Genomic DNA, 57671 nt, shown 5'->3' with positions numbered 1-57671 from the left:
AGGATGCGGCCAATACGCTCATTGTTGTCTTTGGTTGAATTGTATACACTTACACCTGCCTGAAGAGAACCGGAATAAACGCGGAAGAAGCACAGCTTGCCGACGAACGGGTCTGTGGCAATCTTGAACGCGAGAGCGGCGAAAGGCTCGTCATCCGTAGCATGGCAATCCTTTTCTTCACCGGTTTCCGGATTAACACCCTTGATAGCAGGAATGTCGGTCGGCGCAGGCATATAAGCGATAATCGCATCGAGAAGTTTCTGAACACCTTTGTTTCTGTAAGAAGTACCGCAGGTGACGGGAACCATATGGTTAGCAATCGTTGATTTACGGATTGTAGATATGATCTCATCCCTCGTAAGAGTTTCTCCGTTAAGGTACTTCTCCATCAGAGCATCGTCCTGTTCAGCAACATGCTCAATCAGTTCGGTGTGATATTTATTGGCGAGCTCAAGCATATCCTCCGGGATATCCTCGACTTTCATTTCCTTGCCCATATCGTCGTAGTAAACATCAGCCTTCATGTCGACAAGATCGATGATCCCCTTAAAGGTATCTTCGCTGCCGATCGGGAGCTGAATGGGAACAGCATTGCACTTCAGACGATCTTTCATCATCTGGACAACGCGATAAAAATCTGCGCCCATAATGTCCATTTTGTTTACATAAGCCATACGGGGAACATGATACTCCTCAGCCTGACGCCAAACTGTCTCTGACTGTGGTTCAACACCGCCCTTAGCGCAGAAAACTGTTACAGAGCCGTCGAGTACACGCAGTGAACGCTCAACCTCTACTGTAAAGTCAACGTGGCCCGGGGTGTCAATGATGTTGATTCTGTGGCCCTTCCAAAAACAGGTAGTGGCAGCGGAGGTAATAGTAATACCTCTCTCCTGCTCCTGCACCATCCAGTCCATGGTCGCAGCACCATCATGCACTTCGCCAATCTTATGGTTAATACCTGTGTAATACAGGATACGTTCTGTTGTTGTTGTTTTACCGGCATCAATGTGCGCCATAATACCGATATTGCGGGTTAATTCAAGTGATACCTGCCTTGGCATAGTTTCCTCCTTAAAGTCTGAAATGTTGGGATTTGTACACTATTTCAGGTAACAGACCAACATAGTTGGATTACCATCTGTAATGAGCAAATGCCTTATTGGCTTCTGCCATCTTATGCGTGTCATCACGCTTCTTGGCAGCGCCGCCAGCACCATTTACAGCATCAAGAATTTCACCGGCAAGTCTCTCTCTCATCGTCTTCTCAGATCTAAGTCTTGAATAGTTGGTTATCCAACGTAAGCCTAATGTTTGTCTTCTTTCAGGGCGAACCTCCATCGGAACCTGGTAGGTTGCACCGCCGACACGGCGGGCCTTAACTTCGAGAGCCGGCATAACATTTTCCATAGCGGCCTCAAAAACCTCTAAAGGTTCTTTCCCTGTTTTCTCGCTGATAATATCAAATGCGCCATAAACGATCTTCTGGGCTACACCCTTCTTACCGTCGACCATAATATTATTTACGAGACGTGTTACAAGCTTGGAATTATAGAGCGGATCGGGCAAAACGTCGCGTTTTGCGATATTACCTCTTCTTGGCACTTTACTTCCCTCCTTCATATAAATGATATCATAGGTACTCGAAAGCGACAAACTCCCGTGGCCACACAGAGGCGTTTCTATATGAAAAACGCCGCTGCATTATGTTTTAAAACATGCAGCCGTTCGGTTTCTGTCAGTTTAAACTACCTTACTTTTTCGCAGCTTTCGCCGCGCCGGCCTTCGGCCGCTTTGCGCCATACTTGGAACGGGCCTGCATACGCTGTGCAACGCCCTGAGCGTCGAGAGTACCACGGATAATGTGGTAACGAACGCCAGGCAGATCCTTTACACGGCCGCCACGAATCATCACGACACTGTGTTCCTGAAGATTATGACCGACACCGGGGATATAAGCACTGACTTCAATCCCGTTGGAAAGCCTTACTCTGGCGATCTTTCTGAGCGCGGAGTTCGGTTTCTTAGGGGTAGCAGTCTTTACAGTTGTGCAGACACCACGTTTTTGCGGGGAATCCTGATCAATAGAAACACGTTTCTTTGAGTTCCATCCCTTCAAAAGTGCAGGGGCTTTCGCCTTTGTTACAGCAACTTCTCTGCCCGTATGGACTAACTGGTTAAATGTTGGCATAAGACACCTCCTCACGTTAATTTTATATGTTAAGCGGATAATAGTATATCCGCTGAACAGTAAAATAATCTTTAAACAACTTATTCCTGCCCTAAAGGATTGGCTTCAGAACAGGAATGAAGCATTCAATCAATAAACCATCACAATTTGTTATTATAGCGCTATACCGCGTCGTTTGTCAAGTCTTGATTTACGGGCTCGATTTCCACATCACTGTAGCATTTCATTCCGGTTCCTGCGGGAATCAGCTTACCGATAATAACGTTTTCCTTCAAGCCGAGCAGCGGATCGACTTTGCCTTTGATGGCGGCGTCGGTCAGAACACGCGTTGTCTCCTGGAAGGAAGCCGCAGACAGGAAGGAGTCAGTAGCCAGAGAAGCTTTGGTAATACCGAGCAGAACCGGAGAAGCGACTGCTTCCTGCAGCTCCGGCTCTCCATTTTTGATCCGGTCGCGGATGATCTGGTTTTCAGTTTCCAACTCGACCTTCTCAACCAGAGAACTGGGCAGCAGAGTGGTGTCACCGGATTCCTCAATCTTGACCTTCTTCATCATCTGACGGACGATAACCTCGATATGCTTATCATTGATATCAACGCCCTGCATGCGGTAAACGCGCTGAACTTCCTCAATGAGGTAGTCCTGCACGGCATGGGTACCGCTGATTGCGAGAACATCATGCGGATTGACGGAACCTTCGGTCACTCTTGTACCGGCCTTGATCTGCTGGCCGTCTGTGACAATGACGCGGGAACCGTACGGAATCAGGTAGGACTTGGAATCGCCTGTTTCGGAATTTGTCACAACGACATGACGATTCTTTTTGATTTCTTCAAAAGAAACCTTACCGGCAATCTCACTGATAATCGCAAGATGCTTCGGTTTACGGCCTTCAAAAAGCTCCTCAACACGCGGCAGACCCTGTGTAATATCTTCCGAGCTGGCGACACCGCCGGTGTGGAAGGTTCTCATGGTCAGCTGTGTACCCGGTTCGCCGATAGACTGAGCCGCGATAATACCAACCGCTTCACCAACTGCAACAGTCTGGCCGTTTGCAAGGTTCGCACCGTAGCACTTCTTGCAGACGCCGTGCTTTGCACAGCAGTTCAGGACGGAGCGGATCTTGATACGATCCACACCGCTCTTAACAACAATATCGGCATCGTGATCGTTCATCAGTTTATCTTTGGAGACAAGGACTTCACCCGTCTTTTCGTCCACAAAGTCTTCGACAAGGTATCTGCCAAGCAAACGCTCGTGTAAAGGCTCGATTGCTTCTTTCCCTTCACGAATATCATAGACCTCAAGTCCGTCGGTCGCGCCGCAGTCGTCTTCACGAATGATGACATCCTGAGAAACGTCGACCAGGCGGCGGGTCAGGTAACCGGAGTCAGCCGTTCTCAGAGCGGTATCTGCCAAGCCCTTTCTGGCGCCACGGGAAGAAATAAAGTATTCCAAAATGTTCAGGCCTTCACGGTAGTTGGCCCGGATCGGAATTTCAATGGTTTTACCGGATGTGTTGGCAATCAGTCCGCGCATACCGGCCAACTGACGAATCTGGCTCATGGAACCACGGGCTCCGGAATCCGCCATCATAAAGATCGGGTTGTAACGGTCCAGATTCTTCTGCAGAGCGGTGGAAACATCCTCGGTTGCCTTTGCCCATGTCTTCAGAACCGCATTGTAGCGCTCATTATCGGAAAGAAGACCCATCTTGAACTGGTCGTCAACCGTATCGATCTGTTTTTCGGCAGCTTCAATAATCTGCTTTTTCTCCGGAGGAATGGTTGCATCGCAGACAGCAACCGTAATTGCACTCAAAGTAGAGTATTTATAGCCCTGTGACTTGATGCTGTCAAGGACGTCGGCTGTCTGAGCGGTGCCGTGCGTCTTGATGCACTTGTCAATAATGACACCCAGCTGCTTTTTGCCGACCAAAAAATCAATTTCATACTTAAACAGGTTCTCCGGAATGGAACGGTCAACATAGCCCAGATCCTGAGGGATCGGTCTGTTGAAGATCATACGGCCAACGGTGGTATCAACCAGCTTGGAGACCTTTTCCCCATTAATTTCCAAAGTCCTGCGAACCTTAATTTTGGCATGGAGTCCAACAATCTTAGAATCATATGCCATAATGGCCTCATCGTAATTTCTGAACACCTTGCCTTCGCCGGTTTCCCCATTCTTTTCCAGTGTCAGGTAATAGGAACCCAAAACCATGTCCTGAGTAGGAACGGTAACAGGGCGTCCGTCGGAGGGCTTCAGCAGGTTGCCTGCGGCCAGCATCAGGAAGCGGGCTTCAGCCTGTGCCTCTGCGGAAAGCGGAACGTGAACAGCCATCTGGTCGCCGTCAAAGTCCGCGTTGTAAGCCGTACAGGCCAGCGGATGCAGCTTTAACGCACGGCCCTCAACCAGTACAGGCTCAAAAGCCTGAATGCCGAGTCTGTGCAGCGTAGGCGCACGGTTCAGCAGAACCGGATGGTTCTTGATGACAATTTCAAGCGCATCCCAAACCTCAGGCTTTGCGCGCTCTACCGCTTTTCTGGCGGCCTTGATGTTTCCGGCAGCGCCGGTTTCCACAAGGCGCTTCATAACAAAAGGCTTGAACAGCTCCAGTGCCATTTCCTTTGGAAGGCCGCACTGATACATTTTCAGTTCAGGTCCTACAACGATAACGGAACGTCCGGAATAGTCAACACGCTTACCCAGAAGGTTCTGGCGGAAACGTCCCTGCTTGCCTTTCAGCATGTCGGAAAGGGATTTCAGCGGGCGGTTGTTCGGGCCGGTTACCGGACGGCCGCGGCGGCCGTTGTCGATCAGGGCGTCGACGGCTTCCTGCAGCATGCGCTTTTCGTTGCGGACAATGATATCGGGAGCGCCAAGCTCCAAAAGCCTTTTCAGGCGGTTGTTTCTGTTGATTACACGGCGGTAGAGGTCATTCAGGTCGGACGTAGCAAAACGGCCGCCGTCGAGCTGTACCATCGGGCGGATATCCGGCGGAATGACCGGAACAACATCGAGGATCATCCATTCCGGACGGTTGCCGGAAAGACGAAATGCCTCAATTACTTCCAAACGCTTCAGGATACGGACGCGTTTCTGGCCGGAAGCACCGGCAAGCTCCGCCTTGAGTTCTTCGGAAACAACATCAAGATCAATTTCCGCCAGAAGCTTTTTGATCGCTTCAGCTCCCATGCTGGCTTCAAAATCGTCCTCATATTTTTCACGCATGTCACGGTACTCTTTTTCATTCAGAAGCTGCTTTTTCTGCAGCTCACGAACGTTACCGGGATCCGTTACAATATACAGTGCAAAGTACAGGACCTTTTCCAGCATACGGGGAGATATATCAAGGATCAGTCCCATTCTGGACGGAATCCCCTTAAAATACCAAATGTGGGATACGGGAGCTGCCAGCTCAATGTGGCCCATCCGTTCACGGCGAACCTTCGCCCTAGTGACCTCAACGCCGCAGCGTTCACAGATCTTCCCCTTATAACGGATTCTCTTATATTTTCCGCAATGACATTCCCAGTCCTTTTGGGGCCCGAAAATACGTTCACAGAAAAGGCCATCGCGTTCGGGCTTAAGGGTACGATAATTGATCGTTTCCGGTTTTTTTACTTCTCCATGAGACCATTCTCTGATTTTTTCCGGTGAAGCAAGTCCGATCTTGATTGATTCAAAAACATTAAATTCCATATTGCAACCCCATTCTATTATATTTCGTCGCTGCCGTCAGAATTAAGGTCAAAGGGTTCGTCCTTATCAAATTCATCTCCGTCATCGCTGGCACTATCATCAATATAATCGTCTACATCGTCAAACAGGCTTTCTTCTTCCTCGTTATCTTCCACAGAATAGCCTTCCAGATCATCCGCAACGTTCGGCTCATCAAAGTTTTCTTCCGAAGGATTAAAGGCAATGTCATCATCATCATCAAAATTCTGCTTGAGATCGATCTCTTCATTGTTTTGATTCAGCACCTTGACATCAAGACCCAAAGACTGCAGTTCTTTTATCAGAACCTTAAAGGATTCCGGAACGCCCGGCTTCGGAATGTTCTGGCCCTTTACGATCGCTTCGTAAGTCTTTACACGGCCCACGACGTCGTCGGACTTGACGGTAAGGATTTCCTGAAGGGTATAAGCCGCACCGTAGGCTTCCAGAGCCCAAACTTCCATTTCTCCGAAACGCTGACCGCCGAACTGAGCTTTGCCGCCCAGAGGCTGCTGCGTAACAAGGGAGTAAGGTCCAGTGGAGCGAGCATGGATTTTATCATCAACCAGATGATGCAGTTTGAGGTAATACATAATGCCGACGGTGACCGGATTGTCAAAGAACTCGCCGGTACGGCCGTCCTTCAGAATGGTCTTACCGTCTTCACTGATGCCGGCCTTCTTGAAGCATTCCACAATGTCGTCTTCGTGCGCACCGTCGAATACCGGAGTCATGATCTTCCAGCCAAGCGCCTTTGCGGCATAGCCAAGGTGAACTTCGAGCACCTGCCCTATGTTCATACGGGAAGGAACGCCCAACGGGTTCAGAACAATGTCAAGCGGAGTGCCGTCCGGCAGGAAAGGCATGTCTTCTACCGGAAGAATACGGGAAACAACACCCTTGTTGCCATGGCGGCCGGCCATCTTATCGCCCACGGAGATCTTACGCTTCTGGGCAATGTAGCAGCGAACAACCTTGTTAACGCCGGGGCTAAGCTCGTCGTGGCTGTTTTCGCGGGTAAACACCTTTACGTCAACCACGATACCGTACTCGCCGTGAGGAACCCTCAGGGAAGTATCTCTTACTTCTCTGGCTTTTTCACCGAAGATGGCGCGCAGCAGCCGCTCCTCGGCGGTCAGCTCCGTCTCGCCCTTCGGTGTGACCTTGCCGACAAGAATGTCACCGGCGCGCACCTCAGCGCCGATACGGATAATCCCGTTTTCATCCAGATCATGAAGCAGATCTTCGTTCACGTTTGGAATATCCCTTGTGATTTCCTCCGGCCCGAGCTTCGTGTCTCTGGATTCTATTTCGTACTCTTCAATATGGATTGATGTGTAAACATCGTCGCGAACAATTTTTTCGCTGATGAGAACAGCATCCTCGTAGTTGTAACCTTCCCATGTCATAAAACCGATCAGGGCGTTTTTGCCCAGACTGATTTCACCGTCCTTGGTTGCGGGGCCGTCGGCAATGACGGAACCGGCTTCCACTCTCTGGTTGACATCGACAACGGGAACCTGATTAATACATGTTCCCTGGTTGGAACGCATAAACTTTGTAACATGGTAAACGTCAACACTGCCGTCGTCACAGGTCACCCGGATTTCGTCAGCGCTTACGCTGCGGACAACGCCGGAGTGTTTGGCAATGACACAAACACCGGAGTCGACGCCGGCCTTGTACTCCATACCGGTACCGACAATCGGAGATTCGGTCTTCAAAAGCGGAACTGCCTGCCGCTGCATGTTGGAACCCATCAGCGCACGGTTGGCGTCATCGTTTTCCAGGAAGGGGATCATCGCGGTAGCGACGGAAACAACCATCCTAGGCGAAACATCCATATAATCCGCTTTTTCACGTTCAATTTCAAGGAACTCGTCACGGTAACGGGCATTGACCTTTGCGTGCTGGAAATGTCCCTGCTCATCGAGCGGTTCATTTGCCTGCGCAACAATATAGTCATCTTCAATATCCGCGGTCATATAAACAACTTCACTGGTAACGCTTCCGGTCGCTTTGTCCACGCGGCGGAACGGCGCTTCAATAAAGCCGTACTCATTAATTTTGGCAAAGGTTGCCAGATACGAAATCAGACCGATGTTCGGACCTTCCGGAGTTTCAATCGGGCACATGCGTCCATAGTGGCTGTAGTGAACGTCACGGACTTCAAATCCTGCGCGGTCTCTGGACAGACCGCCGGGGCCCAATGCGGAAAGGCGGCGCTTGTGCGTCAGTTCCGCGAGCGGGTTGGTCTGATCCATGAACTGTGACAGCGGAGAGGAACCAAAAAATTCCTTGATAGCCGCCACAACGGGACGAATATTAATTAAGGAATGGGGAGTCAGCACTTCCAGATCCTGTGCCTGCAACGTCATTCTTTCGCGTATAACGCGCTCAAGTCTGGAAAAACCAATTCTGAACTGATTCTGCAGCAGCTCGCCGACCGAACGGATACGGCGGTTGCCTAAATGGTCGATATCATCAAGATTACCCAGGCCCATAGCCAGACAGTTCATATAGTTAATGGAAGAGAAAATATCGTCAATGATAATGTGTTTGGGAATCAGTTCATCCATTCTGGTCTTAACTGCCTCTTTCACTTCTTCATCGGAAGAAGTGGCATCCAGAATTTCAGCAAGAACGCTGAAACGCACTCTTTCATTGATTCCGCACTCGGTTTTCGCGTCAAAGCCGACAAAGTTGTTGATGTCGACCATGCCGTTGGAAATCACCTTTACCTCGCGCTCATTGACATTGACAAATGCAATGGATACACCGGCATTGTCAATTTCGTGCGCCTTATCGTGAGAAATGATCTCGTCCGCTTCCGCCATCAGTTCGCCGGTCAGCGGATTGACAATGGGACGGGAGAGCTTCTGACCGGTAATACGGCCGGCAAGGTTCAGCTTCTTATTATATTTGTAGCGGCCGACACGAGAAAGGTCATAACGGCGGGCATCAAAGAACAGGCCGTTGATGTGGGACTGAGCACTCTCGATGGTCGGCGGTTCACTAGGTCTTAATTTTCTGTATACTTCAAAAAGAGCCTCTTCGGTGTTCTTGCAGGGATCTTTTTCAATCGTTGCGTTCATGCGGTCGTCGTCGCCGAAATATTCGCGGATTTCCTCGTCGGTTCCAAGGCCGAGCGCACGGACAAAGACCGTTACCGGAATTTTTCTGTTTTTATCGATGCGGACATAAAAAATATCATTTGCATCGTTTTCATATTCCAGCCACGCGCCGCGGTTCGGAATGACGGTGGAGCTGAACAGCTCTTTACCCGTCTTATCATATTCCATTTTATAATAAACGCCGGGTGAACGGACCAATTGAGAAACAATCACGCGTTCCGCGCCGTTGATAACAAAAGTACCGCTGTCCGTCATGAGCGGGAAATCACCCATGAACACTTCGGATTCTTTTATTTCTCCGCTTTCTTTGTTGAGCAGGCGGGCGGTGACTCTAAGAGCAGCCGCGTAGGTAGCGTCACGCTCTTTGCACTCTTCCACGCTGTAATTCGGTTTATCGTCGTCCAGTTTGTAATTTACAAAGTCCAACACAAGATTGCCGGTATAGTCAGTAATTCCGGAAACATCCTTAAAAACCTCTTTGAGGCCCTCGTCGAGAAACCATTTATAGGAATTCTTCTGTACCTCGATCAGGTTTGGCATGTCCAAGACTTCATCAATACGCGCGAAGCTCATGCGAACATTCTTGCCTACTTGCACCGGTTTGACATTCACCATTGGCTCAATCACTCCATTCATATATTTACCATCTTCGCCATAAATAAAGCACAAAAATAAGCTGCATCCATCTTCCGTTTTTGAAGGTTTTCATGTGAACCTCTTGCCTTTTTGAAATTGTTGTGATATGATAGATCAAGATAGACATGAGTATATGTTTCCATGATGATGCAGTATATTATTTTATTACAATATATTGTGTTTGTCAAGGTATCTTTTACAAATTTCTTATTTAAATTGTAAAAATCCGACGGTTAAACAGCCGCCGGATTTTTTTATGTTCATTTTTTGTCTTTTTTCTCTGATATGTCGTCTTCACAATGACAGTCAAAGGTGTAGGAATCCAGTTTTGTGCGCACAATGGAAGAAATCTCGTCGTAAATCTGATGCACCCTGCAGCAGGGAGTGTGTTTACACGCATATTCGTCCTGCTGGCAGCGGCTAATCATATACGGACCCTCCACCGATTCGATTACTTCCCGCAGGGTAATTTTACCGGGTTCGCGGGCAAGCATATAACCCCCGTGGGCTCCTTTGTACGACACAATCAGTCCCCCCGCCACCAGCTTGCGCAGGATTTTCAGCGCAAATCGCAAGGGCACATGGGTCTGGTCCGAAATGGATCTTGCGTCTATTTTCTGGTTAGATATTGCCAGCATCTCTACAATTCTGACAGCATAATCGGCTTCAAGCGTCATGACCATTGCAGTCATCCCCTTAATCCAGGAAGTCTTTCAGCTTTTTGCTGCGGCTCGGATGACGCAGCTTGCGCAAGGCCTTGGCCTCAATCTGTCTGATACGCTCTCTGGTAACATTGAATTCTTTTCCGACTTCCTCCAGTGTGCGTGACCGGCCGTCTTCCAGACCGAAACGCAAACGGAGTACTTTTTCTTCCCTTGGAGTCAGTGTGTCGAGCACATCGGCAAGCTGCTCCTTTAACAACGTGTGGGAAGCGGCGTCCGCCGGAGCCGGAGCATCGTCGTCCGGAATGAAGTCGCCGAGGTGGCTGTCCTCTTCCTCACCGATCGGTGTTTCCAGAGAAACAGGCTCCTGTGCAACACGCATAATTTCACGCACCTTGTCAACCGGCATATCCAGTTCGGCGGAAATTTCGTCGGCGGTGGGTTCGTGGCCGTTGGTGTGCAAAAGCTGACTGGAAACCTTCTTTACCTTATTAATCGTTTCCACCATGTGAACCGGAATACGGATGGTTCTTGCCTGGTCGGCAATGGCACGGGTGATGGCCTGACGAATCCACCATGTTGCATAGGTGGAAAATTTAAATCCCTTGGAGTAATCGAATTTTTCTACCGCCTTAATCAGACCGAGGTTTCCTTCCTGAATCAGATCAAGGAACTGCATTCCGCGCCCCAGATAACGCTTTGCAATGCTGACGACCAGACGGAGGTTTGCTTCGGAAAGACGTTTTTTGGCGGAGTCGTCCCCGTCAGAAATACGGATAGCAAGATCAATTTCTTCTTCCGGAGTTAAAAGGGGAACACGACCGATCTCTTTCAAGTAGACCTTAACAGGGTCGTCGATAGCGATTCCTTCCGTACTGAGCGCGTTTTCAATGTCTTCCTCTTCTTCACCCTGCGGGTTGAAATCAATATCATCCAGCGCGATGTCGGCAAAATCCTCAATGATTTCTACGCCCTGTGCTTCCAAAGTATCATAGAATTTTTCAATCTGTTCAGGCTCAAAGTCCAGTTCGCCGATTGCGTCCAAAATCTCTTTGGTAGAAAGCTGCCCTTTGCTCTTTCCCTGCTCAATTAATTCCCTGATGACTGTTTTCTTATCCGGTGCTCCCATTATAAGTCCCCCTATTTCTTCTGTGACCTCAGCTTTTGCAGATATTCCTGTATCTCCTGCGGCTCTGCTGAATTTACGTTTTCTACGCTCATCTTTTCATATTCCTGCTGAATAACACTGATATATTCCTCTGCGTCCCGCATGGTAACGGAAACGCCTTGAAATTTTGCAAAAATTTTAGCTATGGAGGAAATCTCCTCAACAGAGAATTCTTCCGATATATCTGTAAGGCTGGCTGCCTTTGCATTCCTAACTCTTTCCATTATTGTCCGATATACACGGCGGTTAAACGTTGTTACAAATTTTTCAGGCTGCAAAAGCTTTTCTATTGCTATAGCGTTCTCAGGGTATTGAACAATATACGCAATCAGCGCTTCTTCCGCGGTTGCAGCCCTTAAATGCTGCACTTTTTCCGGGTTGATGCTGTCACGCACACCCGCGGACTGCTGCTGAAATGCCTTAAAAGCTTTTTGCTCCTGGTATTTTTTTTGCTTGGAACGGTTTTTCTTTATCTGCTGTAAAATTGCCGTGCGTTCAATTCCGATTTCCTCCGCCAGCTTTCCGGCGTAAACCTCCTGTTCAATCGGGTTTTCCAGAGTCGCCAGAACCACACAGGCACCCGTCAGATAATCCACACGTCCCTGCGGCGTTTGAATATTACTGCCCTGCTTGATTTTTTGCAGGCGGTACTCCACATCGTTTCCGCTGGAGTCAATCAGCTGTTTGAATTTTGCCCGGCCGTTTTCGCCGTTTGATCGTATGTATTCGTCCGGATCCTTGCCTCCGGCAATGGTAAGTACCTTCACAAGCAGTCCCGCTTCCCGCAGAATCGGGATAGCGCGCGCCGTCGCCTTCTGTCCGGCCTCGTCGGAGTCGTACGAAAGAACGACTTCTTTCGCGTACCGGGCAATCAGATGAGCCTGACTAGGCGTTAGGGCCGTTCCCAGCGTGGCGACCGCGTTGGTGAACCCGGCCTGGTGCATGGAAATGACGTCCATGTAGCCCTCGCACAGAATCAGCTGCTCGGTTCCGCTGTTCTTCGCAAAATTCAGTGCAAACAGGAAATTCCCTTTATTGAACACGGGCGTGTCCGACGTATTGAGGTACTTCGGTTTTTCATCGGTCAGCACGCGGCCGCCGAAAGCGATCACGTTTCCCCGTAAATCGATAATGGGATACATCACCCGCGAAAAGAAGCGGTCAACAGCTTGTCCGCTCCGGCCTTTGAAGGCGACATTCGCCAGAATCATTTCATTCTGAGTGAATCCCTGCTTTTCAAGATACCCCACCAGAGAATAACGGGAAGCCGGAGCGTACCCCAGCCCAAAATGACGGATCGTTCCGGGTGATAACGCTCGGCGGTTCAAGTAGTCCATTCCCGGTTTTCCCTGATCCGAATTCAATATTGAATAATAATACCGGGCAGTTTCGCGGTTAACTTCCAGAATACGCGACCGTAAACGGGCCATACCGTCGTCCACCTGGTTTTCCGGCACCTGCAGCCCGGCGCGCTGCGCCAGAAAGCGAACCGCCTCCATGTAATCCAGATTTTCAATGCGCCGGACAAACGTAATCACGTCGCCGCCGGCGCCGCAGCCAAAGCAGTAAAACGAACCGTTTTCCGGATACACGTTGAAGGACGGCGTCTTTTCATTGTGAAAAGGACAAAGACCGACCATATTCCTGCCGCTGTGCCTGAGATTGACATAAGAAGCGACGACTTCGGATATTTCGCTGCGCGCCTTCAACTCCTGCATAAAAGCTTCTGGCAATGGCATATCGTCACCTCATTTTTAATTTTTTAGATATTCCAGGATTTTGGCACATAAATATCCTGAAACAACTGGATCGCAAAATGATCCGTCATACCCGCAATATAATCGCAGGCAGCGCGCTCAATCCCGTCCTGCTCGACGATCAGGCACATATCCTGTGGAAAGTGCTCCGGCCGCTTCAGATAATAGCTGTACAGCGTGCCGATCAGATTCGGGACCTTCTTTTCTTCCGCCTTTGCGTAGGGATTCAGGTAAACGGATTCGAACATAAAGCTGTGAAGCCGATCAAAAGCTTCCTGTACCTTCGGGTCCATTTTAATTTGACCGTCCTGGCTGTTTTCCACAACGGAATGTACCAGAGTATCGATTCGCTCCGTGCGCCTACCGCCCAAAACGGATTTGATATCTGCCGGAATATCGCTTTCCAGCAATACCCCTGCCCGCTCGGCATCATCCATGTCGTGATTTATGTAGGCAATCCTGTCCGCCAGACGAACCAATCTTCCCTCCAGCGTCATTGCTTCCGTGCCTTTTGTATGGCAGAGAATTCCGTCACGCACCTCTTTCGTCAAATTGAGGCCGGTGCCGTTTTTCTCCAGCTTCTCTACAATGCGCACGCTTTGCTCGTAATGACGGAACCCGCCGGGACAAAGTTCATCAAGTGCGCGTTCGCCAGCATGGCCAAACGGGGTATGCCCCAGATCATGGCCGAGAGAGATGGCCTCCGTCAGATCTTCATTGAGTTGAAGAGCTCTCGCTATGGTGCGGGCAATCTGAGAAACCTCCAAAGTATGGGTCAGACGTGTGCGGTAGTGATCCCCTTCCGGGGAAAGAAAAACCTGCGTCTTATGCTTTAGCCGGCGAAAAGACTTACAGTGCAGGATCTTATCCCTGTCCCGCTGATAAGGCGTACGCAGATCGCACTCCTGCTCGGGAACATCCCTGCCCAGCGTGTTTTTGGAAAGAGCGGCATAGGGCGAAAGGGTTTGTTCTTCTATCCATTGCGTGCGTTCACTGACCGTCATAACATCACCGCCTGTTCTGTATGCTTTGGGTTTCTATTATAGATATACGCAGGATGATACAAAATCCCTGCAAATCCTATAAAAATTTAAAAAACTTTTCTCCGGTAATTTCTGCCTTGCTTTGGCCGCAGGTGGCGTCGGCCAGTTTTTGTCCAAAAGCGGGCATATTCTCATCACTGATATGAAAGGATATTTTTACGCAATCCGTAAAATCCGCATTGTCCACCGTCCCGCCGCTCTCCGGTATCAGTGCGCTTACTCTGCCATACTGATTGTAATCGCAGCTCAGTTCTGCCGTCAGACAGGTCCTCATGGTAAGGATGCCTGCCTGTTCCAGTGCAATGGACGCCCCGTGGGAATAAGCCCGCACAAGGCCCCCGGCGCCGAGCAGCACTCCGCCGAAATACCGGGTTACCACGACCACCGTATCCACCACTCCGGACTTCAGCAATACGTCCAGGACCGGGATTCCCGCAGTGCCCTGCGGCTCTCCGTCATCCGAATAGCGCTTGATCTGTCCCTCACGGATGGAGTAAGCATAAACATTGTGGGTAGCGTTCCAGTTTTTGGATTTTACGGAATTGATGAATGAAACCGCTTCTTCCTCGGTCTTTACGGGCTTAACGCTGCCGATAAAGCGCGACCGTCTCTCAACAAACTCTGCAAGGGCTTCTTTTTCGACCGTTCGATATTCAACCACTGGCATCCTCCACAAAAAATAAGCGGCGCAGAAAGCCTGCGCCGCCTAAGCTAATCCAAGAAAACTAAAGAGTCAATTACTTGCCCATACCGTAACGCTTCTTAAACATATCAACACGTCCACTTGTATCAACAAGCTTTTGCTTACCTGTAAAGAACGGGTGGCACTTGGAGCATATTTCAACGCGGATGTTTTCCTTCGTGGATTTTGTGTTTATAACATTTCCGCATGCGCATGTGATGGTCGTCTCTTTATACTTGGGATGTATATTTTCCTTCATTACCTGTCACCTCTTTCAGCCAAACTGCAACTTAACATTTGAATTTTACCATAGAGATTCCCAAATTGCAAGTAAAAAATCATATTTATGGAATATTTCTGTTTTTAATTCGGATTCTGCTTGCGGATATATGCCGAAAACTCTTCCAGACACATGGAGTATTCCCGCATTTTTACAGCGTTTTCACTGCCTACATACCGGAAGTGACGCGGATTGAAGGGCATTCCGGTAACGGAAGTCTTTGCTTCCGTATAGCGCAGCACAAAACCGTAATGTACGCTGTTCTTTACCAGCCATTTATATTGCGCGGTGGCGGAAAAGTCAGCATTTGCCGCTTCGCCCTCCGCCGCAAACTCAACCGCCATGCCCGTTTGATTTTCATTGTAACCCCCGCGCCCAACGGTATTTTGCACTTGATTTTCCGCCCTTACCTGCGAGAAGCTTTGATTCTTCATCAGATCCTGCACGGCGGCGGTAAAAAGCTTGTCCTGCTCGTTCTTCTCCACATATCCCTTTGTCAGCTTCAGGGGGCATCCTGCGGACTTAGCGTCCTCCATCATTTTCCGAAGCGCGGGGATAATCCTGGTATCGACGGTGATCCCCTGAAACTGTTCCGGCTGAACCTGAAAATCGGACTTGATTTGGGTGGATGCGTTGACCACCACCAGATTATAGGAATCATCGTAAACGGGCAGCACCCCGCTTTGAGAAGAAGCTTCCTTATCCGTACCGGAAACCGAAACGGAAACCGGTTTGCTGAACGGATGCTTGAGCTGCACCCAAAACAGAATACCTCCCGAGGCCACCGAAATGCAAAGAGTAATTGCAATCACGGTCATAACAATTTTTATTTTTCGCACCTGATCGGCTTTTCGCCACCCAGCACGGCTTTGCATAATTTTTTCTCCGCGTCTGCGCAATGAGCCGCCCCCTTTTCCACGGTTCGTTTAACCGCAACAGCATCATACCATTCCTTTTCATGAGAGGAAATCGGTATTGTGGTTATGATAATAATTGTATAACTTAAATCAAATAATTTCAACCGCTTTCTTAATTTCAGATTAGTATACAATATCTTCCAATTCATTTGATTTATCTCATAAAATATACTATCATATAAAATGGGTAAATTTTTAATTTCTATTTTTTCGTTAGGATTGGAGTCTTAAAACATGAGAAAAACAAAAATCATTTGTACTCTCGGCCCTGCGACAGATAATATCGACGTACTTCGTCAGTTAATGCTCGCCGGCATGGATGTCGCCCGACTGAACTTTTCACACCAGACCAGTGCGGAACAAAAGGTGCGTGCGGACGCCGTAAAAAAGCTGCGCAGCGAACTGAACCTTCCCGTAGCCCTTCTGCTGGACACCAAAGGGCCTGAAATTCGTGTCAGGGACTTTAACAAGCCTAAAATTACGCTGAAAGCCGGAGAAAGCTTTACGCTCACCAACCGGGATATCGTAGGTGATGAAACCATAGCCTCCGTTACTTTTGACCGTCTTCCGCTGGAGGTCTCTGCGGGGGCAAGAATTCTGATTGACGACGGCTTGATCGAGTTGAAAGTGCTTTCCTGTACTGAAACCGACGTTCACTGTACAATTGTCAACGGCGGAACCATTTCCGCTCATAAGGGAATTAATGTACCGGGCATCAAGCTTTCCCTCCCTTTTATCAGCGAAAAGGACAAAGAAGATATTGCCTTTGCCGTACAGGAGGACTTCGATTTTATTGCCGCTTCTTTCACACGCAGCGCAAAAGACATCATTGATATGAGAACTGAGCTGGAAAAACATAACTGCCATAAAATCCGCATTATTGCTAAAATTGAAAATTCGGACGGCGTGGAAAATATTGACGATATTATTCGGGTATCGGACGGCATCATGGTTGCAAGAGGCGACCTTGGCGTAGAGATCCCGCTGCAGGAAATTCCGGTCATCCAGAAAAAGCTGATTAAAAAAGCCTACAACGCCGGGCTGCAGGTAATCACAGCTACCCAGATGCTGGACTCCATGATTAAAAATCCCCGGCCGACGCGAGCGGAGGCCACTGACGTTGCGAACGCCATTTACGACGGAACCAGCGCTATCATGCTTTCCGGTGAGACCGCCGCGGGCAGCTACCCGATTCTCTCCTTAAAAACAATGGCAACCATTGCGGAGCGTACGGAACGGGATATCGATTATAAAGGCCGTTTTGAAAAACGTGATTTTAACGAACAGCCCAATGTTACCTCCGCTATTTCTCACGCCACCTGCACCACCGCACAGGATCTTGGCGCGGTGGCCATTATTACTGTAACAAAATCCGGCAGAACTGCCCGGATGATCTCCAAATACCGCCCGGTATGTCCGATTATCAGCGGAACCACAGACCGCACTGTTCAGCGCCAGATGAACCTCTCCTGGGGTGTTGTCCCGATTATGGTGGATGAAAAAGATAACACCGACGAATTATTTGACCACGTTGTGGACGTGGCCCGCAGCCAGGAACTCGTCAAAAACGGCGACCTGGTGGTCATCACCGCCGGAGTACCGCTCGGCGTTTCCGGCACAACGAACCTTTTGAAGGTTCAGCTGGTCGGCGACGTGCTGGTATCAGGCATTGGCGTTACTAAAGGAGCTGTGTGCGGCAACCTGTGTGTCTGTGCGGATGAAGATGAGGCCATCTGCAATTTCAAAGACGGCGACATTCTTGTCATTCCACAGACCAGCAACAAAATTCTGCATATCATTAAGAGCGCGGCAGGAATTATCACTGAATTCGGCGGAATGAATTCCCACGCCGCAATCGTGGGACTGACGCTTGACAAACCAGTGATCGTCGCCGCGGAGAATGCGGTACAAATTCTAAAAAGCGGAACCGCAGTTACACTGGACGCCGCCCGTGGGATTGTATTCAGTGGAATCGAATGCCCGCTGAAATAACCGACACAAACCAACATGTAAAAAACAGCCTGATCTGTGTTTCTCCAACACGGGTCAGGCTGTTTTTATTGTGTCTAACGTTCAGAAAGGTAATCCGAAAAACTAACCTTTTCAATGGAGTCGCTGTAATATGCCGGAGTGATTCCGGCCGACTGCAGATAGTACTGCAGGTTCTTTTTCATTAGCGTTTGAAAATCATCTTCAGAATAACCGGCAATCATTTTTTCCGCTATGTCCTTGTGTGCTCCGCAGAATTCGCGGATGGAAGGCGCCCAGTCACTGCCATCTTTCGCTTGGGTATAACCGGTACACGATACTGTCCGACCGTCAGTGCTCAGAGTTCCTGAGATCGCCGCGGGGATCACCGCCCCCGACCGTTCACAGACCGTATTGCCGATGACCTGAAAATCCTGAACATAGACCGTGGCAAAAGCCCGAACCGCTGTGCCCTGTGTCTCGCTTCCATAAAGAACTGGAGCAGCGATTGTAACGGTATCCTCTTTTTGAGGGTCATATTTATTCAAGGCTGCGGTGTAAACAAAATTCAGTACTTCGTCCTGTGTTTTTTCCCAACAGTCTGTTTTAGGCAGTGAACGGGGTTCCAAGGGAACAAATTTTTCGTACCACTCCTGAGCCGTTTCATAGCTGCCCTCCGGCACGTTGTTTTTGTCGCCCAGCAGTTCCATGCAGATTGCCTTCATCACTTCACCGCGAAGACCTTCCGACCTGCCGTCTTTGAATTCACCGAGCAGGTAATTGAGAGCTGTTTCACCCTGCTTAACAATCCGCTCATACTCCTGCTGATGGGCAATGATATAATCGTTCGGATTGGAACTGTGCAAAGGAGAAGACAGGATCGTTTGAAGATCAGATTCGATCCTGCCCTGTTCAGCCGACAATGATGAAAGAGATTTCTGCTGCACAGTCTCGCTGTCCGACAGAGCCGCCCGGCTGTCCGCCGCGGAACTTTCGTCTTTTGGAGGGCCTGATCGGCAGGCCGTAAGCAGGCCCATTCCGGCCGTCAGTACCAGTAAGGCGCAAAAAACGGCCAGCCGTTTCCTGAGCAATAATACGAACGGGTTCATATCAGTCCCTCCTATATTCAGAAGTCAGACAGTCTTCTTTTTTTAGTTTGCCTCATAAAATGCTTTTATTCCCTTGTAGGTCATATAAACATCCAATTTTGATACAACTTCAAACGGAGAATGCATGGACAGTACGGGGACACCGACATCCAGAACATCCACATTCAGATTGGCAATATATAACGCAACGGTGCCGCCGCCGCCGGCGTCAACCTTGCCCAGCTCACCGATCTGCCAGAGTACGCCGTTCTGCTCAAAAACATTTCTGATTTCCGCAACGAATTCCGCTGTCGCCTCACTGGAACCGCTCTTTCCTCTGGAACCGGTGTACTTGGACATGCCGATACCGTCATTGATATAACAGGAATTGGTCGGTTCGTACGCACTGGCGTAATTCGGGTCATAGGCGGCCGTTACATCGGTGGAAAGGCACTTGGACATGCTTAAAACATGTCTTGGTTCAAGGCCCTCGGCCTGTGCCATATCGGAGATAAAATAATGCATAAACTGGGAATTCAGGCCGGTATTTCCGTCGCTGCCGATTTCTTCCTTGTCGGCCAGAACCGTAAGGATGGTGCTTTCCGGCGTATCAGCGTGCAGTGCAGCCATCAGCGCAGGGTAAGCGCAAACTCTATCGTCGTGGCCGTAAGCGCCGATCAAGCTGCGGTCAAAGCCGATATCGGAAGCCTTGAATGCCGGAACAAACTCAATATCCGCGGAAACAAAATCCTCTTCCGTCATTCCGTATTTTTCATGAATGAGCTTCATAATATTCAGTTTCACCAAATTTTCGCCCTCGTCGGCTCTGACAGGGCGGCTGCCGGATACAATATTCAGATTTTCGCCCTCAATCGCTTTGGAAAGCTTCTTTTCCATCTGTTCGGAGCTGAGGTGCGGCAGAAGATCGGTCACACAGAACTGCGGTTCACCCGGCTCTTCGCCGATACGGATTTCCACGGATACGCCGTCCTTACGCACGACAAGCCCATGCATGGCAAGCGGGATGGCGGTCCACTGATATTTTTTAATTCCACCGTAGTAATGGGATTTTAAGAAGGCGATATCGTCTTTCTCATAAAGCGGATGGGGCTTCAGATCGAGCCTTGGCGAATCAATATGGGCGGCCGCGATGCGCACACCGTTTTTGCAGCCGTTTTTGCCGATTACTGCAAGAATGACAGCCTTCCCGCGGTTGTTATAATAAACCTTGTCGCCGGGCTGATATTTTTTGTCGGGATCAAAGGGTACGAATCCGGCTTTTTCAGCTGCCCGCAATGCAAAAACAGCCACTTCACGTTCTGTTTTGGAAGCGTCCAGAAACGCTTTGTAATCCTCACAAAAATCATCGGCCATTTTTAACGTTTCATCATCCATCTGAAAAAAGCCGTTTCTGCGATTGAGCAGAAGCTCCTCTGCCAGCTTTTTCAATTCGTCCTTTTCATATTTTTTAGTCATCAATCATTTCTCCCTTGTTGTTAAATTGATATAGTTTCCTATAATTAACATAGTTTTTTAAAACGGCATCTACGTAATTGCGCGTTTCCTCATAGGGAATATACTCCAGAACTGCGCCGTCCTTGGAGATGTCCGGATTTTTCAGCCAATTGTTTACCGTACCGATTCCGGCGTTGTACGCGCTCAGGGCGGTAGCCTTTTCGCTGTACCGCTCAAATAAAAGGGATAAAAGCTTACAGCCATAACGGATATTGACTTCCGGCGTATAAAGGTCGATATTCGAATATTTCGTATCGCTTTTCAGCTTAGTCTGCACCCACTCAAAGGTATCCGGTGTCATCTGCATCAGTCCAATGGCTCCGGCATGTGACTGAGCGTTCGGGTCAAAGTTGCTTTCCGCTTTCATGACGGAATAAACCAAGGCGGGGTCCAGCTGATTAGCCGCAGCCTCTTTTGCAACGATCTGTGTATAGTGAAGAGGATACGCCCTTTTCATGAAAAAAGTATACCCACGTTTTAACACAAAATAACCCAGCAGCAAAATGATTGCCGCCGCGGCGACCAGAAGGATTTTCTTAAATAGTTTCATTCATAATCTCCGATAATCTGCTCTAAAAGCTGATTCACTCTTATTTGGGTGTCGCTGATGCTTAAAGTGCCATCAATCAGATATTGTGCGCGGGAATGGTAATACGCATCGTCCTGCTGAGTGCTCATTCTTGCTTTGGCAAGTTCGGGGGTAATGGAATCGCGGTTTACAATCCGGTAAAGCCGGACTTCAGCCGGCGCGGTCACGGCAACGGAAACCGTGCAAAGCGAGTCCGCCCCGCTTTCAAACAGAAGGGGAGCATCCAGAATGACCGCTCTTGCGTCTTTTTTACGACATTCATTAATTTGGCGTACAATTTCTTCTTTAATCAGCGGATGGGTAATCGCGTTCAGCCGCTGTGTGCTTTTTTTATCGGAAAAAGCGCGCTGAGCCAACAGAGTACGATTGAGCCGGTTGTCTTCCCCGACAATATCATTCCCAAATTCGGCTCTTAATGCCGAAAGACATTTTTCGTCCGAGATTGTCAGGCGGGCAATCCGATCCGCGTCAACAACCAGACAGCCCGCTTTTTGAAAAGCGGCGGCCACGGTGGATTTTCCTGCGCCGGTCGGGCCGGTCAGTCCGATTACCAGATCAGTCAAGATGAAGCACCTCAAATCCAGCCGCACGGATCAAGCGGTTATAAACGGCAAGACCTACGCCTTTCGGTTCCGGGCAGCGTGCATAAACGGTTTTTGCATGAATTTCGTCCAGCCTCCGCAATGCGTCGAAAAGTTCGCGTGCCTGCTCGCCGTAATCGTCCTCCCCGCCGTAGCAGACGGTCGGTACCGCCAGCTCCGCCGCTTCCCCGCTGTAACACAGGGCAGCGGTATGGTCGCCGCCGTGGCTATTTACATAATTTTTATATGCGTCAAAACTGCCGTCAATGATAATTACGTTCGCTTTCGGTGAATAATGCTTATACTTCATACCCGGAGAAGAAACACGCGCGCCTTCTTTTAGCGGATTCAGCACCGCGCTGTCCATTTCCACCGTTCCAAGAACACTGCGAAGCTGCTCCAGGGTAATGCCGCCCGGCCTTAACAGACGCGGAGGATCACTTGCTAATGTAACGACCGTCGATTCCAAACCGACCCCACAGGGCCCGCCGTCTACCACCGCTTCAATTTTTCCGTCCAGATCGTTCAGGACATGTCCGGCGGTCGTGGGGCTGGGGTGTCCGGAAAGATTGGCGGAAGGCGCGGCAAGCGGTATTCCGGCGGCGTCGATCAGTGCCTTTGCAGCCAGATGGGACGGAAAGCGGATGGCAACCGTGTCGAGCCCGGCGCTTACTTCGTTTGGAATGATGTCCGACTTTGGCAGAATCATGGTCATCGGGCCGGGCCAGTACGCCTGTGCCAGTTTCTTAGCTTCGGGCGTTACTTCGCGAACCAACTGATAAATCTGGTCAAAATCAGAAATATGTACAATCAAGGGGTTGTCCATCGGTCTGCCCTTCGCGGCGAAAATGGCGGCGACCGCTTTTCCGTCCAGCGCGTTGGCGGCAAGGCCGTACACCGTTTCCGTGGGGATGCCAACAAGACCGCCGTCCCTGAGAATTTGGGCAGCGGTACGGATATCTTCCTGATTACTTGCATTAAGCCTAAGGGTCTGCATTGCTTATTCTCTCTCTTCCGATTGGTTGTCTATGGTGTTTTGAAGCTTCGCGGCTCTGTCCGCCGTAATCAAAGCGTCTATAATTTCATCGAGACTTCCATTTAATATATCGTCCAGACGGTAAATCGTCAGGCCGATCCGATGATCGGTCATACGGCCCTGCGGATAGTTATAGGTGCGTATGCGCTCGGAGCGGTCGCCGGTACCCACCTGTGAACGGCGCTCGGACGCAATCTTTGCGTCATGCTCTTCCAGCTTTTGCTCATACAGTCTGGACCGCAAAACTTTCATTGCCTTGTCCTTGTTTTTATACTGGCTTCTCTCATCCTGGCACTCTACCACCATGCCGGACGGCAGGTGGGTAATGCGGATGGCGGAGGAGGTCTTGTTGATATGCTGACCGCCCGCTCCGCTGGAACGGAAGGTGTCTATCTGCAAGTCCTTAGGATTGATTTCAATTTCCACTTCGTCGGCTTCCGGCAAAACGGCAACCGTGGCGGTGGAAGTGTGTACCCTGCCCTGCGTCTCCGTTTCCGGCACACGCTGGACGCGGTGTACGCCGCTTTCATATTTCAGGCGGGAATACGCCCCGTCGCCGGTAATCATAAAGCTGATTTCCTTAAAGCCGCCGAGTTCCGTTTCATTGGCGTTCAGTATTTCCGTACGCCATCCCCTTGTCACGGCATACATGCTGTACATCCGGTAAAGGACCGCTGAAAACAAGGCCGCCTCATCACCGCCGGCACCGCCGCGAATTTCAACGATAACATTTCGGTCGTCATTGGGGTCACGCGGCAAAAGCAGGATTTTCAGCTCTTCCGAAAAACGCTCAATATTCGCTTTCGCGATCTGGAACTCCTCGTCGGCCATTTCTTTCAAATCCCTGTCAAGGCTGCCGTCCTCTAACAGTTCCCGTGCCTCCGCCATAGAGCGGACGGCATTTTGGTATTCCCTGTACTTTTCTACGATGGGGGTAATATTTTTATGCTCTTTCATCAATTCGGTATACAGGATCTGATTGGATAAAACAGACGGATCATACAGTTTCTGGTTCAGTTCCTCATACCGTCTTTCAAAAACTTCCAAATTATCAAACATCGTAATTCTCCTTTATTCATTATTTAAAACAGAAATAAAGGAGCTACAATTCGTGCTGCGGTTCTTCCCTGATGATCTTTTTAATGTTTTTTTCGCACTTTAATCTTGGAACCATGATCTCATGCCCGCAGGAGGTGCAGCGAATTTTAAAATCCATGCCGGAACGAAGGACAAGAAAGGTTTTACTTCCGCATGGATGTGCTTTTTTCATCTGCAAAACATCACCCGGTCTGACATCCATGTTAAGCACCCCGCTTTCCGCTTATACTTTCTTTTGAACATATATGATATAGTATATCACTTATGCCGCCCAAGCTACAATATATTTTTCATATTTGCTTGCCTGCACACTTTAAAAAAGGTTATAATTTGCTTATGACTAAAGATAAAGGCCGTGATTGCATGTCTACGAAGGACGAAGTATTAAAATACCTGCAGAACCATCAGCAATATGTTTCCGGTGAAGAGCTCAGTGAACAGCTGCTGGTCTCCCGCACCGCAATCTGGAAAAATATCAATACCCTGCGCAGCAGCGGCTACGAAATTGAATCCGTCACAAACCGCGGTTACCGGCTGGTTTTCTCTCCTAATACCATTTCGCCGGAAATCATTCTTTCCGGTTTAAAAACAAAAGCTATGGGGAAAAATGTTTTTTGCTTTGACAGTATTGATTCTACCAACGCACAGGCAAAGCGTCAGGCACTTGCGGGTGCCTCGAACGGAAGTCTGTTTATAGCGGAGCAGCAGACCGGCGGCAAGGGCCGTCTTGGGCGCGTCTGGGCTTCCCCCTCGGGCACAGGGCTTTGGTTTTCGGTGCTGTTGCGTCCGGACAGTCTGCCTGTACAGGTAACGAACATTACACTTTTGGCCGGACTTGCCGTCTGCCTGTCAATCCGGAAACTGACAAAAGCCCCGGCCATGATTAAATGGCCGAACGACATTGTGATCGGCGGTAAAAAGGTCTGCGGCATTCTGACGGAAATGGCTGCGGAAATTGACCGGATTGAATATGTCGTCGTTGGCATTGGTATTAATGTGAACACAGAAAATTTCCCGGAAGAGTTGTCTGTAAAGGCAACTTCCTTGCGTGTGGAATGCGGCAAACCGGTTGCCCGAGTAGAATTGCTGCAGGAAATTCTAAGTGAATTTGAAAGGATTCTGAGTGACTACACAGATCGTCCGGAAGCAATTTTTGCGGAATACAAAACGCTCTGTGTTTCCCTGAACCGAACTGTCGGATTTGTCCGAAATAAGGAGCCCCTCACCGCGACGGCGGTGGATATCTCCCCAGCCGGAGAACTGGTTGTCCGGTGCGGGAACGGAAGCCTGATTTCCATTAACTCCGGAGAGGTCACCGTGCAGGGAATCTACGGACAGACATAAAAAGCTCGCTGCTTTAATAGCAGCGGGCTTTTCCTTTTCTTATTTCTTTTTAAAGCTGTCTTTCAGAGACACGCAGCGGTTAAACACCGGATGCTCCGGCGTACTGTCGCGGTTATCCTGACAGAAATAGCCCTGACGCATGAACTGATAGGAATGGGTTCCTTCCGTGCGGGCAAGGGAAGGCTCCACCTTGCAGCTGGTCAGCACTTTTAGAGAATCCGGGTTCAGCTGAGTAAGAAAATCCCCGGCTTCCGGGTCCGGAACGGTAAACAGGCTGTCGTAAAGACGGATTTCCGCGTCGGCGGCGGTTTTTGCGTCAACCCAGTGGATAGTGCCCTTGATCTTTCTGCCGTCCGGCGTATTTCCGCCGCGGGTCAGCGGGTCATACTCCGCGTAAACCTCGGTGACATTCCCGTTTTCATCTTTTTTGCAGCCTGTGCAGCGAACAATATAGGTGGTTTTCAAACGCACTTCATTGCCCGGGAAAAGACGGAAGTAACCTTTTACCGGCTCTTCCATAAAATCTTCTTTTTCTATCCACAGCTCACGGGAAAAAGAAACCGTCCTTGTGCCGTCCTCCGGACGCTCCGGATTGTTTTCCACTTCAAACTCTTCGGTTTTATCCTCAGGATAATTTGTCACGATCAGCTTGACCGGATTCAGCACCGCCATCGTGCGCTGCGCGTTCTGATTCAGATCTTCCCGCAGACAGTGTTCCAAAAATCCGTACTCCACCGTACTGTTGACTTTGGAAACACCGATGCGCTCACAGAAATTCCGAATGGAAGCCGGTGTATAGCCCCTGCGGCGAAGCCCGCAGAGCGTAGGCATACGCGGGTCGTCCCAGCCGCTGACATAATTATTTTCCACCAACAGACGAAGCTTGCGCTTGCTCATCACCGTGTTGTTGATTCCCAATCGGGCAAACTCGATTTGCCTTGGCTTGTCCGGAAGATCAATGTGGTTAATCACCCAGTCATAAAGCGGCCTGTGATCCTCAAATTCCAGAGAACACAGCGAGTGGGTAATCCCTTCCAGCGCGTCCTCAATGGGGTGCGCGAAATCATACATAGGATAGATACACCAGGTATCCCCGGTACGGTGATGATTCATATGATTAATCCGGTAAATTACAGGGTCGCGCATGTTGAAATTTCCGGAAGCCAGATCAATTTTTGCGCGGAGCGTCATTTTTCCGTCTTCAAATTCCCCATTTTTCATCCGTTCGAACAGGCTGAGACTTTCTTCCATCGGTCTGTCACGGTACGGGCTGACTGCCGGTTTTGTGAGGTCTCCCCGGTTCTCTCTCATCTGATCGGGAGTCAGCTCACAGACATAGGCAAGATTTTCCCGGATCAGTTTGACGGCGAACTCATACATCTTCGGAAAATAGTCAGAGGCATAATAGAAACGGTCGTCCCAGGTAAAGCCCAGCCAGCGAATATCCTCCTGAATGGCGTCGACATACTCTGTGTCTTCCTTGGTCGGGTTGGTGTCGTCCATGCGCAGGTTGCAGATACCGCCGAATTTTTCCGCGGTACCGAAGTCGATGCAGATCGCTTTGGCGTGACCGATGTGCAGGTAGCCGTTCGGTTCGGGCGGAAAACGGGTGTGCACCTTTTTGCCTTCAAACCTGCCCTGCGGGGCAATGTCTTCCTCGATAAAAGTATGAATAAAATTTCCGGAAGCTTCCGCTTCTCCGGCAACGGTTATTTCGTCACTCATTGTTTTTTCCGCTCCTTATGCCTGTAATTTTTCAAGACCGATCTGAAGCCTGCGAATGGATTCCCCCTTGCCCAAAATCGCAAGGATTTCCATAGCGCCGCCGGGCGTGACCGTCATTCCCGCAGCCGCAATGCGTACCGGCCACAGGAGGGTACCGTTTTTCACTTCCAGTTTTTGTGCAAGCGCAATCAGCAGATCATGAAGTCCCTCTGCCGACCAGTCGTCCGTTTTCTGCAGTTCGGCAATGGATTCTTTCAGCATTTGGGCCGAATTTTCAAGGTTGGTCTTGCTCTTCTTATTCACAAAGAAATCAGCCGGGTAATCCGGCAATTCCTTCAAAAATCCGATCATTTCAGGAATTTGTGTAAACTTGGTCACGCGTGGCTGCAAAATAGAAGCAAGTACCTGCCAGTTGATCTGCGCATCCCCAAAAACCTCTCTGAAATACGGCATGGCGTTTTCAATAAACTCCTGCTCCGACATAGAGCGGATATATTCCCCGTTAAACCAGGTCAGTTTATCATAATCAAAGACGGCAGGCGATTTGCTGATGCCGTCGATGGAAAAATTCTGCACAAGTTCCGGAAGCGTGAACAGCTCGCGGTTTTCTTTCGGGCACCAGCCCAGCAGAGCAATATAATTGACAATGGTCTGCGGCAGATAACCCTCCCTCATCAGATCCTCAAAGCCGGTGGAGCCATGGCGTTTGGAAAGCTTTGATACGCTGCCGTCCTCATTTTTACCCATAATCAGCGGAAGGTGCACATAAGTGGGCACGTCCCACCCGAAAGCCTGATACAGCAGATTATACTTCGGGGTGGAGGTCAGGTATTCGCAGCCTCTGACAACATGGGTAATGTTCATCAGATGGTCGTCAATCACGTTTGCAAAATTATAAGTCGGATAACCGTCGGATTTGATTAAAATCTGATCCTCCAATTCCTTGTTTTCAATCGTAATGGAGCCGTAAACCACATCGTCAAAAGTAGTGGAGCCCTCAATCGGCATCCTCTGGCGGATAACATATGAAGTACCTGCCTGAAGCAGGCGGTCGATTTCCTCCTTGGGCAAATCACGGCAATGGCGGTCGTATCCGCCGGAGAAGCTTCCGTCCTCTTTGCTCTCATGCAGTGCATCCAGCCGTTCTTTGGTGCAGAAGCAATAATAAGCCTTGCCTTCTCTGACGAGCTGTTCGGCATACGGCTTATAAATATTCTTGCGTTCGCTTTGCACATACGGGCCGTATTCGCCGCCGACATCTGGTCCTTCGTCATGCTTCAGGCCGACCTTCTCCAGCGTATTGTAGATCACGTCTACCGCGCCCTCTACAAGCCTTTCCTGATCTGTATCCTCAATACGCAGTACAAATGTGCCGCCGAGCGATTTTGCAATTAAATATTCATACAAGGCTGTACGGAGATTGCCGACATGCATGAAGCCGGTCGGGCTCGGCGCAAACCTTGTCCTTACTGTATTTTGCTGCATTGATTGATAGACCCCTCTCGTTTTTATGAAATCAGAAACATGTCTATTGGTTCATTATACCAAACTCGAGGGTAATATTCAATGAGAAGCAGTTTGATTTTTATTGAAATAGTCCACATATTCCTCAAGGCACATATTCATTTCTTTCATTTTCTTTGCATTTTCAACACCGACATAACGGAAATGCCATGCCTCGTATTTAATGTGAGTAATCTCCTGCTTGTCCTCAGGGTAGCGAAGGATAAATCCATAGTCCTGCGCATGCTCCTCAAGCCAGTGGAATTCTTTGGTGTCGCCGAAATTTTCCAGTACGCCGTTCACGTCGATTGCAAGGCCCGTGATGTGTTCGCTGGACCCCGGAGGCGCAACCGACTTAGAAGCTTTGCTGACCGCCTCCTCATAGCTGATACCGGATTTATAAAAAGCTTCAATTTCTTCCGAATAAAGCTGCTGCTGCTTCTCGTCACTGCGGTAACCAGATGAAGGCCAAAGCTTAATATCGTCTTTCAACGCAGCATCACGCATCTGACGGAAAGGCTCAACGATCCTCGCGTCCATATTTACATTGAATTCATTGACGATCTGGGGTTTAAAAGCATCGGGAAGGGGATGTTCATAGTTGACCAGAACAAGCCTCCAATCATCCGGCTGCCTGAACTGTTCGGCAGCAGACTGGTTTGACTGCGCAGGCACAAACTGTGCTGCTGAAAAAGCCGGAGCACTGCTGCCGGCGGTTGGCTTTACGTCTGTGTTTTTTGTGTCCACACGTTCAAAAGCCATAACAAAAACCATGGTAGTCGCCGCCATCAGGGCGAGCTCCACGAGTATAACCGCAAATGCGGATAATGTTTTCTTAAATTTGTCCTCTTCTTGATACATCCTTTTACCACCTATTAAAACGAATCATATCTATTATAATACAAACCTTAATGAAAATGCATCCTCCTTTTTCTGTCAACCCTATTAATTCTGCGTATTATATATTATTTGGAACAAAGAGATGATGTTTTATGAATGACCATTACCCGTTTCAGCTGCTGCCTCTTCCCTATGCATACGATGCACTGGAACCCTATATCGACGCGGAAACTGTAGAAATTCATCATGACAGGCACCTAAAAGCATATGTGGACCACTTAAACGAGGCACTGGCGCCGTACCCGCAGCTTCACGGCATGACCCTTGAAGAGTTGCTGATTAACTCAAACCGGCTCCCTAAATGTATTCAGACCGCGGTCATCAACAATGGCGGCGGCGTATACAATCATAACTTCTATTTTAATATCATGGGGCCGTATAATCATGAACCCAGTGTTAAAATGATGCGTGCACTGGAAAAAGCCTTTGGGAGCTTCGGCAATTTCAAGAAAGCGTTAAAGGAATCCGCGGTGAACCGCTTTGGTTCCGGATACGCGTGGCTGGCTGCCGATCCGTGCGGCAAGCTGACCATTTTATCCACTGCAAATCAGGATACTCTTTTAAAAACCTGCCTGAAACCCATCCTTCTGGTTGATGTCTGGGAACATGCGTATTACCTGAAATACAAAAATCTGAGGGGTGATTATGCCGAAAACTGGTTCAATGTACTTGACTGGTCCAGAATAGAAAATCATTATTAAAAAGGCTGAGTCTTGATGAATAACTGTTACGGTGAAAAACTTATTGCGCTTGCCGCCGCGATTTCCATTCAGATCGCTCAGTGTGTAACAAACGACGAGCTGATCGTGCTGGCCGCATTGTTTACGGCCATCGGCGATCAGCTGACACTGCTGGCTACCGCTAATTCTTCAAGCTGTTCAGACAATCCTTTGCAAAATCCGGCAGCGTCAACTAAACAGAAAAGCAGCGGCGCATGAATCCACTTTTAATGAAGAAAATAACATTTGGGGTGAATTTATGAAAGATAAGTCCGATCATCTTCCGCTGGAATTCAGCATGCTTTTCTCAAACGACCTTAAAGTTCAGGAATATCTGAATTCAAAGCCTGTTTCCCAGCGTTACCAGGCGGAAAAATATCAGTACGAAAATTTTGCAAAACACGAGTCGCCGCACAATGTACCGGAAGAAGAGGAAGAATAGCGGAACCGGCTTCAGAGTTTTCTGATGCCGGTTTCTTTATTAATTCGCGGCTGCTTTTTTCCGCAAACACGAAGCAAAAGTAGGCTGTGAGATTTTTTGCCGGTTTATCGGTTAAAATATAACTTTTTACTTGCAAGACCTTGGATGTTGTGATATACTAATTATCGTTGTTTCCGGGTGTGGCGCAGTTGGTAGCGCGCTTGACTGGGGGTCAAGAGGCCGTGAGTTCAAGTCTCGCCACTCGGACCATTTTAAAGGCCGTCGATTTTTATCGACGGCCTTTTGCTATGTTTGTAGCTAGACGGGTTAATAGGCGCAAAGTTACTTTGACTTTTATATTTATACTTAAAGAAAATAAAACTGAATGACAATTATTATGTTTTGTGTTATAATATTGCTAAAATGAAAGATAATTTAGGGATGGGGGAATGTAATCATGTCGCCCTGGTCTGAAATCGCAACGGTTGCCAATTTGATAGCTTCCTTATCAATTTTTTCAGGTATACTTGTTTACAAAATCGAAAAATCTGATACAGATGTATTTACAGTGCAACGTGCAATAATTGCTTTTCGTTCTGCTGTGGAATCTCTCAATTTAAATTTTAGAACCGAGCTATTTAGTGAAATGGCATCCTATACAGTATATGCTGAATCAATGAAACCGATTATTCCACAGGTTTTTAAGGTTTTCAAAGAAAAGATTGCAGAATACCAAGCAATAGAGCCGAAAAAACAAGAGGAGTTCATCAAAGCAGCATCGGAAGAGCTTATCAAACTAATAGACGGAATTCCAACAGGATTGTCCACACCACTAGTAATTAGAACCGAAGACAAGATAGAATTCTTATTAAGGGATTCCATGCCATTCACTCCTCAGTATGCGGGGTTAGAACGAATTTCAAGCACAGTATACCACTTCTTTTTACAACTGCTGAACAAGTACCGTACGATATGCCTTGATTTGGATAATTGGAAAACAGTATTTCGTTCTATGATAGAAAATGAAATTGAAGTTCAAGACGAAGAACTATTTAAAAATGCTGTTTGCAACTATCTAGTTGCGCTACAAAATACCATAGGATTTCAACACGACCAAGATGATATTGACAATATAATTAAAATTACCAATCTTACATGTAATGCCTATCTTTCCAAAAGTACTAGAGAGCTGAAAAAGTTAAGGAAAAGTAAAATCGCACTTCAACCGTTTGATACTTTTGATACATATGTAGATCAATTTTCTGAAGCTCAGAAAGCTCTTAGAAGTGTATTTTCTCGTGATGAAGAAAATGAATATTCAAACATCGTAAAAGAATTTGAAATTCATAACAAATGATTTTTAACGAAATACTGCTTGCCTACTGCCTGCAAGTCATTGGTATTATCTGGATTTCTCCAAGTCCTATAATCTCACTCCGACCATTTTAAAGCCCGCATAAATGCTGAAAAATTCAGTGTTCATGCGGGTTCTCTTTATTTTATTCAGGCCGTAAAAGCCTAAAAAATACTGTTTTGGACACTTTTATATGGACTAGATTATGATTAAAAGTATATCTGCAAAACAAAAAAGCCGCACCAGAAAATTAATCCGATGCCACTAAGTATTTTATATATTTATTTTGTGCTGTTGTCTATTCCTCCGTAAAACACCATGAATGAATGCTTAATAAAATGACATACTACCGATATTCAAATATGGGGGGTGTGTTTATGGATAAGCAACGTGCAAAAGAAATTATTTCTTCACCCGTTATGGCGGATGTGACCTATAACGGTACCAAAATTTATATGGAAAACTTAAATGAATCAAGTCAATCCTGCATCGTTCATTTCCTTAATGAGCCAGTTACCAAGCTTAACGTGCCTTTATCGAGTCTAGAAGAGAATAGAGCACAGTAAAAAGTATTCTTTGATGATAAAGGAGCGCCCACCAGCATTAAAATAAATCGCCAGGCAGCGCCGTATCCTGCTTGACCTACACCGCCTGAGCTGCGCTGGTCTGTCCAGCTTCGGCGGGCGCACAGGATCTGCATAGCGCAAACTCACATGAACACCGGGTCATTCGTTGACTGGGGTCAAAAGTTGGTGAGTTCAAGTCTCGCTACGACCAAAAGGGCCGTCGACTTTTGTCGATAGCCTTTTTGGTTTACCTGTATTCCTATAAACTAATAATAAGCTATATAAGGAATAGTTGCAAATAAGTCATCTGCTTATGTTGTTCCATAGAAAAGGAGCATACCGTTTTCTGGTACAAGGACTTTCAGCATTGTATTCCCCCAAATATGCAAGCCATCAGGTGTAATCAAAGCTGCTCGATCTGTATCCATCTGGGAAATGCTCAGCCGCCTAAAGTTACATCACAGTCTTGGTACCACCTTAAAGCGTCCAGAAAATGCGACGTTTTAAAGTCAGGCCAATAATCATCAATGATATACAAATCGGCATAAACCGACTGAGCCGGCAGAAAACCGCTTAAACGGTGTCGCCCTCCCCATCTGATAATGAGATCGATCCTTGAAATTTCGTGGGATGCCAGACACTTGTTTTCCATCAGGCTTTTCAAATCCCATTCCCAATCATAATTTACGAGAAAATTAATATTGATAAGTCCCCGCCCAAAATGAACTCTGTGATTGGCATACTGTTTCAGCGCTTCCGGAAATGCCGGGTAGTTTGTATTGCCGATAACCAGAAGATTTGCATCTCTCCCGCTCAAAAGCTCGACCGCATCCACACAGGCGTTTGTGAAAGCTTCCCGCTGGTCTTTGGCCCTTTTGTTATTATCTTTTGTGAATCCATAAAAGGTGGCTTCCTTTATACCATATTGGAGAAGTATTTCATACAGTTGAAAGCCCGGGGTGATACCATGCTGGTACCCGTCCTTTTTTTGATATCCTTTTTCTTGCGCCCATCTCCTGTTTCCGTCCGGTATAATTCCGATGTGGGAAGGTATCCTGCTGAATGATTCCATTTATATCTACCTTCTTTTTATTCTGCTGCTGCGCTCGCTTACCTTTACTCTATGATGCGACATTTTGCAATTACGGGCAACGATAGTACTATTATGCCCGTTCCCGGTAAATATTTGCAATTAAAATTTAACGAGTAATGCGAAAGCTATTTGCTTATACAGAGTTGCCGATAAATGCGCAAAAGACCGCTGTCCATTTCAAAAGGACAGCGGTCTTATTTTTTAACTCATCTTTAAAAGTGGAGGGTAACTTACGCTTCCAGCGCTTCGCTGAAAAATTTATTGTGAACCGCGGTGACGGCCTTATCTGCGTCAGAACGGTCAAGCAGAACCGAAATTTTGATTTCGCTGGTAGCGATCATCTGAATGTTGATGTTGGCTTCAAACAGAGCCTCAAACATCTGGGCAGCCGTACCGGGATGTGTTTCCATACCGGCACCTACGATGGAGACCTTGGCTACATTCTCGTCGTACACCACGCTTGTCGCACCGATCAGCTCAACATACGGGTTCAGAATATCGATGGTTTCCTTCAGGTTTGCCTGGCTGACGGTAAAGCTGATATCCTTTGTGCCGTTTCTGCCGACAGACTGAAGAATGATGTCTACATTAATATTTTTTGCGGAAAGCTTTGAGAAAATTTTAAACGCAAGGCCCGGCCTGTCGGGTACTCCGATAATTGAAATGCGAGCCACGTCGTCATCCTTTGCAATACCGCTGATAAGCATTTTTTCCACTTTCGTTGCCTCCTTAACAATTGTGCCTGGTTTTCTGGTCATACTGGAAATAACCTCAAGCTGAATCCCATATTTCTTTGCCATTTCAACAGAACGGTTGTTGAGCACCTGCGCACCCAGAGTCGCAAGTTCAAGCATTTCATCATAGGAGATATAGTCAAGCTTCTTCGCGTTTTTCACTTTACGCGGATCGGCGGTATAAACACCTTCCACATCCGTAAAGATTTGACACAGATCCGCATTCATTACCGCAGCGATGGCAACCGCGCTGGTGTCTGAACCGCCTCTTCCGAGCGTTGTCATGTCGTTGTAGCGATTGATTCCCTGAAACCCGGTTACAATCACGATATTTCTTTTGTCGAGCTCCTTTTTGATGCGGTCGGGCACCACCCTTTTGATTCGGGCGCTGCCATAGGCTGAACTGGTGTAAAAACCAGCCTGCCAACCCAAAAGGGACACAACCGGAAAGCCCAGCTTTTCAATTGCCATAGCGAGAAGGGACGCGGATATCTGCTCTCCCGAAGTAAGAAGCATATCCATTTCCCGTTTGGAGGCATACTGATTGATTTCTTTTGCCTTCGCAATTAAATCGTCCGTCGTGTCGCCCTGTGCGGAAACGACGACGACAATATCATTGCCCTGTGAATAGGTTTTTGTAACGATATCCGCGACATTATAAACGCGTTCGGCATTGGCTACGGAACTGCCGCCGAACTTCTGGACTATAAGACTCATTCGGTTCCATCCCCCATATTAAAGTAAAAGTATTATTCAATCGAAATCTGCGCACCATTGGAATCCGTATTCAGAATTTTAATTTCCCAGCCCGTAATCCCTTTTTCCTCCAGATGGTTTGCGGCATATTTAGCAAAAACATCCGTACTGGAAGCGTCAATCATGGAAATAATCGTCGGGCCGGCACCACTGACATAAGTCCCGAGCGAACCGAGCTCATAGCTCAGGCGGAACACATCGTCCAAATGGTCAATCAGACTGGCTCTGTACGGCTGGTGGATCTTATCCTGTACCGCCACACGCAGATTTTCCAGCTTGCCGGAAAAGAGCGAAGCCGCCATCAGCGCGGACCTTGAAAGATTATATACAGCGTCACTCCTGGAATATTCCTTTGGAAGCACGGAGCGCGCTTTTTCCGTTTTCAGTTCAAAAGGCGGAATAAATAAAGCGAAACGGATTTTTTCGGAAACGGGAACGCTTACGCTGTATACCCTGCCCGCTTCCATAGCGGAGGCGGCAAGACCGCCCTCAATGGCGGGCGTGGTATTGTCGGGATGCCCTTCAATTTCAGCCGCCAGGTTAATCAGTTCCTGTACGGAAAGAGGCCCGCCCAAAAGACGGTTCGCGCCTGATATTCCGGCAACAATGCACGCTGAGCTGCTGCCCAGACCTCGCGCCATCGGGATATTGTTCAGCTGAATAATTTTCAGCCCCGGCAATTTACGGCCGCAGCGTTCATACACCTGCTTTGCGGCCCAGAAAATCAGGTTGCTTTCGTCTGTCGGCACCTGAATATCGTCTTTACTGGAAATATCAATGGTATCGGATTCTTCCATCCAAACCTGATTGTACAGGTCCAGCGCAATTCCCAACGAGTCAAAACCGGAACCAAGATTTGCGCTGGTAGCCGGCACTTGAATTCTTATCATATCATATCAACATCCTATAAATGAATTTACAGATCTCCTATGCGAATCATATTCTTTACGTTTACACCAAGCGGTTCCAATTCCGCAAGCTTTGCGACAATCTCTTTTTCCCGCATAACATCGGTCACGAAGGCTATTTCGCCATTGGCCGGCTTCTTGCGGGAAAGCCGGGTAACACCGCCGAAAATCTGATTGATATTCTTAAAAGCAAGGTCTTCGTCGTCCGATTCGGCGCGGACAAACATGGCAACCTCATTCAAAAGGTAGTCTTCCACATAATCCTTTGAGCCGTCTTCCCAATAGAGATATTTTCTAGCCTTAAAATGCTTTACGCAGTCAATGACATCGGCGACAACCGCGCTTGCGGTCGGGAGTTTTCCGGCGCCCTTGCCGTAAAATACGACATCGCCTGTAGAATCGCCGCGAACCATGATGCCATTGAACACGTCGTCAACATTGGCAAGCTGGCTCTCACGAGGAATAAACATTGGGCAGACAATGATCTGAAGCTTTCCGTTCTCCATCATTTTTACCTGTCCAATCAGTTTGACCACTCCGCCCCACACTGCGGCATACTCTACGTCCGCAAGAGTGATCTTCGTGATGCCTTCTGTATGCACTTGGTCTGGGTAGACATGCCTGCCGTAGGCCAGAGAGGAAAGGATGCAGATTTTCCGGCACGCGTCGTGGCCTTCCACGTCCGCTGCCGGGTTGCGCTCCGCATAACCCAGCTTTTGAGCCAGAGCCAGCGTATCGTCAAAAGTCATCTGCTCCCGGATCATTTTGGTCAGAATAAAATTAGTAGTACCGTTCAATATCCCCGCAATTTCCACCACATCATTGGCCGCAAGGCACTGGCTGATAGGACGAATAATCGGGATGCCGCCGCCTACGCTGGCTTCAAACAGGAAATTCAGATTGTTTTTCTGAGCGATTTTCAGGAGCTGGGCTCCCTTGGCTGCAACCAGTTCTTTGTTGGAAGTAACTACGCTTTTTCCCGCTTCGAGGCAGCGTTTTACATAGTCAAAGGCAGGGTTTAGACCGCCCATCACTTCCACCACAATTTTCACTTCGGGGTCGTTCAGAATTTTATCGAATGAATTTGTGAATTTGCTTTCAAACGGGCTGCCGGGAAATTCACGCAAATCCAGAATATACTTAATATCAATTTGCTCTTTGGCACGTTTGGCAATATTCTCCGCGTGGTTGGTCAAAACCTCCACCACACCGGAGCCAACTACACCGTATCCCATTACAGCTATTTCTACCATATGTAGCACCCCTTACTATTTCTACTAATCTCATAAAAAATGATAATAAACACTTTAACAGTTTACCACGTTTCAGTGTGACAATCAACTCGCAAATTAAACGAAATGCAGATGCCCGGGAATGGGCATCCGCATGAAAATGACAGACTGATTACCCCACCGCAGGCACAGAATGCGCCGAGGAACGCCCGGGCTGCGATTTGTCCGGGTGAGAGTTTGCGGCGGACGACGAACGGGATTCCGGTGTTGCCGATGAGGTCGGCGCTTGCGACGAAGTATCGGGATTTTCGTGCGACTCACCGCCGCTTAAAACGTCGCTCTGAACACTTTCCGTCCCCGACTCATTGGGCCGGGAAGCAAGAGAAGAAGCCGATCCGGCGTGAACACCGTCACAGACCGCGGGCATATGATTTTTGTCGTACCAGCCGATCTGGGTATCCTTATCGGTAGCCTCGTTTGCCAGAAGTCCGGTCACTGTACAGAATTTGGCCGAAACCACGTTGGAATCATAGGTAAATTTCAGCTTTTCCTTATTCTTTAAATAGGAAGCCATAATACCCTTCCACGTTGTTGCGGCATAAGTGGTATTTGTCAAATGTGCGGGAGTCAGATAGCCTGTCCAGATACCCGCAACCGCATATGGTGTTCCGCCGATAAACCAACTGTCTTTTTCATCGTTGGTGGTACCCGTTTTGCCGAATACCTCCCATCCGCTGATAGCGGCGCCGCGGCCGGTTCCGTGGGCACCGGTCACAACGTTGTTAAGCAAATGATGCATGACGGAAGAGGTAGTGGAACTGATCGCCTGTGTGGCAATCTGGTTGCGGTTGTCCAGAATCACGTTGCCGTCGTGATCGTCCACATGGTAAAAAGTATACGGCTTATAGTATTTCCCACCGTTCGCAAACATCTGGAACCCGGCTGTCATTTCGCGTACGGTGACACCTTCGCTCAAGCCGCCGATCGCCATAGGAGCGCGGTTATTATCCGCGGGCAAAAGGCTGGTAAAGCCCAATTTGTCCTTCAGAAAATTGAAGCTCAGATTCGGGGTGATGGCGTTTCCAACCTGCGCCGCACTGGCGTTGAGGGAACGTTCCAGCGCCCATGTCAACGGAATGGGGCCCCAGTACTTCCCGCTCGTATTGCCCGGCCCCCAGTTTTTCGGACCTGAACTGCCGTCACTGAACCAGTTGGGCAGCGGATTGTCGTTAATCAGAGATGAGTAGTTATACTTTCCGGAATCGATAGCCGGCCCGTAAACCGCCAGAGGCTTGATAGTGGAACCCGGCTGCCTTTTGGAGTCCGTAGCCAGACTGAACAGACGGTTGCTCTTTTTCTCTCCTCTGGAGCCGACCGTGGCAAGCACGCGCCCGGAGTAGTCCATCGCGAGGTAACCCGCCTGCATTTTTGTATTGCTTCCGAAAAGCTTGTCCGACCTAAACGTAGTTTCCGCAATGTTCTGCAGGTCGGTGTCCATGGCGGCGTAAATTTTCAGTCCGTCATGATAAATCATGTCAACAGCCTTGTCACTGGAACAGTTGTAGTGCTCCATCAGGCCGGTTTTAACGTCTTCAAACAGGGTGTCCACATACCAGTTCCAGATGGGGACGTCATCCACAACATTTTCCGCCTGCTTGCCTACGAAAGTCATATGTTCTGATTTGGTCATTGCCGTGTTGTACTCAGCGTCGGTAATCATTCCCTGCCCGTGCATCTCTTTGAGCACTATCTGCTGGCGCTCCTTGTTCTGTTCCGGGTGAACCAGCGGGGAGTATTTGGTCGGGTTCTGCGTAATTCCCGCGATCGCGGCGCATTCGGCAATATCACAGTCCTGTATATCCTTGCCAAAATAAAGGTTCGCCGCAGCCTGTACGCCGTTGCTGCCGCTGCCGAATGGGACGACATTGAGATATGCAGCCAGGATTTCTTCTTTGGTATATTTTTGTTCCAGATTCAGCGCACGGAAGATCTCCTTTACTTTTCTGGTAAGGCTTACATCCTTATCCCCCGTCACGTTTTTAATCAGCTGCTGGGTAATGGTGGAGCCGCCGTAGCTGCTCCCCTTCGAAAACAGTGTCGTTACCGCGCCGGCCGTTCTCTTCCAGTCAACGCCCTTATGTTCCCAGAAGCGCTTGTCCTCAATCGCAACAATCGCGTCCTTCATGGATTGCGGTATTTTGTCGTAATCCACCCACACCCTGTTTTCATTACTGTACAGGCTTTGGTACTGAACGGGTTTGGCACTGTCGTCGTTCGGGCCGTTTACATAAATGAAGCTTGTATAATTCAGCTGCAGCTTATGCAGGTCATAATCAATGGATTCGTTTCTCAGGCTGAGTATAAAAGAAATCAGCGAGATAGACACAATAATACCAGAAATGAATAATATGGTAAAAACAGTTAAAAGGCTTTTTCCGGCAATCCGGCCTATCGATCTTTTCTTGCTGTCCTTTTTCGTGTTTTTGGAGCCCACATATTTGTTGATATCGGTTTTTCTCATCGGGAACCACCTCCTTGACAAAAAATAAATTATCGCAATAAAAATGAATAATTTTCCAATATTTTCAAATAATACCTGTGAGGTGATACTATTTGAAAAGAAACTGGATTGTGCTGCTGTGTACAACTGTTATTATAATCGGAATGTTAGCCTGGGGGTTTTCTCAAAAGAAAATGAAGCAGATACCTGAAGTTACAAGCTCAGATATATTAGATAATTCTACCGCAAATGAGGCTTCAAGTCAAGAAAACAGCGAAATTCCGACCATGGCAAGCCGTAGCAGCAGTGTAAACACTTATACGGTAAAAGAATACGAAGGACATATCGGCGTCTTCTACAATAACGAGAGTACCCCTTATCAGGAGATCGATGTGGAAGTTGCGTCGCTTCCGCAGGCAGATCAAGTACTTCTTAAAGATGGGATTCGGGTGAACGACGTTGATCGTCTGAACAGTATTATAGAAGATTATGAAAGCTGAAACAGGGTGCTTTTTACTGGTTTTTGTGCTATAATTTGAAACTGTAAAATATCATCTTGTTCTCACAGGAGGCAGTTATGGATTGTTCACCTTTTGTAATCGGTGTGGCCGGCGGCACCGCTTCAGGAAAAACAACACTTTCAACAAAACTGAAACAGGCAATTGCCGACGACGCCATTATTCTTTCCCATGATTTCTATTACCGTGCGAATTCTGAAATCCCGTTCGAGCAGCGTATCAAACTGAATTATGACCATCCCAACGCATTTGATACGGATTTACTGGTCGAAGACGTAAAAAAACTGAAAAGCGGCCGGGCGATTGACCGCCCGGTTTATTCTTTTGTTACTTACACCAGAACCGGTGAAACCGTGCATGTAGAACCGACACGCGTCATTATTGTGGAAGGAATTCTGATTTTTGAAAATAAAGACCTCCTGGATTTAATGGATATCAAGGTGTTTGTGGACACGGACGCGGATATCCGGCTGCTGCGCCGTCTGACCCGGGATGTAAAAGAACGCGGGCGCAGTTTGGATTCTTTTATTGCCCAGTACATAAATACGGTCAAGCCTATGCATGAGCAGTTCGTGGAACCCAGCAAAAAGAATGCCGACATCATCATTCCTCAGGGCGGTGAAAATCCGGTCGCGCTGCATATGCTGATCGACCATATCAAAGCGCTGATCCGGTAAACGAAAAGTCCGAAATCCTGCGAATCATAAAAGCTCCGCGGAAAATTCCGCGGAGCTTTTATCTTGATCTTGATTGTCAGATATCGGTGGTGACAAAACCAATGGTATTGCCGCCGGAAGCGTTCAGGCGGTGGAAGGAATCCTTGAACTCATGATATGGAGTAGAGCCGTATTTGGCAACCATAATCACGGAACCGGCAAGCCTTGCGATATTGTCCGCCTCCGGATATTTTACTTCCGATGGAGTATGGACAATGACATAGTCAAACTTCTTAGAAAGCTCCTGTACCAGTCCGCTGAAAGTATCTGAAAACAGCAGATCAGCAGGATTCTCAGCGGAACCCGAACCGGATATCAGGTTTAGTCCCTTAACGGAAGTCTGCGCAACAGCCTGTTCCGCGGAGCAGGAACCGTTCAGCGCGTCCGTTAGAGAATGTTCCGACTTTGCATTCAGAAGTTTACTGATTTCGTTCTCACGGAAATCCGCGTCAATCAGAAGCGTGGTTTTCCCGGAACAGGCAAGCACGCCGGCCATTCCGGCCGCTACGGCCGCCGCACCGTTGTGTTCACAGACATCGGTCACAAGAAAGCTGTTTTTTCCGGATGCACAGTGAACCGCCGCGGCACGCAGCTTACGGAAGCTGTCTTCCTTTTTTTCATGGCTGCCCTTTTTCGGAACCGTCCCTAAAAGGGGAGTGTTCAGCGCCTCACTGACATAACGGCTGTTGCGAATGGTTTTGTCGGTCAGCACGACGACAATGCCATAACACACATACACAATAAAGCCCATAATCAAACCCAGCAGACCGGCCTTAACCATCGCGGATTTATTAGACTGCGGTTTCGCCGGAATTGCAGCATCGGCAATCACTGCTGTCAGCTTTGGGGACGGGAACGCGTCGGTCAGCTTTTCACCCAGAACTTCAGCCGCTGTGTTTGCAATACGGTCTGCCAGAGCGGCGTCCGGACTTTTTATGGTAATTTTCACAACCGGGGCCGTGTTGACCTGAACCGCACCGATCGAAGTAATCTTGCTTTTATCGATGCCAAGCTTATCTGCGGTCTGGGAAATCATATCCTTGCCAGTGGCAATGACGACAGCGGTCTGCACACGGCTGTTCAGGATGCTGGTATACTGCAGCCGATAGTCCGTTTGCGCGTCTTCGGGTACTTCACAGGAAATAATCAATGTGGTATCGCAGGTGTACTCATGCTGGACAAATTTCAGCGGCATCAGTCCAAACACAATTCCAAAAACAGCTACAACAATAATAAATTTCAGGATGCTCCTCTTAAAATATTCCAGTATTTCTGAAAAGCTTACGAAAAGTTCCATATTTAACCTCCAAATATCTTTGATCAGTCTATGTTCACTGAAGCTTTGGCAAAATCAAGCACTTGCTTCATAATGATTTTCCAGTCGTAGTTTTTCTCCGCAAACTCACGTTCCTTCTGCGCAATGGACGAATCCTTTCGGCATTTCTGAACAAATGCAATCACTTGGTTCATATCGACCGTCGTCCCGTCGTTCGGCAGCTTAAGTGCAAACGGAGTATCGGTTCCAAGCTTTGCATCGTCATATGCGTACAGGAATGGCAGTGCAGCGGCGCTGTATTCACGGGCCTTTAAAGAGAAGCAGGCGGTCAGCCCCCGGCGGTAACAACCAAGCGAGGAAACGCCCACGTCCACCGTCCGGTAGATATCCAAAAGCTCTTTTCCCTTTTTAAAGCCGCAGAACGTCACGTCTTCGGTCAGGCCAAGTCTGTCCACCAGCGCACGGAATTCCGGCATTTCAGTGGCGTCGCCGCCGACCAAAACAAATTTCAATGCCGGCGCGCCGTCCGGTTTTTTCTTTTTATACTCGCTCATTCCCTTTAGAACCCGGTCATAACCCTGCCACCACAGGGTACCGGCAACCCCGAGAAATACGATGTCCTTATGGAGATCGCCGCAGTGCGGAACGGGCGTGATTCCGTCAATATTGATACCGTTGTCCCCGTTCATCGCTTTGACTCCGAAAAACGAGTCCGCCTGATTCCCGTAAAGTACCACCGCGTCGACATACTGCTTCAGCTTTCTGCCGGACAGACGGTCGTCCGCTACCGTCACGGCCACCTTCGCCGCTGTCACGGCACGGGTTTTGAGCGTTTTGGCATATTGAATATTGCGGATATAATCCGTCAGATAAGGATAATTCGGAATTTCAACCACAATGGTTTTTACCTGATTGTCCCTTGCGGCCCTGCAAATCCGCAGCATGTCGAAGCTGATGCGGTCAAGGCGCAAATAGAGGACTTCGAAGCGGTTTTTTTGCAGATACTCATACGCAATCCGCGTAAGCTGCTTCATGATTCCTTTGGAAGAGTCGAAACTGCGTTTCAACGGCTCGGCGCCAAAGAACTGAAATGTGTTTCCCTGCCACATGGAGTAGGTTACCTCGTAACCCAGCTTTTCAAATGCGCCGACCTGGCCCTCAATTTTATTCTTTACACCCAGATACAGCGGAGCATCCTCCTGAAAAGTAAGATACATCAGTTTCATTGACTGATCTCCTTATAAAAGTTCTGGTAGTTCTTTTGTGCACTGAATTTTTCGGCCCAAATTCTGCGCGCGTTCCGGCACAGACGGCTGTAATCCTCGTCTGAAAGCTCTTTCAGCTCTCTTAATCTGGACATCAGCTCCTGAGGTAAAAAATCCGGCGGAAGCAGATACCCGTTTTCCCCGCTGCAAACCGCTTCCCGGGTACCGCCGACATCCGTGGCAATGACAGGAACGCCGAAGGAGCTGACTTCCATGATGGAAACCGGGATTCCTTCGCTGGCGCTCACATTGACAAAGGCTGAGAGATCATTGCCGCGATAGTAATCCATAATAGCAGCATTGTCCATCTGGCCTTTCCACTCTGTTCGGACACAGTCCGGAAGCTTTGATGCCATTTCCTCGATTTCCCCTCGCAGGGGTCCCGAACCGATATGCGTCCATAAAATAGGAAAGTCCGCTTGTTCCAGAGCCTGCACGATCAGATGCAGACGTTTGACCGGGGCTATGAAAGAACAGGAGACGATATGCAGTTCCTCTCCCCTGCTGCCGTGCTTTTCGCCGTGATCGGCTGTTCCCAGAAAAGCGGGAGCAATTTTTTCGGCGTACCGGAGATACTGCTTTTGAAGATACTCCGCGCCGGACGCGGAACAGGGAAGTACTCTGTCAACCCTGCTCAGCAAAAATTCCCTCATCGGAAGGTAGTTCAGCTTTGCAAACTCGCTGTAAAGATCAAAACGGTGAGCCCGGGAAACCTGTTTTACCTTTTTTCCCTGCCGCCTTAAATCCGCAGCAAGGAGAGCGCCAGCGGCGGCGGCGTCATACAGCCAGTAACTGTAAATGGTTACATCGTCGGCACCGGAAAGTTCGGACAGCTTAGAGAGCGCCGCATAAATCTCATATGCACGCTTCATAAAGAAAAGCATTTCATGCGCCTTTTCGGTCGTAAACACCCCGGTCTTCATCATGGTAAACAGTTCCTTTTGAACAAAGGGTTTCAGAAGCAGGCCTGCGTAAGCCGACTTCGCGAGCGGAGCCGTCCTGAGCGGTACACAGGAGATAAAATCAGGCAGTTTCTTGGTAACAGCGGAGTCCGGTTTGAGGTTGCACGGACAAATTAAAACCCGGTCATATCCACTGATATAATTGATTTCGTTGAGCAAAAACTCTTCCCCGTTGTCGTACGGGAAGGAGGTGGTAAGCAGCAAAAGCAGTTTCATGGCTGTTCCTCCCATGTTAACCATCCGCCCCGGGCATGGGTAAGCGAACGCGCGTGCGTCCCTTTCGCAATCAGCAGCGCCGCAACGTAAATTGCCACAAAGAAGCAGATATAAGTAATGTTGAAAACCTCCGTTACCCACAGAAACGCAAAATTGCGCGGCAGATACACGAAATTCTTGAGGGCGATCAATCCGAACGCGATCGTTACCCAGGAGTGGGTCAGCAAGGTTGAGAAAAAGCGGAAAATAATTCCGACCATTGCACTGACCAGAACAACACCCAGAATACCGTATGCCACATAGGCTTCCGCAACATAGGAGGTGCCGAAACCACCGCCGCTCAAATAACGGGCCGGGTCGACCATAAAGGTCAGGGCATGTCCGAAATTATGGGTGGTACGGACGAATTCGGTGTTCTGTATCTCAATAATCGGCGTAAGCCCAAATAACGTTTTGGTCACGACATTGTTGTGGACAAACAGCTCAAACGGATAAAACAGATAAGAATGTACGACGGAGGGATTGAACAGGTCAATGTGGTTGACCGTCTGAACAATGACACGGAAACTCGCGCCCTGAGAATCCAGAAAGCTGACCAGCATTTCCCCCAGGCCTCTGTCCGTATTCAGCCCCGCACGGATCAGTGCAAGAAGCTGAAGAAAATACATGGAAACTACACCCAATATACCCGCGTAAGCGACCGTTCTTTTTTTCAGGACTCTTTTTTCTTTGTCCAGTAAAGCGTCCCGCATGACAAAATAGGCAATCAGCATCAGCGCTTCCGTCACCATCGTGTTTCTGCGCCCTGTCAGAAGGGACGCAAGCATATAGGTTCCGTAAACGGCAAGGGGCAGTTTGATCTGTTTTTTATTGGGTAATGTCCCCAGAAACACGGCAAAGGCCGGAACAAAGAACATGGAAAGGCGGCTGATAGAGGACGGAATACTGGACGTGTTGGTATAGGAGCTGAGATACCCGTTTCTCAGTACGGTCAGGCCCGTAGTCAGAAGAATATAGAAAAACGGGATTGAGCTGATATACAGAACAACCACGCTGATTTGCCGAACAATCGGATTCAGGTCATTTTTGCTGACCGCATGAAGTCCATTCGTCCGTACGACCGATTCTCTTCTGTAAAAAAACGGCCCCATGGCACGGTAAGCCCCATAAACGCATAGAAGTGACAGCGCGACAATCTGGAGAGACTGAAAAAGCTTTGGAAAATCGTCGGCTTCCAATAGAATAAGCAGTTTGTGGTGATAACCGAACCAGGAGGTATAAACGCGCCCCAAAAGCAGGACGTTAAAAGCTCCCACAAAGATCAATAACGCAAAATCGCGCCTGATATGGGCTACCAGGCTGCAGATAATCGCAATATTCATCATGATGATGGCAAAAAACAGGACGTCAACAGCCGCCTCATTTTCCCCGAAGACATTCATAAGGTTGGCGGCAAACATCAATATAACGGTAAGTCCGAAAAGGACGGTATCTCTCAAAAAATCGGATGTTTTTATTTTTAGCATCGGCACACTTCCCAAACATATTATTGGTTATTATAACATGAAACTCATATTTTTACCAATTTAATTTGATTTGCGGCTGTCTGTAAATGCAGCATCCGGGGCTACATAAATCGTTTTGTAGTTTACATAAATGACCATTCCGGGCTTGGCTCCCTGCGGCTTGCTGACATTGCGTACCTCCGTATAATCCACTGGGACTTTGGAAGAATCCTTGCCCCTGCTGTGGAAAGCCGCCAGCATGGCTGCTTCATAAAGCGCGGTTTCCGTCACCGCGCGTCCCTGTGTCGAAATGATGGTATGGGAGCCGGGAATGTTTTTTGTATGAAGCCAGATATCGTTGTTATTGGCCTGTTTCATCGTCAGATAGTCGTTCTGACGGTTATTGCGGCCGACCAGAATCGAAAAGCCGTCGGAGGAAACGAACTCCATGGGGCCCATGGACGCGGGCTGTTTCTGGCGGCCTTTCGGCGCGCGGATATAGCCCTGATCGATCAGCTCGGCGCGAATTTCGGAAAGGTCGCGCTCCGTAGCCGCCCGACTGAGCTCTTCAAATACGGTATCAATATAGCTGAGCTCCTGCTGGGCCTGTTCGATCTGAGTGGTCAGCATTTCCTCGGCGGTACGAGCCTTGCGATACTCTTTATAATACTTCTGCGCATTCTGGGAAGCGGACAGCGCGGGGTTCAGTTTCACTTTGAGCAGAGCCAGATTCTCATCGTAAAAATTCTGCAGCTCAACAACCGCAGAGCCCTTAGGAATGTTGTACAGATTGGCGTTAATTAGGTCACCGCAGATGCGCAGATCGTCACGCTCCGCGCAGTGCGCAAGCTCCGCGCGCTGAACGTTCACCTTGCGGCTGAGACGGTCGGAGGTGGTTGTCAGAATCCGCAGTAAATCCTGTGAACGTACGCGCATACGGTCAATGCGGTCGCGTTCGTCGTAAAACGCATCCAGCAGAACGGAAAAATTGTCGTACGGTTTCACAACCGCCGTCAGACCGTACTGCTCAATATTCATAAAGGAAAAATCCATTGGTTTTTGAGCGGGGTTTACCACCATATGCGGTTTTCCGTCCACATTTTTAACAGTATCCGCTATTCTGCCCAAAAAGAAAGCCAAACGTTCCCACTGCTGTGAAGACATTGATTTTGTGGTGACGTCGTTTCCGTGGCCGGTCAGGTGCTCCAGCTCCCGGCAGACAATCGGAGAAACACCCTGCAGCGTACTCAAAATTGCTTTGGAAAGTTCCATATCCGAAGGAATCCGCTGAATTCTGTCAACCATTTCCGGAACGGAGGCAGTTAGCAGGCAAAGTTTGTCCTGCGGCGGCGGAAGCTGATACGTCAGTCCCGGCAGCACCAGACGCTCGGAAGACATTTCCGCGTCCACCCGTTTTAGCGCGTCAATGATCTTTCCTGCTTCATCTACGAAAATAATATTGCTGTACCGTCCCATGATCTCCATGACGAGGGTCAGACGGATTTCGTCGCCCAGTTCGTTGACCGCGTCAAAGTCGAGGCAGAGCATCCGCTCCAGCCCGGGCTGGCGCACAGCGGCAAGCCGGGCACCGGAAAGCTTTTTGCGCAGCAGCATGCAGAGCATGGGCGGCACCTTCGGATTTTCCGGAACAAAGCGAGTAAAATGGATTCTTGCGCTGTTTGCCCGTGCAGACATCAGAAGCTTATAGGTTTCCCGGTAGCTGCGCAGGGAAAGAACCATTTCCTCCTTGTTCGGCTGATAAATCTTATCAACCTTTGCGCCGATTGCGCTTTCTTCGATTTCTTTTTTAATATGATGTAAAAACGCTCCGTCAAGAGCCATTGAGATACCTCCCGTATATGCACATTACAGATATTTTGCCGGGCTGTGCATTCGCTTTGATTCAAAAAAGGCTGCGTCTGGAAACTTCATTTTCAGTTTCACCGCAAGCGGTAAAATCACAGGACTTTCCGTATAAAAATGCCCCGCGTCAACCAGAGTCATCCCCATATTTTCGGCATCAAGCAGAATGTTGTGCTTGCTTTCTCCGGTTACAAACGCCTGACAGCCGGCCTGCGCCGCCGCGTATACCAAATCGGCACCGCCTCCGCTGCACAAACCGACACGGGTGATCGCACGTTTTCCGTCCGTAAAGCGCAGTCCGTCGCAGCCCAGCGCTTCTTTGACGAACCGTGCGAAATCCTCCGGTAGCATTTCGCTAGTGGTTTCCCCCTGCAGCGCTTCGGGCAGACCGGAATCCTCATACTCACTGAGCGTCCGGACATTTCGAAGCTTTAGACGCTCCGCCAGACAGGTGTTTACCCCGCCGACAGCCATGTCGAGGTTAGTGTGTGCGCAAATCGCCGCAATCCCGTATTTTGCCAGCAGATAGGGGGCGGAATCAGCGGAAAGGCTTTTCAGCGGATGAAAGATGACCGGATGATGGCTGACGATCAACCCGGCTCCCAGATCATGGGCTTCCTGAACAACCGCGGGTGTAATATCCAGCGACAAAAGCGCCGAAGATACCCGTGCTTCTCTGTTCCCGACCAGCAGGCCGGGATTGTCAAAGCTCATAGCCGTCCGAAACGGCGCAAAATCGTCAATAAAATCATAAACCTCGCCAACGCTGACCATATTACCGCTCCTTTTCCATTTTGATTCTAATCTTTTCCGCTGTATTTTTCAGTGCGGCGGCTTCTTCCAGTTTGCCGGAAATAGAGAGTCCGCCAGCTTTTTTTTCAAGCTGGGTAATCACCTTGCGCATGTATTCGCGGTTGTCCTCCGTTGCGGCGTCGAGCTTCCCGATATAGGGGTAAAGACTGTCCATAATGATTTTTTCGGGCGCATACTGCAGCTGCATAACCGAATAGGCATGACCGTCCTCCACAACCGCCTGCTCCCGCAGAACCGCAAAGCCCCGCTTCGCAAGATACTCCCGCAGCTCCGGAATGGATGTCATCGGCTGTAAAATCAGCCTTTTTTCTTTCTGTCGCAGCCAAAGCGCGTTTTCAATAATCTGTATCATCATTTCACCGCCCATACCGGCGATGACAATATCGTCCGCTTCAACAGAAAAAATTTCTTCCAGTCCGTTTGACAGGCGTGTGGAAACGAGCTCTTCCACACGGTACCGGCGAATATTCTGCTGTGCGGACTGAAGCGGCCCGGGACGGATATCCGCCGCGATAGCACGGGAAACCAGCCCCTGCTTCGCCAGCCAGATCGGCAGGTAAGCGTGGTCGGTGCCGATGTCCGCCAGAGCCATGTTCGGCCGAACCATGGAAGCGCAGAGCTGCAGTCTTCCACCCAGAGTAAACAAAGGATGCAGTCCCAACTACGCACACTCCTTTAATGAAATTTCGTTTACCAGCTTCATCGCCTGTCTGCACGCGGCTATGGTTCCTATCTGCGATAACGTAAGAATCACAAGTGAAACCGACAGCCAGACCGTACTGCCCGCGCTGAGCCAATCCATCAGCATAATAATAAAAATGCCGATACACCTTCCGGTAGCCAGAAACAGTTCCTTTTGAGCAAAAAGCTCCGGCCGCAGGCCTTCCGCCCCCGGCAAAACCTGTACCGCGTCAAGAAACGCCCCGCACGACGAGTTGACTATAAATCCCGAAAAGAAAGAGTTGACCACCGTATAGGCAATCAAAATCATCGGATTCATCGTCAGACAACTGATCATTCCGAAAATGAAAAGGGCGCAAACGGCTGCCGTCATATAATGAATCCGGTTGGGCCCTTTCATTCTTTTGCTGATAATCAGAAACGAAATAACCGCCACCAAAGACGATAAAAAAGTATTGAAGCCAACCAGAACTTCACTTTGAATCATCCGATAAAGCAAGATACTTAAAATAAAACTGAAAGCGCCTTCCCGGATTCCCTTGCATCCTTCGCTCAAAAGTCCAAAAAGAAGCGCCCGGTTCTTTAGCACGAACCGAATAGCCTCTTTATGCCGAACCTGCTTATCCTGATTCTGTGGCTTGGGCAGGCGCATGGCACCGACCGCGGTAAGGATCGCGATTGCAAACGCCAGCCCAAACACCGTATTGTATCCTGTGATGCCGCCGAGACCGGAAATCACGGCGCCGGCCAGAAAAGGAACGACGGAATTGACCACCGAGGTAATGATGCTGATAATGGCCATACCGCTGTCGCGGTTGCCCAAATCAGTGAACTCCGTGAACAGCTGAGAGTAACTCAGCCAGTAAAACGCACTGGCAAGTCCACTTGTACTACCTAGCAACACAACATAATCCGCCGCACGCGTATTGAAAATAATCAGCTGCAGATACAGGATGCAGAAACCCAGTATTCCCAGCACGGACACAACCCCGGAATGAAAGCGGTGAGAAACCGCCGCCGAAAAAAACATTCCCACTGCCGTACCGAAAAAATTCAGGCAGTTATAAATCAGCACAATATTCATGTCCCCCGTCTGGCTCATCAAAAAGGTATTGATAAAAACATTCGGAAGACCGTTAAAGATAATAAATTCCGTGTGAACCAGAAGGAACTGATAATAGGTAGCTCCAAGCGATTCCCCGTTTACGGCTTTGCGCAGATAGTCGGCAAAAGATATTTTCGGCATAATTTCCCTACACTTAAGAGCCGCCCGGCAACTTGATTGCCGGGCGGCCTCATTTTAATTCGTAATCATGTTTTGGTCACAAATTGACAGCAGGATCAATTGCTGCATTATTTTGATGCGATGTGATCGTTCAGTTTCTTCACCAGAGTGTCCGGGTCTACACCGTGAACCATGCAGGCTTGTTCAAGAGTTTCTCCGCGGGATGAGGGACATCCCAGACAATGCATACCCATTTCCAGAAAATAGGGCGCAGTCGTTTCGTCAATATCAAGAATATCACCAATAATGGTATCTTTTGTTATAACAGCCATTGTTAGAATCCTCCAGATTAATATAGATTTCTCCTATATTATAATACCCGTGTCCAAGCTTTGCAATACCTTTCTATTTTAGACAAAAATAAAATACCCCGGAAATTAATCCGGGGTACCTGGTCACGAATAAGGAATCTATGCTTATTCTTCCCTCATCTTTGCAAAGCACTCGCTGCAATATACAGGACGGTCTTCACGTGGCTTAAAGGGGACCTTTGCTTCTTTGCCGCAGCTTGCGCAGATAGCGGTATACATTTCACGCTCTGGCTTAGCAGCATTTTTACGAGCATCGCGGCAGGCTTTGCATCTCTGGGGCTCGTTTACGAAACCCTTGGAAGCATAGAATTCCTGCTCACCGGCGGTGAATACAAATTCAGCGCCACATTCCTTGCAGATGAGAGTCTTGTCTTCGTACATTTAATTTACCTCGCTTTGGATAAAGATATTTGCCCATAGACGGATTTGCACCGACGCCTTTGATTACCAACGCTCTACTTAAGCTACCTGGGCATATGAAATTAATATAACTAAACTAAAGCAACTGTTTTAATTTCAGCCGAACCCGCTGCAGAGCATTATCGACTGCTTTTGAGGATACGCTGAGTTTCACCGCTATATCGTGGTAACTGCAGCCGCCCAAATAAAGCATCAGCACCTGCTGTTCCAGCTTTGAAAGCAGCTGTTTCATCCGCAGCTGCATCGCCGCGTAGCTTTCGCTGTCCAGCAGCACGGTTTCAGGGTCCGAGGCGCAATCAGTCATAATCATGTGCGTACCGTCGTCACTGAGAGAAACAAAATTATTAAGTGGAAGATTTTTACGGCTAGCCGCCGTGCGGTAAGCCATAATAATCCGATTATTGATACAAATACCGGCATATGTTTTAAAGCCAGCCTTACCGGCTGAGTCATAAGTACGCGCTGCGCTCAAAAGGCCCAAAAGCCCTTCCTGACACAGATCGTCGGCTTCCAGCATTGCGCAGCGAAACGGCGCCGCCTTCACACGAATCAGTGACATATAACGCGCGGTAAGTTCAACAAAAGCATCTGAATTTCCGCTGCTCACAAGGCAGGCAAGCTGACTGTCGGTATAATCTGCCATTTTATTAAAATGGTTGTTATCAACCAAGCCCAACACCTCATGGCTCACATTAAACTTTAATCCTGTATATATCATACCTCATTGTATCTATTAAGTCAACAAATATTTTGCTTTTGAAGCTAAATATTTGTTTTATTTAGTTAAATTTTATAAAATTATCTATTCTGTCATACAATGTCGAATATGGTGTTTGCTTCCTTTCTTCGCTGAAGATTCACAAACACTTTTTTTATTATAGCACAGGAATTTCGAAACATCCAGAAAAATCATATTTACTTTTGGTCCCCATGACCCGTGGGAAGAGGCAGCTTTTCCATCAGCGCGGCGCGCTTTACAGAAGCTTTTCCGTATTTATTTCTGACATGCTCCAGACGGCTTTCCAACTGTTCCATTTTTTCATCGCGCAGGGCACTGTGAAACAGGGACGTCTGCTGCGTTTCCGACTCCGGCAGAAGAGAAAATCCACTGATGCCGAGCGCGCGCACGGGGCAGGCCCAGCAATAGCTTTTCCGAAACATTTCTTTCGCCGCCAGTGCCAGATCCATCGTCAGCCTTGTCGGAATCTCCAACTGCATCTGATGCTGGGAAACATGAAGGCGGTTGTCTTTAATGGTAAGTTGGATGCCTGAAGCGACCACACCGGCCGACCGCATGCGAAAGGAAATTTTTTCTGCCAGATACAGCAATATCGGCCAGATCTCGTCCATGTCAAACAAATCATGTACACAAGTAATACTGTTGCCAATACTTTTTGGAATCTCCGAAACCTCTCCGGCACTAACTTCAGAATTATCCAGGCCGTTCGCGTTTTTCCACATTTCATATCCCATTTTTCCAAAAGAAGAACGAATATATTTGGAATCGGTGCCCGCAAGATCCCCTATTGTTTTGATTCCCATAGAATTCAGATGTTTGCCCGTTACCTTGCCTACACCCAGAAGTGAGTCCGCGGACAGAGGCCAGACTTTCTCCCTGAAATTTTCCCGGGTGATTACGGTGGTTGCGTCCGGTTTTTTTAAATCACTGCCGAGTTTCGCAAAAATTTTATTGAAGCTGACGCCTACGGAAACGCTCAGCCCCAATTCCGATTTGGTTCTTGCGCGGATCTGATCCGCCATTTCCGGCCCGCTCCCGAACAAGCGGGTGCTGCCGGTCACATCCAGCCAGCACTCGTCGATACTGAACGGTTCCACCTGATTTGTATAACTGAGATAAATCTGCTTAACCATATCCGAAAAATAAAGATACCGGTCAAAATGAGGAGGAACGATCAACAGATCCGGGCATTTTTTCTTCGCCTGCCAAACAGGCTCCGCTGTTTTGATTCCAAAGCTTTTTGCCAGCTCATTTTTAGCCAGCACAATTCCGTGGCGGTCTTCTACGCTTCCGCAGACCGCAACAGCTTTTCCGCAGAGTTCAGGATGATCCCGGCATTCCACGGACGCGAAAAAATTATTCAGATCACAGTGTAAAATAACCCGCTCCATACTGCAGCCCTCCGCATACCGGTTTTATGATTCCCTGTTTCCAAGAGAAATGATTGCTCCGTGAAAGAACAAATGTTCTTATTTATTATATACCGGGCAATGCATTTTGTAAAGCTGTTATTTAATCACAAGGTAAGAATTGCCAACACGATTCGACAGGAGTATAATGATTTTAAAAGAAATAAGGAGGGCAATGGGAATGGTATCACGTTCCTACAGCATGGGGCTGTATGGTCTGGACTCCTTTGTTGTGGCTGTGGAAGCCGACATCAGTGTCGGCCTGCCGGCGTTCGATGTGGTGGGGCTGCCGGACGCAGCTGTGAGAGAATCCCGCGACAGAGTACGCTCAGCAATGAAAAACTGCGGGTTTCAGTTTCCCGTACATAAAATAACGGTCAATCTTGGCCCTGCGGACAAACGCAAGGAAGGGCCGATTTACGACCTACCCCTTTTTGTTGCGCTGATGAAAGCAAGCGGTCAGCTGGATGCAGAAATTGAAGACAGCGTCTTTATCGGTGAGCTGTCTCTTACGGGAGAAGTGCGGCCCGTGAAAGGCGTCCTTCCCATGGCAATCAGAGCAAAAGAGGCCGGTTTCCAAAAGCTTTATGTGCCGGAAGGAAACGTCTCTGAAGGCGTGGTCGTGGAAGGGATCTCCGTATATCCGGTCAAGGATCTTTCAACCCTGATGAAACACTTCTGCGGCAGTGAAGAAATTCCTGCGGCCACGGAAATAGCGGCAGCGTTTACTAGTCAGGCTCCTTTGCCGGACTTTTCGGAAGTACGGGGGCAAAACGAGGCGAAACGAGCCTTGGAAATCGCCGCGGCAGGCGGTCACAACGTCCTGCTCATCGGCCCGCCGGGTTCCGGAAAAAGTATGCTTGCGAAACGGATTCCCTCCATTCTTCCCGACATGACGTTTGATGAGACCATTGAATCCACGAAAATCCACTCTATTGCCGGGACTTTGCCGGACGGCGCCTCCTTAATCACATCTCGCCCGTTTCGTTCCCCTCATCACACAGTATCGCCCGCCGGACTGTCCGGCGGCGGAAATGTCCCCCACCCAGGTGAAATTTCACTGGCCCACAACGGGGTTCTGTTTCTGGACGAGCTTCCCGAATTTTCCCGCGGTGCGATGGAAGTTCTGCGCCAGCCGATTGAGGACGGCAAAGTGACGATTTCACGCGTAAACGGAACCATATCCTACCCCAGCGCCGTGATGCTGGTAGCGGCGATGAATCCGTGCCCGTGCGGTTACTTCGGGCACCCGACCAAACCATGCACCTGTTCCGCCAACGCGGTAAATCGCTATCTTTCCAGAGTGTCCGGCCCGCTGTTGGACAGGCTGGATCTGCACATAGAGGTGCCGCCGGTGGAATTTGACGAAATCAGCTCTCAGGACAAAGCGGAAAGCTCTGCGGCAATTAAGAGCCGTGTAAATGCTGCCAGAAAGCTTCAGAATGAACGTTTTAAAGGTACCTCCGTCACCTGCAACGCCAGAATCACACCGGATATGCTTCACGAAGTGTGTCGGCTGAGCGAATCAGGGCGCGAACTGCTGAAAAAAGCATTTGAAAAGCTCGGCCTTTCAGCAAGAGCATATGACCGGATTCTAAAAGTATCTCGCACAATCGCGGATTTGGACCAAAGTGAAGGAATTGAACCACGGCATGTTGCCGAAGCAGTTCAATACCGCAGCCTTGACCGAAAATACTGGACAAAAGAGCTCTGAGAAGAAAGAAACCCTGCGGCCGATTGGGCTGCAGGGTTTCTTTGATCGATTAGTTAATATTTACTGTTCTGCCCACTTTCAGGAACGGATTCCGCAGCATACTGTGAGGGCCTATCTCCCTCATCCTTATCGTCCGAAACATTTCCGGCGGAATCTTTCAACTTCAGGAAGGACAGCAATTCTTTGAGCTTTTGCGCCTGTCCGCTCATTTCCTCGCTGGTTGCCGCACTTTCTTCAGCGGTAGCGGAGTTTGTTTGCACCACAGCGGAAATTTGGTCAATACCGAGTGTGATCTGATTGATGGAGGACGCCTGACCCTCCGACGATTTTGAAATCTCGCCGATTAAATCAGTGGTCTTTTTTGCGCCATCAATAATCCGGTTTAGAGATTTAGCGGTTTCATCCGCAATTTTTGTTCCGTTTTCGACCGCCTTAATAGAGCTTTCTATCAGGCTTGTCGTATTTTTTGCCGCTTCCGCACTCTTGCTCGCAAGATTGCGAACCTCGTCCGCAACAACGGCAAATCCCTTGCCCGCGGCTCCTGCCCTAGCCGCTTCTACGGCGGCGTTCAGCGCAAGGATATTAGTCTGGAAAGCAATATCTTCAATTGTTTTGATGATTTTTTCGATTTCCTTTGAAGTTTCCGTAATCTCCGCCATGGCCTCGACCATCTTCTGCATGTGTTCGTTTCCGGCTTCCACTTCGCTGGAAGCATCCAGTGACAACTGGCTTGCAAGGCGGGAATTGTTGGCATTCTTATTGACCTCTCCTGCAATTTCCGTAATAGAAGCCGATAACTGCTGAATGGAACTCGCCTGCTCTGTAGCGCCCTGTGAAAGCGCCTGTGCGGCGGAGGAAACCTGACTGGAACCATTGGCCACCTGATCCGCCGAACGGTTAATATCGGAGTAGGTATTGTTCATATTGTCAATAATGGCGTTCAGAGACGTTTTGATGGATACAAAATCACCCTTGTAATCTTCCATTACTTGAATGGTGCAGTCGCCCATGGACAGACTGTCCAAAACAACGGCGATTTCACCTATGTAACCGGTCAATGTATCAATTGTAGCGGAAAAAGTCTCCGCAAGGGTTCCGATTTCATTTCTGGTGTTAATCACCGGAACTTCGGAGTGAAGGTCGCCCTCCGACAGCTTTTCAATCCGCTGAACAAGGCTTTCGACCGGCTTGGCAATCGGAGCCGCAATTCTGAAAGCAATCAGGATGGACAAAAAGATGAAAAGAATCATCAATCCGGCTATAATAGCAACAGCGAAATAGCAGCTGCTCATCATTTCGTTGACATTGGCGCAAACGGCCATGGACCAGCCGTCCGTATCACGGATGGGAGCGTAAGCAACCAACTGTTTTTTGCCGTTTAAAGAAACAGTAACGCTTCCCGATGAACCCGAAATCATTTTTTCCACCAGGGAAGCCGCATCCGCGTAAGAACTGTCCTCTTTGGCTTTGTTGATGTAGTTAAAAAAGCCGTAAACGTTTTTCCTGTCTTTATGAGCTATGACCGTACCCTTTCTGTCAACAATAAATCCGTATCCAGTTTTTCCAACAGAAATATTGTCAATCATTTGGCTGAAAGCGTCGCTTCCCAAAGATGCATAGACAACTCCATCATTGCTTCTGCCGCTATTTACTTTGGCTGCAACATAGAGCACAACGCTGGAATCAGCGTTTAGAGTGGGGCTGGAAACATAAGTCACACCGCTGCGGGCTATCTGGAAAAATTCATTGCTGCTGATATCGGTGCCGTCCATTGTCTTTCCGCTAAAATCCGCAAGGCTCACATTGGTGAAACCATATATCTGACCCAGCGATTTCAAAGCAGTTTTTTTGTCCAAATCGGAAATTTTCGGATCCGTAATTTGTTGATTGGCCGCAATGGTCTCTATCTTCAGCTTATAAACCTCAATTGCCTTCTGTACAGCAGAATTATAAGCGACTGAGTTCGCATTTACCAAAGAAACCATATTGCTGCTGGAATTTGAGTAAAGCAGAAATCCGCTCGTCACACCGCAAACGATGCTGATTGCAATTGCCAAACTCAACATTGCGAAGAGGAGAGTTTGTTTCAGACTTGTCTTTTTCCTCACTTTAACCTTTTTCTCTTTGATCTTTTTCTCTTTGATCTTTTTCTCTTT

At 48.5% G+C, this 57671-nt stretch carries 50 protein-coding genes and 1 tRNA gene (2 of these 51 running past the window's edge); 11 read left to right on the top strand and 40 right to left on the bottom strand.

Annotated elements, in window-relative coordinates; translation table 11 throughout:
* The 12 genes from fusA to J5W02_RS11460 form a co-directional block, all read right to left on the bottom strand.
* On the bottom strand, positions 1–1064 hold the 5' portion of the coding sequence (gene fusA, locus J5W02_RS11515; protein WP_219965833.1) for an elongation factor G. Its footprint begins 1018 nt before the window's first position; only the first 1064 of its 2082 coding nucleotides appear in the window; its start codon is at positions 1062–1064; the stop codon falls past the left edge of the window.
* A gap of 70 nt (positions 1065–1134) precedes the next feature.
* Complete coding sequence (gene rpsG / locus J5W02_RS11510) at positions 1135–1605, bottom strand: 30S ribosomal protein S7 (RefSeq protein ID WP_219965832.1); 471 nt, start codon at positions 1603–1605, stop codon at positions 1135–1137.
* Between the two features lie 148 nt (positions 1606–1753).
* On the bottom strand, positions 1754–2191 hold the full coding sequence (gene rpsL / locus J5W02_RS11505) for a 30S ribosomal protein S12 (RefSeq protein ID WP_219965831.1): 438 nt from the start codon (positions 2189–2191) through the stop codon (positions 1754–1756).
* A 161-nt stretch (positions 2192–2352) separates the two neighbouring features.
* Positions 2353–5895: a DNA-directed RNA polymerase subunit beta' gene (gene rpoC / locus J5W02_RS11500; protein ID WP_219965830.1), complete on the bottom strand. Its 3543-nt coding sequence runs from the start codon at positions 5893–5895 to the stop codon at positions 2353–2355.
* A 17-nt stretch (positions 5896–5912) separates the two neighbouring features.
* The gene (gene rpoB, locus J5W02_RS11495; RefSeq protein WP_219965914.1) at positions 5913–9662 is read right to left on the bottom strand and encodes a DNA-directed RNA polymerase subunit beta; all 3750 of its coding nucleotides are present in this window, start codon (positions 9660–9662) and stop codon (positions 5913–5915) included.
* Between the two features lie 281 nt (positions 9663–9943).
* The gene (locus J5W02_RS11490) at positions 9944–10366 is read right to left on the bottom strand and encodes an RrF2 family transcriptional regulator (RefSeq protein WP_219965829.1); all 423 of its coding nucleotides are present in this window, start codon (positions 10364–10366) and stop codon (positions 9944–9946) included.
* A 13-nt stretch (positions 10367–10379) separates the two neighbouring features.
* The gene (gene rpoD, locus J5W02_RS11485) at positions 10380–11474 is read right to left on the bottom strand and encodes an RNA polymerase sigma factor RpoD (protein ID WP_219965828.1); all 1095 of its coding nucleotides are present in this window, start codon (positions 11472–11474) and stop codon (positions 10380–10382) included.
* An 11-nt stretch (positions 11475–11485) separates the two neighbouring features.
* Complete coding sequence (gene dnaG, locus J5W02_RS11480; RefSeq protein ID WP_219965827.1) at positions 11486–13252, bottom strand: DNA primase; 1767 nt, start codon at positions 13250–13252, stop codon at positions 11486–11488.
* 23 nt (positions 13253–13275) lie between these two features.
* Entirely contained in the window at positions 13276–14274 is a 999-nt protein-coding gene (locus tag J5W02_RS11475; protein WP_219965826.1) for a deoxyguanosinetriphosphate triphosphohydrolase, read from the bottom strand.
* Positions 14275–14350: 76 nt separating this feature from the next.
* Positions 14351–14974 (bottom strand): YigZ family protein, encoded by a 624-nt coding sequence (locus J5W02_RS11470; protein WP_219965825.1) that lies wholly within the window; start codon positions 14972–14974, stop codon positions 14351–14353.
* A 76-nt stretch (positions 14975–15050) separates the two neighbouring features.
* Positions 15051–15254 carry a 50S ribosomal protein L31 gene (gene rpmE, locus J5W02_RS11465; protein ID WP_038323919.1) on the bottom strand — a complete coding sequence of 68 codons (204 nt, stop codon included), beginning with the start codon at positions 15252–15254 and terminating at the stop codon, positions 15051–15053.
* A 104-nt stretch (positions 15255–15358) separates the two neighbouring features.
* Complete coding sequence (locus J5W02_RS11460) at positions 15359–16150, bottom strand: M15 family metallopeptidase (protein ID WP_219965824.1); 792 nt, start codon at positions 16148–16150, stop codon at positions 15359–15361.
* A gap of 276 nt (positions 16151–16426) precedes the next feature.
* Here J5W02_RS11460 and pyk point away from each other — a divergent pair, with 276 nt between their 5' ends.
* A complete protein-coding gene (gene pyk / locus J5W02_RS11455; RefSeq protein WP_219965823.1) occupies positions 16427–18184 on the top strand; it encodes a pyruvate kinase in 1758 nt (585 codons plus the stop codon).
* A gap of 74 nt (positions 18185–18258) precedes the next feature.
* On the opposite strand, the gene J5W02_RS11450 is transcribed toward pyk, so the two are convergent.
* The 7 genes from J5W02_RS11450 to J5W02_RS11420 are packed head-to-tail and all read right to left on the bottom strand — an operon-like array spanning position 18259 to position 24269.
* Positions 18259–19269 (bottom strand): hypothetical protein, encoded by a 1011-nt coding sequence (locus J5W02_RS11450; protein WP_219965822.1) that lies wholly within the window; start codon positions 19267–19269, stop codon positions 18259–18261.
* A 42-nt stretch (positions 19270–19311) separates the two neighbouring features.
* Positions 19312–20724, bottom strand: coding sequence for an aminopeptidase (locus tag J5W02_RS11445; protein ID WP_219965821.1), 1413 nt, complete (start codon positions 20722–20724; stop codon positions 19312–19314).
* Positions 20717–21313, bottom strand: a complete 597-nt coding sequence (locus tag J5W02_RS11440; protein WP_219965820.1) for a lytic transglycosylase domain-containing protein — start codon at positions 21311–21313, stop codon at positions 20717–20719. The genes J5W02_RS11445 and J5W02_RS11440 overlap by 8 nt, the downstream gene beginning before the upstream one ends.
* A complete protein-coding gene (gene coaE / locus J5W02_RS11435; protein WP_219965819.1) occupies positions 21310–21915 on the bottom strand; it encodes a dephospho-CoA kinase in 606 nt (201 codons plus the stop codon). The genes J5W02_RS11440 and coaE overlap by 4 nt, the downstream gene beginning before the upstream one ends.
* The gene (locus tag J5W02_RS11430; protein ID WP_219965818.1) at positions 21908–22930 is read right to left on the bottom strand and encodes an L-threonylcarbamoyladenylate synthase; all 1023 of its coding nucleotides are present in this window, start codon (positions 22928–22930) and stop codon (positions 21908–21910) included. The genes coaE and J5W02_RS11430 overlap by 8 nt, the downstream gene beginning before the upstream one ends.
* A gap of 3 nt (positions 22931–22933) precedes the next feature.
* On the bottom strand, positions 22934–24028 hold the full coding sequence (gene prfA, locus J5W02_RS11425) for a peptide chain release factor 1 (RefSeq protein WP_219965817.1): 1095 nt from the start codon (positions 24026–24028) through the stop codon (positions 22934–22936).
* A 43-nt stretch (positions 24029–24071) separates the two neighbouring features.
* Complete coding sequence (locus tag J5W02_RS11420) at positions 24072–24269, bottom strand: DUF951 domain-containing protein (protein ID WP_219965816.1); 198 nt, start codon at positions 24267–24269, stop codon at positions 24072–24074.
* Positions 24270–24403: 134 nt separating this feature from the next.
* Between J5W02_RS11420 and J5W02_RS11415 the strand changes: the two genes are divergently transcribed.
* Positions 24404–25411 (top strand): biotin--[acetyl-CoA-carboxylase] ligase, encoded by a 1008-nt coding sequence (locus J5W02_RS11415; protein ID WP_219965815.1) that lies wholly within the window; start codon positions 24404–24406, stop codon positions 25409–25411.
* A 39-nt stretch (positions 25412–25450) separates the two neighbouring features.
* Here the strand turns inward: J5W02_RS11415 and J5W02_RS11410 are convergent, their stop codons facing one another.
* The 3 genes from J5W02_RS11410 to J5W02_RS11400 all read right to left on the bottom strand — a co-directional run bounded on the left by J5W02_RS11410 (position 25451) and on the right by J5W02_RS11400 (position 29500).
* Positions 25451–27136 (bottom strand): glutamine--tRNA ligase/YqeY domain fusion protein, encoded by a 1686-nt coding sequence (locus tag J5W02_RS11410; protein WP_219965814.1) that lies wholly within the window; start codon positions 27134–27136, stop codon positions 25451–25453.
* A gap of 15 nt (positions 27137–27151) precedes the next feature.
* Positions 27152–28621 carry a glutamate--tRNA ligase gene (gene gltX, locus J5W02_RS11405; RefSeq protein ID WP_219965813.1) on the bottom strand — a complete coding sequence of 490 codons (1470 nt, stop codon included), beginning with the start codon at positions 28619–28621 and terminating at the stop codon, positions 27152–27154.
* 78 nt (positions 28622–28699) lie between these two features.
* A complete protein-coding gene (locus J5W02_RS11400) occupies positions 28700–29500 on the bottom strand; it encodes a M15 family metallopeptidase (RefSeq protein WP_219965812.1) in 801 nt (266 codons plus the stop codon).
* A gap of 131 nt (positions 29501–29631) precedes the next feature.
* Between J5W02_RS11400 and J5W02_RS11395 the strand changes: the two genes are divergently transcribed.
* From J5W02_RS11395 to J5W02_RS11370, 6 genes are all read left to right on the top strand, one after another.
* Positions 29632–30240, top strand: a complete 609-nt coding sequence (locus J5W02_RS11395; protein WP_219965811.1) for a superoxide dismutase — start codon at positions 29632–29634, stop codon at positions 30238–30240.
* Positions 30241–30255: 15 nt separating this feature from the next.
* Positions 30256–30477 (top strand): hypothetical protein, encoded by a 222-nt coding sequence (locus tag J5W02_RS11390; RefSeq protein WP_219965810.1) that lies wholly within the window; start codon positions 30256–30258, stop codon positions 30475–30477.
* A gap of 40 nt (positions 30478–30517) precedes the next feature.
* Positions 30518–30700, top strand: a complete 183-nt coding sequence (locus J5W02_RS11385; protein ID WP_219965809.1) for a hypothetical protein — start codon at positions 30518–30520, stop codon at positions 30698–30700.
* Between the two features lie 173 nt (positions 30701–30873).
* Positions 30874–30949: transfer RNA gene (locus tag J5W02_RS11380), tRNA-Pro, on the top strand.
* 187 nt (positions 30950–31136) lie between these two features.
* On the top strand, positions 31137–32036 hold the full coding sequence (locus J5W02_RS11375; RefSeq protein ID WP_219965808.1) for a hypothetical protein: 900 nt from the start codon (positions 31137–31139) through the stop codon (positions 32034–32036).
* Between the two features lie 374 nt (positions 32037–32410).
* Positions 32411–32599, top strand: a complete 189-nt coding sequence (locus J5W02_RS11370; protein WP_219965807.1) for an H-type small acid-soluble spore protein — start codon at positions 32411–32413, stop codon at positions 32597–32599.
* A 439-nt stretch (positions 32600–33038) separates the two neighbouring features.
* Here J5W02_RS11370 and J5W02_RS11365 read toward each other — a convergent pair whose 3' ends face one another.
* From J5W02_RS11365 to J5W02_RS11345, 5 genes are all read right to left on the bottom strand, one after another.
* Positions 33039–33671: an undecaprenyl diphosphate synthase family protein gene (locus tag J5W02_RS11365; RefSeq protein WP_219965806.1), complete on the bottom strand. Its 633-nt coding sequence runs from the start codon at positions 33669–33671 to the stop codon at positions 33039–33041.
* 251 nt (positions 33672–33922) lie between these two features.
* Positions 33923–35143, bottom strand: coding sequence for an aspartate kinase (locus J5W02_RS11360; RefSeq protein ID WP_219965805.1), 1221 nt, complete (start codon positions 35141–35143; stop codon positions 33923–33925).
* 32 nt (positions 35144–35175) lie between these two features.
* Entirely contained in the window at positions 35176–36072 is an 897-nt protein-coding gene (gene thrB, locus J5W02_RS11355; protein ID WP_219965804.1) for a homoserine kinase, read from the bottom strand.
* Between the two features lie 26 nt (positions 36073–36098).
* Positions 36099–37343 carry a homoserine dehydrogenase gene (locus J5W02_RS11350; protein ID WP_219965803.1) on the bottom strand — a complete coding sequence of 415 codons (1245 nt, stop codon included), beginning with the start codon at positions 37341–37343 and terminating at the stop codon, positions 36099–36101.
* Between the two features lie 151 nt (positions 37344–37494).
* Positions 37495–39843, bottom strand: a complete 2349-nt coding sequence (locus tag J5W02_RS11345; protein WP_219965802.1) for a transglycosylase domain-containing protein — start codon at positions 39841–39843, stop codon at positions 37495–37497.
* Between the two features lie 266 nt (positions 39844–40109).
* Between J5W02_RS11345 and J5W02_RS11340 the strand changes: the two genes are divergently transcribed.
* Both J5W02_RS11340 and udk read left to right on the top strand, forming a co-directional pair.
* Positions 40110–40322 (top strand): BofC C-terminal domain-containing protein, encoded by a 213-nt coding sequence (locus tag J5W02_RS11340; RefSeq protein WP_219965801.1) that lies wholly within the window; start codon positions 40110–40112, stop codon positions 40320–40322.
* 77 nt (positions 40323–40399) lie between these two features.
* Complete coding sequence (gene udk / locus J5W02_RS11335; protein WP_219965800.1) at positions 40400–41017, top strand: uridine kinase; 618 nt, start codon at positions 40400–40402, stop codon at positions 41015–41017.
* A gap of 76 nt (positions 41018–41093) precedes the next feature.
* On the opposite strand, the gene J5W02_RS11330 is transcribed toward udk, so the two are convergent.
* From J5W02_RS11330 to dinB, 12 genes are all read right to left on the bottom strand, one after another.
* On the bottom strand, positions 41094–42353 hold the full coding sequence (locus tag J5W02_RS11330) for a polysaccharide biosynthesis tyrosine autokinase (RefSeq protein WP_219965799.1): 1260 nt from the start codon (positions 42351–42353) through the stop codon (positions 41094–41096).
* Between the two features lie 23 nt (positions 42354–42376).
* Complete coding sequence (locus J5W02_RS11325) at positions 42377–43558, bottom strand: glycosyltransferase (RefSeq protein ID WP_219965798.1); 1182 nt, start codon at positions 43556–43558, stop codon at positions 42377–42379.
* On the bottom strand, positions 43555–44775 hold the full coding sequence (locus J5W02_RS11320) for a glycosyltransferase (protein ID WP_219965797.1): 1221 nt from the start codon (positions 44773–44775) through the stop codon (positions 43555–43557). The genes J5W02_RS11325 and J5W02_RS11320 overlap by 4 nt, the downstream gene beginning before the upstream one ends.
* Entirely contained in the window at positions 44772–46301 is a 1530-nt protein-coding gene (locus J5W02_RS11315) for an O-antigen polysaccharide polymerase Wzy family protein (protein WP_219965796.1), read from the bottom strand. The genes J5W02_RS11320 and J5W02_RS11315 overlap by 4 nt, the downstream gene beginning before the upstream one ends.
* A 60-nt stretch (positions 46302–46361) precedes the next feature.
* Complete coding sequence (locus J5W02_RS11310) at positions 46362–48122, bottom strand: Rqc2 family fibronectin-binding protein (protein ID WP_219965795.1); 1761 nt, start codon at positions 48120–48122, stop codon at positions 46362–46364.
* A 24-nt stretch (positions 48123–48146) separates the two neighbouring features.
* Positions 48147–48917 (bottom strand): Nif3-like dinuclear metal center hexameric protein, encoded by a 771-nt coding sequence (locus J5W02_RS11305; RefSeq protein ID WP_219965794.1) that lies wholly within the window; start codon positions 48915–48917, stop codon positions 48147–48149.
* Between the two features lies 1 nt (position 48918).
* Complete coding sequence (locus J5W02_RS11300) at positions 48919–49617, bottom strand: class I SAM-dependent methyltransferase (protein WP_255575709.1); 699 nt, start codon at positions 49615–49617, stop codon at positions 48919–48921.
* Complete coding sequence (locus J5W02_RS11295) at positions 49618–50883, bottom strand: MFS transporter (RefSeq protein ID WP_219965793.1); 1266 nt, start codon at positions 50881–50883, stop codon at positions 49618–49620.
* Between the two features lie 107 nt (positions 50884–50990).
* A complete protein-coding gene (locus tag J5W02_RS11290) occupies positions 50991–51194 on the bottom strand; it encodes a DUF1858 domain-containing protein (protein WP_219965792.1) in 204 nt (67 codons plus the stop codon).
* A gap of 144 nt (positions 51195–51338) precedes the next feature.
* Positions 51339–51614 carry a zinc-ribbon domain containing protein gene (locus tag J5W02_RS11285; protein ID WP_038323857.1) on the bottom strand — a complete coding sequence of 92 codons (276 nt, stop codon included), beginning with the start codon at positions 51612–51614 and terminating at the stop codon, positions 51339–51341.
* A 115-nt stretch (positions 51615–51729) separates the two neighbouring features.
* Positions 51730–52323, bottom strand: coding sequence for a sigma-70 family RNA polymerase sigma factor (locus J5W02_RS11280; RefSeq protein WP_255575708.1), 594 nt, complete (start codon positions 52321–52323; stop codon positions 51730–51732).
* 245 nt (positions 52324–52568) lie between these two features.
* Complete coding sequence (gene dinB / locus J5W02_RS11275) at positions 52569–53783, bottom strand: DNA polymerase IV (protein WP_219965790.1); 1215 nt, start codon at positions 53781–53783, stop codon at positions 52569–52571.
* A 199-nt stretch (positions 53784–53982) separates the two neighbouring features.
* On the opposite strand from dinB, the gene J5W02_RS11270 reads away from it, so the two are divergent.
* Positions 53983–55515 (top strand): YifB family Mg chelatase-like AAA ATPase, encoded by a 1533-nt coding sequence (locus J5W02_RS11270; protein WP_219965912.1) that lies wholly within the window; start codon positions 53983–53985, stop codon positions 55513–55515.
* 53 nt (positions 55516–55568) lie between these two features.
* Here the strand turns inward: J5W02_RS11270 and J5W02_RS11265 are convergent, their stop codons facing one another.
* Positions 55569–57671, bottom strand: partial view of a methyl-accepting chemotaxis protein gene (locus tag J5W02_RS11265; RefSeq protein ID WP_219965789.1) — the 3' portion only. 27 nt of this gene lie beyond the right edge of the window; the window shows 2103 of its 2130 coding nt (coding positions 28–2130); its start codon lies beyond the right edge, outside the window — the gene reads right to left on this strand; it ends in the stop codon at positions 55569–55571.

It is taken from the genome of Caproiciproducens faecalis, from assembly GCF_019448085.1.
Classification (GTDB): domain Bacteria; phylum Bacillota; class Clostridia; order Oscillospirales; family Acutalibacteraceae; genus Caproiciproducens; species Caproiciproducens faecalis.
This window is presented reverse-complemented; position numbering and strand designations above follow the sequence as displayed.

Bases quoted from the DNA above. Each gene is read 5' to 3' on its own strand.
- rpsL (WP_219965831.1), bottom strand. From the start codon at position 2,191: ATGCCAACATTTAACCAGTTAGTCCATACGGGCAGAGAAGTTGCTGTA.
- rpoC (WP_219965830.1), bottom strand. From the start codon at position 5,895: ATGGAATTTAATGTTTTTGAATCAATCAAGATCGGACTTGCTTCACCG.
- rpoB (WP_219965914.1), bottom strand. From the start codon at position 9,662: ATGGTGAATGTCAAACCGGTGCAAGTAGGCAAGAATGTTCGCATGAGC.
- J5W02_RS11490 (WP_219965829.1), bottom strand. From the start codon at position 10,366: ATGGTCATGACGCTTGAAGCCGATTATGCTGTCAGAATTGTAGAGATG.
- rpoD (WP_219965828.1), bottom strand. From the start codon at position 11,474: ATGGGAGCACCGGATAAGAAAACAGTCATCAGGGAATTAATTGAGCAG.
- dnaG (WP_219965827.1), bottom strand. From the start codon at position 13,252: ATGCCATTGCCAGAAGCTTTTATGCAGGAGTTGAAGGCGCGCAGCGAA.
- J5W02_RS11475 (WP_219965826.1), bottom strand. From the start codon at position 14,274: ATGACGGTCAGTGAACGCACGCAATGGATAGAAGAACAAACCCTTTCG.
- rpmE (WP_038323919.1), bottom strand. From the start codon at position 15,254: ATGAAGGAAAATATACATCCCAAGTATAAAGAGACGACCATCACATGC.
- J5W02_RS11460 (WP_219965824.1), bottom strand. From the start codon at position 16,150: ATGCAAAGCCGTGCTGGGTGGCGAAAAGCCGATCAGGTGCGAAAAATA.
- pyk (WP_219965823.1), top strand. From the start codon at position 16,427: ATGAGAAAAACAAAAATCATTTGTACTCTCGGCCCTGCGACAGATAAT.
- J5W02_RS11450 (WP_219965822.1), bottom strand. From the start codon at position 19,269: ATGAACCCGTTCGTATTATTGCTCAGGAAACGGCTGGCCGTTTTTTGC.
- J5W02_RS11445 (WP_219965821.1), bottom strand. From the start codon at position 20,724: ATGACTAAAAAATATGAAAAGGACGAATTGAAAAAGCTGGCAGAGGAG.
- J5W02_RS11440 (WP_219965820.1), bottom strand. From the start codon at position 21,313: ATGAAACTATTTAAGAAAATCCTTCTGGTCGCCGCGGCGGCAATCATT.
- J5W02_RS11430 (WP_219965818.1), bottom strand. From the start codon at position 22,930: ATGCAGACCCTTAGGCTTAATGCAAGTAATCAGGAAGATATCCGTACC.
- prfA (WP_219965817.1), bottom strand. From the start codon at position 24,028: ATGTTTGATAATTTGGAAGTTTTTGAAAGACGGTATGAGGAACTGAAC.
- J5W02_RS11420 (WP_219965816.1), bottom strand. From the start codon at position 24,269: ATGGATGTCAGACCGGGTGATGTTTTGCAGATGAAAAAAGCACATCCA.
- J5W02_RS11415 (WP_219965815.1), top strand. From the start codon at position 24,404: ATGACTAAAGATAAAGGCCGTGATTGCATGTCTACGAAGGACGAAGTA.
- J5W02_RS11410 (WP_219965814.1), bottom strand. From the start codon at position 27,136: ATGAGTGACGAAATAACCGTTGCCGGAGAAGCGGAAGCTTCCGGAAAT.
- gltX (WP_219965813.1), bottom strand. From the start codon at position 28,621: ATGCAGCAAAATACAGTAAGGACAAGGTTTGCGCCGAGCCCGACCGGC.
- J5W02_RS11400 (WP_219965812.1), bottom strand. From the start codon at position 29,500: ATGTATCAAGAAGAGGACAAATTTAAGAAAACATTATCCGCATTTGCG.
- J5W02_RS11395 (WP_219965811.1), top strand. From the start codon at position 29,632: ATGAATGACCATTACCCGTTTCAGCTGCTGCCTCTTCCCTATGCATAC.
- J5W02_RS11390 (WP_219965810.1), top strand. From the start codon at position 30,256: ATGAATAACTGTTACGGTGAAAAACTTATTGCGCTTGCCGCCGCGATT.
- J5W02_RS11385 (WP_219965809.1), top strand. From the start codon at position 30,518: ATGAAAGATAAGTCCGATCATCTTCCGCTGGAATTCAGCATGCTTTTC.
- J5W02_RS11375 (WP_219965808.1), top strand. From the start codon at position 31,137: ATGTCGCCCTGGTCTGAAATCGCAACGGTTGCCAATTTGATAGCTTCC.
- J5W02_RS11370 (WP_219965807.1), top strand. From the start codon at position 32,411: ATGGATAAGCAACGTGCAAAAGAAATTATTTCTTCACCCGTTATGGCG.
- J5W02_RS11365 (WP_219965806.1), bottom strand. From the start codon at position 33,671: ATGGAATCATTCAGCAGGATACCTTCCCACATCGGAATTATACCGGAC.
- J5W02_RS11360 (WP_219965805.1), bottom strand. From the start codon at position 35,143: ATGAGTCTTATAGTCCAGAAGTTCGGCGGCAGTTCCGTAGCCAATGCC.
- thrB (WP_219965804.1), bottom strand. From the start codon at position 36,072: ATGATAAGAATTCAAGTGCCGGCTACCAGCGCAAATCTTGGTTCCGGT.
- J5W02_RS11350 (WP_219965803.1), bottom strand. From the start codon at position 37,343: ATGGTAGAAATAGCTGTAATGGGATACGGTGTAGTTGGCTCCGGTGTG.
- J5W02_RS11345 (WP_219965802.1), bottom strand. From the start codon at position 39,843: ATGAGAAAAACCGATATCAACAAATATGTGGGCTCCAAAAACACGAAA.
- J5W02_RS11340 (WP_219965801.1), top strand. From the start codon at position 40,110: ATGGCAAGCCGTAGCAGCAGTGTAAACACTTATACGGTAAAAGAATAC.
- udk (WP_219965800.1), top strand. From the start codon at position 40,400: ATGGATTGTTCACCTTTTGTAATCGGTGTGGCCGGCGGCACCGCTTCA.
- J5W02_RS11330 (WP_219965799.1), bottom strand. From the start codon at position 42,353: ATGGAACTTTTCGTAAGCTTTTCAGAAATACTGGAATATTTTAAGAGG.
- J5W02_RS11325 (WP_219965798.1), bottom strand. From the start codon at position 43,558: ATGAAACTGATGTATCTTACTTTTCAGGAGGATGCTCCGCTGTATCTG.
- J5W02_RS11320 (WP_219965797.1), bottom strand. From the start codon at position 44,775: ATGAAACTGCTTTTGCTGCTTACCACCTCCTTCCCGTACGACAACGGG.
- J5W02_RS11315 (WP_219965796.1), bottom strand. From the start codon at position 46,301: ATGCTAAAAATAAAAACATCCGATTTTTTGAGAGATACCGTCCTTTTC.
- J5W02_RS11310 (WP_219965795.1), bottom strand. From the start codon at position 48,122: ATGGCTCTTGACGGAGCGTTTTTACATCATATTAAAAAAGAAATCGAA.
- J5W02_RS11305 (WP_219965794.1), bottom strand. From the start codon at position 48,917: ATGGTCAGCGTTGGCGAGGTTTATGATTTTATTGACGATTTTGCGCCG.
- J5W02_RS11295 (WP_219965793.1), bottom strand. From the start codon at position 50,883: ATGCCGAAAATATCTTTTGCCGACTATCTGCGCAAAGCCGTAAACGGG.
- J5W02_RS11290 (WP_219965792.1), bottom strand. From the start codon at position 51,194: ATGGCTGTTATAACAAAAGATACCATTATTGGTGATATTCTTGATATT.
- J5W02_RS11285 (WP_038323857.1), bottom strand. From the start codon at position 51,614: ATGTACGAAGACAAGACTCTCATCTGCAAGGAATGTGGCGCTGAATTT.
- dinB (WP_219965790.1), bottom strand. From the start codon at position 53,783: ATGGAGCGGGTTATTTTACACTGTGATCTGAATAATTTTTTCGCGTCC.
- J5W02_RS11270 (WP_219965912.1), top strand. From the start codon at position 53,983: ATGGTATCACGTTCCTACAGCATGGGGCTGTATGGTCTGGACTCCTTT.